Origin of the sequence: Nitrosospira sp. Nsp18 (assembly GCF_900103145.1) — a bacterium.
Lineage (GTDB): Bacteria > Pseudomonadota > Gammaproteobacteria > Burkholderiales > Nitrosomonadaceae > Nitrosospira.
The window spans coordinates 1-57671 of record NZ_FMWY01000018.1; the positions used below are offsets into that span (position 1 = coordinate 1).

Here is a 57671-nt window from a genome sequence, read left to right on the forward strand (position 1 = left end):
TCCGCCGCTGCCGCCATTCCCAGTCCGGAATACAATGCGGTCGCCACAATCCCAACTATGGTTGCTGCTGCTTTGCTACTCATATCTCCCCCCACCTGGTCGCTGATTGCCAATGACGAAAATCCTTATCCAAAGCGGATATAGAAACCTTGATAATTACCGGCTTTATTAGCTTCTTCCGCGGAGAAATCCAAGGTCGCTCCGGTTGGGCATTAAAGATAATCGGACTCTCTTATCCGGTATCAAATCGTATTGCGCAACGCACCGCGAAACCTTGATAAATGTCAACTTTCATGAAGGTTTTCGGAAAAAACAGACTTGGGATCATCGCTTGACTAATCTCGCGCTATAACGCTATTGGCGCCGAGCAAGGGGTGCGCACGAGCAGCTTGATTGCCGCTCAAGAGACAGTTCTTGCCGGATGACGAAGGCAAAGCATTAGCGACGCGTAACTTCAGGGATGAATGCTGAGGCAGGTGACTTTACGGATGAGTCTCGAGTCCTGGATGGTGAAGCGGGAAACTCCTTTCAGCTTTTGTGTATTATTCGACTAAGGATATTTCCGTTAGCCCTTTCCAAGGCGCCCACGCTTATGTTCGAGCCACCAAAAACCAGGCGGGGCTGTCCCGGCATGCAAATATTCAGTCGAACCGTAACGTATAAAGCACATCTATCGCATTATCAATACCCGCCCTCGTGACGAGATTGATTCTGGGGGTAAGGGTATAGGTAAGTTTGGTTACGCCGACCACAGCCGTCAGTCCTTGTTCATAGCTGATATAGGCTCGCTTCGAAAGCCGTTTGCCGACAACGCCGACCTGCCCCATCAAGGCATCGCTTCCCGCCTGCTTTATGGTTAGCTCATCCACGCCGATCGCCTGGCTGATCTTGTCCGTGATGCCCCCCGATTGCCCGCCCAGAATAGACGCGGCCGCAGCGAGCAACAATGATGCATCCGCCTTTCCTCCAGGGGCGCGGCCCAGCGCGATCCATGAAAGTTTCTCGAGATCGGGCACAAGCGGGGTAGATACCAGTCGTACTTTAGGTTGTCGCACGCTTCCGGCCACTTCGACGCCGGCCTCTACCGGCAGCCCCTTGCGCACAGCAAGCACATTTAGCGCGGGATCGTTAATTGGTCCCTTGAAATCGACGATACCCCGCTCTACCGCCAGACGTTGGCCATAAGCTTCGAAGCTGGTATCGCGCGCAGCGATAGTGCCAATGGCTTGCAATCGATGCCCCGGCTCGCCGCGCAGGCTCAACTGGCCGGCCAGTCTTCCCTCGAGACCTGACGCACGGATATAGAATTGATCGCCCAGATCCAGGTTGGCCTCCATATCGACCCGCAGGCCCTTCCGGTCGGGCTGATGGTCAGTGGACGCTCCTCCGGTAACGATGACATCATCCGGCAAGTGCGGGCTACCGGCTGCTGGCTGGGCAATTAACCCCACGTTTGCGGCAAGGCTGCCCTTCAAGGTGAGCATGTTGTTGGCCAGGCTGGCACGGCCATTTCCCGAAGCAATAATCCAGCGATCCGGTCGCTGTGCCAGCGGCACGAGATCGGCGATAATTTCCAGATTACCGCGTTGCCCCTTTAAATCCATCATGCCCGATGCGCTCAGGCTACCCGGTCCCTTGGCGAGCTTCAGGTTTTTGAGCAGTCGGTCATTGGGCGGGGGTACATGGGGGGCGGTAAAATTCAGAACCTCCATATACAAGGATTCCTGGTCGAAGCTCGCCGCCAGCTTTCCCTGCTCAAGCCGCACGCCCTGCTCCAGCAGCGCCAACGCCAGATCGTCGCCGTGTATCTGCCCTTCCAGACGCGGACTGCCGAAAGTTCCGACGACATCCGCTCGTAAGGCAAGCCGCCCCCCCGTCCTTATATTGTCATCGAATGCCGGTCCAGCCCAGGAAATATCATCCATATCGACGAGTAGATTTCCGGTGAGGGCTGCATCGGGTAGTACAGTCCAGTTCATGGCAGACTCGGCAGATCTTGTGACAGGCATGGAGATTGAGGCACTCGCCTCACCCAGGCGCTTTCCTCTTGCTTTGAATTCTCCCGCTAATCTCCCGTCTACGGCCTGGGCTGCGAGCTGGAGCGTCTGCAAACCCAGTGGCAGCGGCGAGTCGCCCGGCAATATCCAATCGCCGCTTTCACGTGCAATGTTAAGGCTGCCCACCAGCCGCGTCCCCGATGCGATATCCCATTTGCCGCCCAGCCGAAGCACCTCATTATCTTTCGACCCGTTCTTGACTGCATCGGCGCCAGGGCGCAGTCCAATCCCGGTAAAATAACCCTTACTACTCCATTTTTGAGGCGTCCACTCAATTCCGTTGATCTGCGCGATTCCGCCGGCAACGATAAACTTTGCTGCGCCAAACGATACGTGCCTGGCGCTAATACCCAGCGGCGCCATACCTGCCAGCTGAAGGGAAAATCGGCCGGTTCCCGACAGTTCGGACACTTCTCCCAGCCATTGCGCATCTTCCCACTGCTGAACCGGTTTGTTCAATTCCCCCGCTGCTCGCAGCGCCAGACTCTGTTGGTCATTCAGGCGAGCCGCTATCCGCACTTCGTGCCGCGATCTTTTACCTTCCACTTCCAGCTTCAGATTTTGCAACATCGTTTTGGTCTTTGTTGCATAATCCGCCGCCGTTATCGTTAATGCGACGATGTCGCCATGCAGGCTGCCACTGGCCCCAATGGCGCCAAAATGGTGCTCGCCTGGAAGTGCGAGATTATTTCCTTTTGCATTAAACGTCATATCCGGCCATTGAAATCCACGTTCTGAAAAATCGGCAGAACCGCTCTCCAGCACCACTTTGGCAGTAAGGGAGCCGCTGAATCCGTGCCCGATCTGTACAAGAGCCGGTGCGGCAAGCTCAACCTGCAGCTGGTCGCCCTTGCGGCCGAAGCCTCCGCGCGCGGTGACATGATTGCTGCCGAGCCGCACCTCGACCTCACCCTTGGCTCTACTGAAACCTGCAATTTCGACCCGACCATGGCCACTCACGGGCTGTTTCGCCACGTGACTGTTCCCCATCTTGAAATTTATTGTGCCTGCGGGGCCAGTCACTGTCCCGCCTGTCGCTTCGGGTTCCAGTTCGCCCGCCAGCTCCACCGCCGCGTTGAGGCTGGTTTGCGGCGCCTGTGCAAATGCGGAAACATCGAAATTCTGGAGGCTGCCTTTGAAATTAAATGCCTGTGGCCCACTTAGCCCAAGTTTGCCTAGACCTGCAAGCCGGGACCGGCCATGGCTGAGGTGCAGCTTATCCAGCGTCAAGGCGTCACCTGCCCGTACCACATGGGCGTCCAGAGACAGCGTCCTGTCGTGAAGCGACAGAATAGCGTTTTGATTCTGCATGTCGCCGCTGAGCTTTACCTTACCATTCAGGCGCGCCGGGCGCAGGCGCGTATCAAGCCTGGCGGGATCGATGCGACTGATTATCAGATCCGCTGATCCTGTCGCGTCCTTAAGCTGCCAGGCAAGGCTTCCTGAAATGGTTCCCCCACCTGTCGTCATCAACGTCAAATCGTTGAACTGGAGCAATTCGGCAGATAGTATCGGTTGCGCACGCGCCTGAACCACAGGTAAGCCGCCCTGGTTAAGCGGCTTTGGCGCATTGTTCTCTACGAAAATGCTGCCCGCAAGCTGCCCGGCAGCGACCTCGTGCAAATTTGCCTGCACCGTAAGACTCGCTGCTGGCACATCGGCAGAAAAAACATGCGGATCAAGCCCGCTCACAGACAAGCCTAGGCCGGCGATAAAAACAGGACCATAGGGCTGTAGTTGTGCTTCGCCCTGCCCTGTCAATCCCCCGCCGCTCCCTTTCGCCGTAATATGGAGCCGCTCCAGGTTGCCTTTGATGATCGCGGAAATACGCGAACCGCTGGTTTCAATCGTCGGGAAATCGAAATTCATAAACTCGGCCAATTCTGCCTCGGCATGCAGATCGAACGGCCTGGTACCGTCCAACTGCCCCGACGCGATCAGCCTGCCGAATTCGAGGTTGATGCGCAACCCGGATAACTGATGCCTCCGGCCGTCGCTTTCCAACCCTGCCGTGAACTCTGTCGCCACAAATGCGGGCCTGCCGCCCTCTTCATTCATTACGCGTAACGTACCAATATGGAGTTTGTGCAAAGACAGCGAAAAAGGTAATTCCAGGCTTGCGGGCAAAGATTTTGGTTGCGAAGAGGGTGGCGAAACTATCTCCACTTCTTTCGCGGATAGCGCTGTAATCTTCAAATGGCCCGAACGCAACTCACCGGGTTGCCAGTTCAGTTGTACATCTCTTGCGATGACAAGCAGATCATCACTCGCAAAGCGAATGGTCCGTGCGGTAATTGATTCGGAAAGCGCTCCATCCAGTCCTTCAAGCGAGAGCTTGCCGCCGCTGATATGGGATACTGCTGATGCGAGGGATTTCAGTCCCGAAGTGCTTGTTGATAGCCAGAGACCGATGCCCGCGGTCAGGATAATGAGGGCAGCAAACACTAGCGCCGTCCATTGCCATTTTTTCATAACTGATTTTTCAGTTTGGCCTTCGTCTGGAAAGTTCGGCATAGCGTTTTTTTAGAACGCCACGGCGATCGAAAAATGCAGGCGTAATTTGCCGTCACGTTGCCCGCGCGCGAGATCGAGCGCCAGCGGCCCAACGGGGCTACGCCAGCGGACACCCCCTCCATATCCAACCGCAAGGTCAAGCTGCCGTACACTGTCGGCAGCGTCACCGATATCGGTAAAGACGGCAGCGCCCCACTCACGCGTGAACCAGTGGTTGTATTCAATCGTACCAGTGGCCAGGGCTCGGCCGCCCACTATGGCTTCACCCTCGCGTACACCCAAACGCTGAAATGCATAACCTCGCACCGACTGGATGCCACCCGCGCGGAACAGGTATTCCTGAGGGATGCCGAAGCGCGATGGTGCAAACGTATACCCCAGCTCACCGCGCAGCAACAGCACGTCGCGTTTCCCGATGGGGTACCAGAATTGGTGTCTTATATAGGTACGCAGAAAATCTTGATCAGATAGCGCCTGTTTGCTTCCACCGCCGATACGCAGTTCCGTTACATTGCCATCCCGCGGAAATAAAGGGTCATCCACCGAACGATAGCGTAACTGTCCGTCCAACACCAAAGTCTGGTTTATCTGGTGCAGGCCCCCTGTTGGCGCCCGGTCTTCCCGTTGCCAGTTAAGCGCAAAGCGGGTTTCCGTTTTGTCATGCAGCTGATTACGGCTTATGCCCACCTTCTCGCGTACGGTTTCCAGTTCCTGAATAAAAGTTCTTTCGGCGCCTGCTCCCAGGGAAAACCAGCGGCCGGCCTGGTCCCGCATGCTTTCGACGGTGGTAGATAGAGTTTGACGCTTTTGTTCCAGGCGCAATCCGCCATTCAGCAGTAATGCACGGTCCAGAAAATTATTGTTGGTGTAATTGATCTCGCCTCGCCCGCCGGTATTGGAACTGTAGCCTGCCCCAACCGAGACGCGCTGCGATTGAGCCTCCGATAAAACGACCTCCACCGGTGCTGCCTGATGCGTCACTGCATCAGGTTTAATGTTGACGGCTGCTGAGTTGAACTGCGGCAGGTTTTGCAGTTTCGTCTGGAATGAGAGCAACTGGTCTCGTCGATAAGAATCGCCAGTTCTGAACGGAGCCAGTCCAGTTATCAGCGTGCGATCGTAGCGGCTGAGCCCTTTTATCTCCAGATCCCCAAAGCGGAAAGCAGGACCGGAGTCCACTACAACCAATAGCCGCGCCTCATGAGTATCGGAATCCACCTTCGCCTTGCTTTCCTCTATCTCCGCGGCGGCATAATCCTCCGTCGCCACGCTGGATAAGAGTATTGCTTTGGCTTCTTCCCACGCTGGCGAGCGAAATGGCTGACCCGCGCCCAGGGACCAGGCAGCTCGCAGCTTTTCGATACGAGCGCGCCGCCCGGGCTCATCAGCTGCCAGATCTCCCCTGAATTTGATATCGACCTCAGTAACGAGGGTGCGGGGCCCCGGCATGACTTCCAGCACCGGGATTGTCGCGGGGGCAGTATGGGGCGTGGCCGAATGCAAGGTTATGGTCGGCGTGAAGTAGCCTTCGGTCGCGAGCAACTCGCTTATCTGCTTCCGGGCCCGGCGCAGGAAAGTCGCGCGGTCGGTTTCATCGACCAGTTGCGTAATCGGCAGCTGAAAATGTGTTTTCAGCAAATCACGCAACGGCTCCGGGGCTGAAACAGTGACCATCGGCGGCGTGTTTTTGGCGACGGATTGCTGTGCACTGACGGCGCCGCTATTTCCCAGCGTGAAAAGGATGAGCACCAGAAGCCGTGGTGATATCCGTATTCGCGCCGGGTGGAAATAAGAAAAGGATTTCGCAACAGACATGGACGAGGGCGGGCTGTTTGAATACGCTACCAGAGCCCGCGAAAAATAAGTGAATCTGGACGGTGAATTGAGAGACTGGCGTATGCCCCTACAGCTGTTTATCGAGCTGGGAGCCAGCAATACCATTGATTTCTATGCAATTTCGCCTATGCTTCTATTTGGCGGTCCAGGCGGACTAACAAAGTAGAACTCATTTAGTGTTTCGCCGTCAAGCCGAGGGGTCGCAGGGCCGCTCATTGAGTGCGCCGTTCTGGCTAACGAAATAAAATGCAGTTTCAATCCTGTATGCCCTGTGCTGAAGCGACTTTTTTGTGCATATCATGCATACGCCATGCGCAAACCTTTGCGCGGCCCGCGCCATGCTGAACAAACCCTTTGCCGAATTGTCTCTAGGCACAAGCACTTTGCAATGAGGAAATGGTATGGATAAGATAAAACAGATGGGAAATCCCATAGACAAGAAAACACAAATCAATTTCTGGTACGTCATTATTGCGATACTCGGCATTCTGGTTGTACAGAATATGTACACGAAATACACAAAGGTTGAGCCAATCCCTTACAGCCGCTTTCATGAATTGCTCGATCAGGACAAGATCGCGGAGATCGCGATCACCGAAAATCATATTTACGGCACGCTCAAGAACGAAGGCGCCGATGGCATAAAGGATTTCGTTACCACGCGCGTAGAGTCCGAACTGGCTGATAAGCTGGATAAGCACAACGTTACTTATACCGGAGTGGTTCAGAGCACGTGGGTTCGGGACTTGCTGTCCTGGCTCCTACCGATGGCTATTTTTGTCGGAATCTGGCTATTTATCATTCGACGCATGAATCCGGGGGGAATGAGCGGCGGCCTGATGTCGATCGGCAAAAGCCGTGCCAAAGTATTCGTGGAGACAGAAACCAAAGTCACCTTCACGGATGTCGCCGGCGTCGATGAAGCAAAAGAAGAATTGGTGGAAATCATCAATTTCCTGAAGGACCCCAAAGAGTATGGCCGCCTGGGCGGACGCGTGCCCAAAGGTATCCTGCTGGTGGGGCCGCCCGGTACCGGCAAGACGCTCTTGGCCCGCGCGGTCGCAGGCGAGGCGGGTGTCCCGTTTTTTTCCATTTCCGGCTCCGAGTTCGTCGAGATGTTCGTCGGCGTCGGCGCTGCCCGAGTGCGCGATTTATTTGAGCAGGCACGACAAATGGCGCCCGCCATTATTTTTATCGATGAGCTGGATTCACTGGGGCGAGCTCGTGGCGCATATGGGATGGGCGGGCACGACGAAAAAGAACAAACACTGAACCAGTTATTGGCTGAGCTTGATGGTTTCGATCCAAAAAGCGGCGTGGTGCTTCTGGCCGCAACCAACCGGCCCGAGATCCTCGATCCCGCATTGTTGCGGGCTGGGCGGTTCGACCGCCAGGTGCTGGTGGATCGGCCGGACAAATTGGGCCGTGAACAGATTCTCGCCGTTCATCTGAAAAAAGTGTCGCTCGATACCAATGTCAAGCCTGAGCAGATCGCGGCGTTGACCCCGGGCTTCACTGGAGCAGATCTGGCGAATCTGGTCAATGAAGCGGCCCTGCTTGCAACCCGGCGATCCGGTACGTCAGTAACAATGGATGATTTTAATAACGCGATAGAGCGCGTCGTTGCCGGCCTTGAGAAACGCAACCGTCTGCTTAACCCCGAAGAGCGGCGCGTCGTCGCATTCCATGAGCTAGGCCATGCTCTGGTAGCACTGGCCTTGCCAGGCACTGACGAGGTGCACAAAATTTCCATCATTCCCCGCGGCATCGGCGCACTGGGCTACACGATCCAGCGTCCCACGGAAGACCGGTTTCTAATGAGGCAGGCCGAGCTGGAAAACAAAATGGCCGTACTGCTGGGCGGCCGCGCGGCGGAGCAAGTGGTATTCAGTGAGATATCGACCGGCGCATCCGATGATCTTATCCGCGCAACGGACCTCGCGCGCGCGATGGTGCTGCGCTACGGCATGAGCGACGCCTTGGGCCACGTCGCCTATGATCGCGAACGATCGACTTACCTTCAGCCCGGCATACCGATGCCTCAAAGCCGGGACTATAGCGAGGAAACCGCAAATGCGGTCGATAGCGCCGTGCGCACGCTTGTCGATCATGCCCTGGAACGCGCAATTGGCGTTCTAACGGTTAACCGTGCGCTGCTTGATCGGGCCGCTGACGAACTGCTCAAGACCGAGACCCTGAACGAGCCTCAGATAGAAGTGTTAAAGCGCGAGATAGTCGCGCAAATCGCGCCTCCGGCGATAGCCTGATGTCGAAGAAGAGCCGATAAGCGGGACGGGTTTCGTCTAGCTTGCCAACCCTCATCATTTTTTTAAAAAATATAAAAAATATTTTATACGCGAACGCTGATTCATGTATACTCGCCGCTTCGATGAAAAGCCCCTACTGTCTTTCCGGGTTTTTATCGGTTCATCGTTCCTGACCTCTCTTCGATTTTCAAGCCTCCAACGGAAATTGTGCGGTACCGTGGTTAGCGGCGATGTCTTATATGTACGCTTGCGCCAACGGTATTTTGCCCATCAATTTCGGCAACCTTTTCTGTTTGCGCGCGTTAAAGCGCTTCTATGAGTCCGGGTTTCTGGCCGAGACAAGCGCAAAAGAAATTGCTCCCTGCATGTCAATAACTGCAAGCAGCAAAACTTTTGATCATGCTCCGTTTGGCCTCGAACCTCGAATTTTTATGAGGTGCATATTTTTTCACTTAATAGGAAAAAAACAACGTGTCTTTTGAAAATCTGAATCTACACCCGCTTATCCTCAAAGCTATTATCGACTCCGGCTACACCACACCCACCGCCATTCAGGAACAAGCCATTCCCGAATTACTGGCTGGTCACGACATCATGGCTTCCGCCCAGACGGGTACAGGCAAAACTGCTGCATTCATGTTGCCGGCGCTGCACCGCCTTGCCACGCCATCCAGTGTACACAGCCGTGGACCACGCGTGCTGGTCCTGACGCCGACGCGCGAGCTCGCACTTCAGGTATCCGAATCCGCTGCCAAATACGGCAAGCATCTGCCCCGCGTCAGGGTCGTGAGCATTCTTGGCGGCATGCCATACCCGCTGCAAAATAAACTGCTTTCGCAACCGGTAGATATTCTGGTAGCGACGCCTGGACGGTTGATCGACCATATCCAGCGGGGCCGTATCGATTTTTCGCGCCTGGAAATGCTGGTGCTGGACGAAGCCGACCGCATGCTCGACATGGGCTTTATCGATGATGTGGAAAGAATCGCTTCCGCTACGCCGGCAACTCGCCAAACCCTGCTGTTTTCAGCCACCCTGGATAGCGCGATAGACAATGTCGCGGCGCGGCTGCTGAAAGCCCCGAAACGCATTCAGGTTGCGGCACAGCAGGCGCGACTCGATAATATCGAGCAACGGCTGCATTATGTCGACGACCTTTCTCACAAAAATCGACTGCTGGATCATCTTTTACGTGATCTGGCCTTGAAACAGGCCATCGTCTTTACCGCCACCAAGCGCGATGCAGATACGCTTGCAGATAACCTTTCCGCCCAGGGCCATGAAGCCGCGGCATTACACGGCGACATGAATCAGCGTGATCGTACGCGTACGCTAACCAAGCTGCGCGGCGGCGCACTGCGGGTGCTCGTGGCAACCGACGTAGCGGCACGTGGAATCGACGTGGTAGGCATCACCCACGTCATCAATTTCGATCTGCCAAAATTTGCTGAAGACTATGTGCATCGTATTGGTCGCACCGGCCGTGCCGGCGCATCAGGGATCGCAGTATCATTTGCTTCGGGCAAAGACGGCATTACCTTGAAAAAGATCGAACGCTTCACCGGGCAGCGAATCGAATCGCACGTGGTGCCTGGTCTTGAGCCCCGATTCAAGCCGCGCACCGGAACGGGTGGCGCGCCCAGCGTCGCCCATAAGCGCAATCGCACATGGGCGAACGACGGCGGACGCTCCAGCACTCCCAATAGTGCCAACGGAAACTGGGATAATAGCCGCAGCCGTTCGTTTGGTGATAATCGTACGGGTACGCGGAGTACTGCAGCGGGAAATACATTCAGAAATAGCAGCGCTCCCGGATCTCACTTCAGAACCAAATAACAGATCACGTTTAATGTGAATGGCCCGGATTCAGCGGTTTCAACGCTGAATCCGGGCCATTCACATTAAATGGTACAGTTCCCCGATATGCCATACCAGTTGCCAGGGTATGGCAGCATGGCACGAATAAATCGTTCTCTTATTCTGGCTGGTTACGCATGAAATCGGCAGTCTGATAGAAAGCCTTGGCGAGATTTTTGCACAATTCCTCGTCCAGCCCAACGTCCGCCATGGCACGATTCATGCAACCCAACCACTGGTCACGCTCCGGAGCGGCTATGGGGAAAGGCTTATGGCGGGTTCGCAGGCGCGGTTCGCCATGTTTTTCCGTATACAAGGATGGACCGCCTGTCCAACCGGACAGAAACATGAACAACTTGTCTCTCGAACTGGCCAAATCCTGCGGATGCAGTTTACGTATGCCGTAATAGTCCGGATCCTCATCCATCAGGTCGTAAAAGCGGTCTACCAGGCGACGAACAGCTGTTTCACCACCCATCAGTTCATAAGCTTCTACAAGATGCACTTCACTCTCCTATCTTATTCTTCAACTATCAGTCGCTATACAAGCGCTACGACAAGCGTGCAACGCGCGGCCCCGGCCGTTCCAATTTTCTCGGCAGCGGCTCGCGTTTTCCAAGCATGTGCAGGATACAGTAAACGCCGGCGGCAGCAAGCAGATGCTTTGCCGTATGACCGCTTATCAAATGACCGAGATCATAAATTTCCTGATCCTCGAGTTCCGCAAGCTTGGCAAAGCCATAGAACGTAAGCACCACGTAAATATCAGCGCCGCCGGTATATCTCGACCGAAAAAAAATGGCGAGCAGAATAACCGCCAGCAATGAATAGAACTGTACGAAGACGTAAAAGTTCAGGTTGCCGACGCCATGCTGTTCACTCCAGTGCCAATGCACCACCGTTCCTGCTCCAATCGTGATCAGCACAGGCAGCAACCGCGAGCCCAGCTTTGGATTGACACGCTCGTTGAGCGTTGCGGCGAGCAGCGCGGTTATACCGATGGCAATCGGTAGCCGGTCCCACATCAGGCGGTCGTTATCGGGCATCAGGTGATAATAACCTGAGCCAAAGCAAGTCATTGCCACGCTCAGGAAAAGAATCAGGTAAGGCCAGCGTTCCCGCGACTCGATGAAAACTTCAGCTACCTGCGACCGGCCAGCGCGCAGTACAAGCAAAAACTTCAAGCCGGCTATTCCAACAAACAGAAAGGCAACATTTGAAAACACATTTAAAAAATTGGGAATGCCGAAATAAGCGCGCGCATCGGCAAACTGATGATATTCCAGGGGCTGGGGAATAGGCGGCACAATCGCTGCAATCACGAACATCCCGCCCGAAAGAATGCCCAGCCACCACAACCGGGAACGCATCCGACCCTCCATGCCCCTTCTCCCGAGTTATATCCACTGCAGCGCTTCACCGCCGCATTTGCGCAACCGCTTCCTCCACCCGTTCCACTGCAATAACCTCGATGCCGGAAATTGCCTGCTTCGGCTTGTTGGCCTTGGGAACGATAGCCTGAACAAAACCCAGCTTCGCGGCTTCTTTCAGCCGTTCCTGGCCGCGCTGGACCGGACGTATTTCTCCCGCCAGCCCAACTTCACCGAACACCACCGTTTTCTCCGGCAGCGGCTTGTTCTTGAGTGAAGAAACAATAGCCAGCAATACCGCCAGATCTGCACCCGGCTCTGTAATTTTCACACCGCCCACCGCATTGACGAACACATCCTGATCAAAGCACCCGATGCCGGCGTGGCGGTGCAATACCGCCAGCAACATCGCCAAGCGGTTCTGTTCCAGCCCCACGCTGAGCCTTCTGGCATTAGGCGCATGGGCCTCATCCACCAGCGCCTGGATTTCCACCAGCAGCGGCCGCGTGCCTTCCTGCGTCACCATGATGCACGAGCCCGGCACCTGCCCGCCGTGGTGGGAAAGAAACAGAGCCGAAGGATTGCTCACCTCACGCAAACCTTTTTCGCTCATGGCGAACACGCCCAGTTCATTCACTGCGCCGAAGCGGTTTTTGAAAGCTCGAATCAGGCGAAAACTCGAATGGGTGTCGCCCTCGAAGTAGAGCACCGTGTCCACCATATGCTCCAGCACGCGCGGACCGGCCAGCGCCCCTTCCTTGGTGACGTGCCCCACCAGAATGATACAGGTGCCGCTTGCCTTGGCGAGCCGCGTCAGTTGAGCGGCACACTCGCGCACCTGGGCGACCGAACCCGGCGCCGATTGCAGCGCGTCGGAATAAATCGTCTGGATCGAATCGATCACCGCTACATCCGGTTTGCGTTCCGCCAATGCCACCTGGATTTTCTCCAGCCGTATTTCTGCCAGAAAATGTATCTCCCTGGCATCCAGGGTCATGCGTTGTGCCCGCAGCGCCACCTGCTGCGCGGACTCCTCGCCGCTTACATACAACACATTGGACGTAGCGGATATTTGCGACATATGACATAGTGCTTGCAGCAGCAACGTCGATTTGCCTATTCCCGGATCTCCCCCCAGCAGCACCACGCCACCATGCACCAGGCCGCCGCCCAATACCCGGTCAAACTCGGCCATGCCGGTGGAGTAACGCTGTTCCTCCCCCGTCTTCACCTCGCTTAAGCTTTGCACCTGTCCTGTTTCGGATACCGGCGTAAAGCGGGTCACGGCTTTTTCGGAGATCGCTTCGACCAGCGTGTTCCATGCCTGGCAATGCGGGCACTGGCCCTGCCATTTCAAGGTCTGGCCGCCGCACTCGGTGCAGGAATAGGTGGATTTGGGTTTAGCCATTCTCAAGAAAATAATTTGTCATAGTCCGCATGGCTACCGATCCAGAGCCAGATCAATCCTTTATCGGTTTCTGCAGCAATTGCGCGGTAATGCACACCGACTCTGGCGGACCAAACTTTTCCAATCTTTTTGAATTGTAACGACGGGTGGGAAGGATTCTGTTTCAAAAGCAGGAAATTCTTGTCGGCGAGGTCACGAACCATTGTCGGCAATTGTTGATAACAACGCCAGAAACGAGTGGAAGTGAAATGCTTCAAGGCGTCTAAAGTGGAGTTGTTTTCCCATTCTGGTGTTCAGTCAACGCTTCTTCCATGAAAGCATCGAATTTGCCGGCATCGGAATCTGTTTCAATTTGCCGGTCCCATCTGCTATTTTCGTAATCGGCAAACCACGCAGCTAGCTCCGCGAAAGCTTTATCACCAAGGTCTTCAATCTGTTTTTCAATCAGTTTTATGTCGCTCATATCCTCTCCATTCGTTTGATATTTTGACAACGCCATTTTAATCCGTTCGCTCAATGTGGTGGATTGCGTTTAACTACGGATAAACTCCGTCTCATACAATACCCATCAGGGGAAAACTTTCATCCTCTTCTTCACCATTCTCCATATCCTCAGTGCTATTATCAATTTGAATAACTTTTTTTAGATCAGCAATATGTGTCTGAGTAAAATATATCGTAGCGGTCTTTTGTGCGAGAAGAACCTCAAGCTTGTTCCCTTCCAATTCTATAAACATCTCCTTCATTAACTCTGGTGCATCATTTGCATGTTGAAACATCGCGCTGTGGTTAGGACATAACCCCAGATAATTCTGGTAGTAATGCTTCTTTAATCCATCCAAACCATTCTTAATTGCAAGAAATTCGACGGTCTCAAAGTAATAACTACCGTCATCCAGTTTAAAGGGAAGCGGAGTTTTACAAGCTTGACATATCGTTTCACCATCTGAGTTTGTGTATTGATTACGGAGATAGGATCGGGCCTCCTGCTTGATGGCTCCCTGGTTTAATGGTACTGCTCGTGAACGAATCTCCGTTCTGCGTTCTGGCGCATCAATAGCCTGTGCCCCAACACGCGCTGCTCGCTGGACCGGATTGCTTGATATGTTTTCTGGTAGCTCGGTTTGCCGCTCACGCTCAAAAATCTCTTTCAGATGTTGCCGTTCTTCAGGATCAAGACCTGCGATCCATTGGAATTCCTTTAAGACCTCCTCGCTAGCGATACCTAATTCTGCTGCAGCTGATCGTTTTCTACGATATTCTTCAGATTTTTTATGCTCTTCCTCGCCAAAACCAACTGTATGTAGCCACTCATAGCCCTCATCAAACGGAAAGCCCTTAGGCAGAAGGTCTCTGGATGCGTGGGATGGGCGAACGAATTCGCCGTTCTGTTGCGGAATCCATGAGGACTTCTGAAGCCAGATCACTAATGAAGACGTTGCCTCTCTGGTCGGGTATTGCTGGTTTGGGCGAAAGCGCGCTTTTAATATTAGAGGTTGGGCTTCGCACAACGTCTTCCATAGCAAGCGTGAAAGCGCTTCAGATGGCACCTTTAACAGTCTTTCCAGATCAGGGATAAACCAATCATCATTAATTCCTGTGGAAGTGAATTTTACTCTCGGCCAACGATAATCAATCGCCAACTCTTTCCATAAGAGATGTTTTGTTGCGCATTGATTTTTAATCTCCAGCTTTGCTTGCACCCCAACAGCTTCAGCGAACTTTCGCAGCCTCTCCTTTGTGATTATTGCTTGCTGCTGATACAAATCTGACAATTTTTTCTTATTTGCATCTTCTCCAAGGGCATTATAATACGCAGAAAGCCCGGTCTCCCGGTAGGGCGAATCAAGAAAAACGTGCCTCGGTGAACCCCACATGTCATCTGTGCGTTTAAAAATAAGGAAATCAGAAAAGATCCTTGCCTGAGCAGGACTCCCTTCAATGAGACTAACGAATCGTCCTATGTCCTTTATGTCAGGCTTAAAAGCCTTTGCTGTATATCGCTGCTGCAAAATCCTTTGAACCTGATCTACCTCGCCAACTTCCCGAACACCGACCGCATAAAGGAATTTCCTCACATATTCTTGCTGGATTTTGCTTGTGCCCGACAAATAAATATCACAATCGACTGTGGGAAACAGAGCGTCATGGACAACGCCATCAGTTGGAAAATAACACTTGCTACCGATACTATAATTACCATCACTAAGACGAACGAGATGAAGTGATTTCAGCTGGCAAAGGTCATCGCTAGAACTGCTAGAACTGAGTTCTTTGTAGAGTAACGCGTACATCTGCCGATGCCACTCAATCGGTTTATTAGCGATCCATCTCATGAAACGTTTATCTAGTTGTTGCCAAGGAGCATCTTTAGCTTTTTCCTCGAGTAAATCAACAAGGTCTTCAATATCCCATTTTGCTATAGCTAATCCGCTCAAGAATCGATCTTGATCGCTGTTTTTTTGCGTGGCACCAATTGCCCACTGAAGCGATCGCTCCGTTGACTCCATCAGAAAGACAATATCTTCTTTTGATAAAAGGGATTTCAACGATGCCCTAGCTTGCAAAAGATTTTTAGCTGGTGCATGTGAGTGCGAATAGGTTGGCGTCAGGGACTCATTGTTCATCGCATCAATAATGGCTCTGCGAATAACCTGATATCGTGCCGGGATAGAATCATTCGAATTAGGTAGTACGCCCAAAAACTCACCGTTTAGGAGACCCAGATCACGGATGAGATGCAAAGAAGAAGAGGTTAATTTGGCGAGCTGTTCAAATAACGGATTGTTAGCATCTGTTTCTTTAACGCTTGCGCGACTCAGTTCCGGCACAAACGGGGCATGCAGATGAAAGCGCAAGCCCGAAGTTTCCTTCTCGGCAGGAAAAAATACAGCAACTCGCCCCGGATTTGCAGGTTTGATTTTTAGTTGCGTTGAAAGTAATTCTTGTTGATCAAATTTTGTAACATTGGGCAAAAAATCCAAAGCGAAAGCAACTGATACGTGCAGTTTTGGCTTGCGGGGGACTAACTCGGAAAAGCGCAGAAAATGTGAACTCGCGGCCGTATTTTTTCCCAAATCTTTCCGCACCTCAATATGGTTGATGGAGTGCTGCAATCGCACTATTTCCCCATGCACGTCTGTTCCGATTTGCCAACGAATAGTTTCCAAATTGGTCAGAAAGAGCAATGTAATGTCCAACAATTCACCAAGCCGTTCTTTAACCTCTTCATAGGCAATCTTGGTTGGTTTTTTGGGGTTATTGAAAGGAAATTCAAAACGTGTTTTTTCAACGAGTCCGCTATATAGGCTAATTGTTGTAGGCAACACTAGATCAGATAGCTTGAAAGAGAAGGTTGGGGACCAGATATGAGGTGTCTCCGTGTAAGCAAAAACAGCCTTAAAACCAACGCCGAAACACCCAATCTTTTCCTCATCATTGGCCTTAGTCCCTTCGCCGATATCTGTAATCGCCCAGATGTCTTCCCTGGTAAAGGGACGACCATTATGTTCAAACCTTAGTAGATGATCATTAAGAGTAAAGCTTGCTTCAGTTGCTCCTGCGTCTTCAGCATTCTGGAGCAGTTCGTAAATAAAATGGGCACTGTCTGGGTATAGCTCTTCAACGGTCCTGCGAATACCCTTGTGTTTCTTCAAGACGCGAGCGAGGTCCTCCCGGTCACGATGCACTTCATCAATAAAATTCACAGTGTTTTTCTCTTAGCGATTGTTATTATGCCGAACAAAACCGGCATGGCATGAATGTCGCCACTTTTGGCAGCCTGCTCCAGTTCCGCCATACGTCGACTGCAGTCCAAATCAGTTCTGTCCAGTTCGCTTTGTTTCATAATGCGAATCTTATCGTTTGTTGTCCGATCGAGTTGATCTTCAATTGCCTTATATCGTGCTTTATGACTAACAGTCAGACTTTGAATCTGGTATTCCACTTGCTGCCGGTTTTCGGCGATATGGTTAGCCTGAGCTGTCGCCCATTTGCTATAGTGCTGAGCGTCCAACTCGTCAAATTCGGAGTTGTCAGGTAGGCACCCACCTTCTCGAGTTGTGGCCGTTTGCAATAATAAAAGCAACTTTTCCTCGACCGCAGCGTCAGCCACTACTGGCATTAGCGTTTCTTCCTGCTTGATCCCCTGTTTGGTCCAGCGGTAAATGCCAAATTGGTATTCACCCGGCGTCACCACTTCGCTGTTGACCTCAAGCACCGCATAACCGGGCTCATCCGATTTGAGGTACTGCGCTGCTTGCCGAACCAACGGATGGGTGACGGACAGGTGAAATGCTCGGGAATTTTCTACTGCAGCTTCTTGGTCAAAAGTGACCGCGACAGTCGGTTGCGCTCCTTTCAGCCACTTTTCCCACTCCCTTGTCGCTGGCTCCGTTGATCGAGGCGAGCGCTTGAAATCATCCAATAATTTTCCTCTAGCTTCCTGACTTAGGCGGAGCGTCTTAAGTGCCTTTTCGCCTAGCAGATATTCTTGGTCTGCGCTAAGCCGCTTTATAAGATATGAAGAAACGCAACACTGAAGTGCCGCTGAAGACAGCCAATAGCTCTCGGCCGATTCAATATCTTTCTGCCAAGACTGATTTGGGATGTTCAATCCAAGCAGTTCTGCTTGCTTCAATTCCAACGCCTGTTCTTCCTGAATTTGGCGAATGCCGTTATCGGAAAGTTGCTTTAGCCGCTTTTCCCGTTCTTCCGGCGTAAGGTCAAAGCTCTCCGCAATGTCATGCAACTCTTGGGTGATCTTACCCAAAATTTCCTCGTTCCCACCGATAGCGCTCTGGAACACGCCAATTCGCCACAAGCAGCGTTCGTAGATTTCCGCATCAACTGTTCCCGGCGTAATGAGATTGACGATGGCTACGGTCTCGCTCTTTTGTCCATAACGGTCAATACGACCGATCCTCTGCTCGACACGCATTGGGTTCCACGGTAAATCGTAGTTAACGAGGAAGTCGCAGAACTCGAAATCCAGTCCTTCACAGCCGACTTCTGAAGAAAGCAAAATATCCAGAGCATTCCGATCGTCTTTCGGGAGACGGAATCGACGTCGAAGTTCTGAGCGCTCCTCGTCTGGAATGCCGCCATGAATTAATCCGTATCTCAGCCCTGCTTTCTCCGTGTGCCTTGCAAGATATGACAAGGTATGTCGGAACGTACTGAAGACCAGAGCCTTGTTGTTCTCGCGTATTTGTTTGTTCCTGATCGCCTTTAGGAAAGCCTCAACCTTGGGGTCATATGGATCAAGATTGTCCGCCATTTCCAGTAATGAAATAATGTCGGCGCGTACCTGATCCAGGAAGCGTAAATCAGCTTCGGTATCCATATCGCTGGCCTCCATGAATTCCAGTTGGTCGAGCTTACCTGACAAGATGCCCTGTAGCAGCGGTGCAAGCCCATACAGGCAGCTTGCTGCTTGCCGCCTAATTGTGGTCATCATGAATTTCACATTTTGATTGCCATGGCAAAACGCAAGAATTTTAGTAACGATCTCCAGCAACCTATCGTGCAGCTCTTTCTGGGGCGGCGTAAAATCGACAGTCAGCGTTTCAGGCTTTCGTGTCGTAAACTCGCCTATGTCTCGGCGGCGAGTGCGATTTATGAGTGAGCTAAAGGTATAAAACCCTTCTATCGCACCCGTCAGTTCCACGCGAACCGCATCATTCAGAACCGCATCCTGAAGCTGATCGTATGTTTTCTGAAAAGCTGGGGCTTCGCGAAGAAATAGCCGTCCCCACTCAGTCTGAGCAGCTTCATCGAGTAGCTCGCGTGCTTCAATCGCCCAGTTGGACTGCCCTAGACGGCACCGATGAACTGCGGCATTGATAAAGTGATTTGGCTCGGCCATCTGTGCAAAACTAGCCTGATCGATAATGAGATCAGGGCGCAAAACACTCAACAGTGTATAAAGATCTTTGCTCCCTAGTTGAACCGGGGTCGCAGTCAGGAATATCACTGCCTCAGCATTTTCGCAGAAGTGTCGGACACCTCGATGAAGGAAGGTTTCCGAATTCCGGATATGATGTGCCTCATCGACGATGACCAAGTCGAACTTTGGAAAAGGGTCCAGGTCATCAAGTCCTATGTTCTTGCCTTTTCGGCCTCCTGAAGGACCACGGATCAAGTCCGCGTCGAACAGGGAAAATGGAAGAATCACTTTCGAATATTTTTCCGGCCACTCACCTTCCAGATGAGTTTCTTGCAAACAATGCTTCAGAAGTGGCCCATCCATGGACGTAAAGTCTTCTCCAAAACGCTTCATCTCCAGCAGCCATTTACGTTCTGAGACGAGCGGCTTGGGGCAAATGATGAGTACTGAAGAAAGGTCTATCCGTGCCCGCAATTCCTTGATAATAAGCCCGGCCTCGATAGTTTTACCCACGCCTACCTCGTCCGCAATAAGTAGCCGTGGACGATCTGCCCGGATAAGCTTGAGCACAGGACGGTACTGATAAGGAATAAACTTCACCCGCCCTGAGCGGAGGGAAAATAGATTTTTCGTCGAGGGGGACAAAAGTTGATGGCTGGTCAGTTGAGCGTGAAGCGCTTCGACTGTGAGTGTATGCCGTTGATCTTCGACCATCACAGCCTGAAGCTGGCTTTCGTAAAACGTAACTTTGATATTGTTCTGGAATAAGCGGTATCGATACTCACCGGCGCTTGCCTCCAGTACCTCAATAACAGGCATAATCGCAGCCGGGTTAGATCGCAGCGATACAAGATTACCAACGGCGAAGAGGGACGTGGTTTGTGGCGTCTCGATAGCGCTGCTCGGAGTTTTCTCAACTACCCGCTTTGTACCTGCCAGACGCGAAAGAGCCTCTGCCTTTGCGGCTTCGACTATAGCTAGAATATCTGGAGCCGCGCCCAGCACATTCAATACCCGGCCCAGGGTATCAGCATCACGATAAATTTCACTGGAGGGAGTATCCTTTGCAGACTGATGTGCCCACTTATTACGCACCGTTTGCAATTCCTTTACCCAGTTCCGCGCCTCCTTTGTTAGAGGTAGTTGGCTCGAAAGCTCGAACCAGTTTTGATCCAGAATACGCAATAAAGCGGCGAAGTCCAGATCACATAGCATTTTGTAGCGGCCTTCCTGAGCATGCCGTTGCTGCTGAAATGAAAGACGATCAATCACATGCTTCTGCCACCAATCGTCGGCAAGTTTAGGCAGATTCTTGAAAAGAAATTGTTCCAGTTCTGTAGTCGCAAGACTTATGAGCGCGTTCATCGTATTTTTTTCCTTGAAATATGCCGCCTAACTTTTGCAAAAAACTCTGTAAACAATATGCTTCAATTTTGATGAGAAAATCGGGGGTATCTTTACAATGGTGCTAACGGAATGAGTCCCAAGCAAGCAAAAATTCCGAAGGCAAGCTCATGGTTCTGCGAAATTGTTAACAGCAGCCAAAATCCACGAAAATAATGACGACAGTATCGGTTATTCTAGCTCATCAATAAGATACTGGATCACCAAACTGTAATACTTACACTGATACCAGATTTCTTCGCTCGAATCCAACCTGTTAGAAGCGGATAGACCCTTGGAAGAACTTTAAATAACGCCTACCATTCAGTCTGAATTATCTATAAGTCAGGGCAAGCAAGAGTAAAACAGTCGCATTTTCGATAGCCGGGGTTTCCTGATGAGCACGTCCACCCACGATAGCCCTTCGAACACCTCGATCCCTGGAGCGTACTCGCCGCTCAAGTTACAGACGTTCAGATTTTTCTGGCTCGCATCCCTGGGTTCCAATATCGGTACCTGGATCAACGCGGTAGCCTCCGGCTGGGTGATGACCGACCTTTCCCCCTCGCCAGTGATGGTGTCGCTCGTACAGGCGGCGGCATCACTGCCGATGGTACTGTTCGCGCTGGCCGCCGGCGCGCTCACCGATATCGTCGACCGGCGCCACTATTTGCTTGCAACACAAATATGGATGGCGCTGGCAGCTGCCACGCTGGCTTTCCTGTCCGCCATCGATCAGCTCGATGCCTGGTATCTATTGATCCTGACCTTCGCCATGGGTATCGGGGCATCGATGGCAACACCTGCAATGAACGTCACCGGTCCCGAGCTCGTTCCCAGAAACCTGCTGCCGCAGGCTGTCGCCCTGAGTTCGCTATCGATGAATCTCTCTCGCTCCATTGGCCCGGCCATTGGCGGCCTCTTGCTGTCCCAGCTGGGGCCATGGGCGGCCTATAGCCTCAACGCAATTTCGTTTGTCGGCATGATAGTGATGTTGTGGCACTGGAAACCCGAACCGGATGAGCGCTCCCTTCCGCCCGAGCGCTTCTTCCAGGCGCTGCGCGCGGGATTGCGCTATGCACGCATGGCCTCACCGTTTCGCGCCGTTCTGATCCGCGCCACAGCTTTCATTGTGTTCACGATTTCCGCATGGGCGCTCCTCCCGCTGATTGCGCGCAATGAGCTCGCGGGCGGTCCGGAAACCTATGGATTCCTCCTGACCTTTGTCGGCATTGGCGCGGTTGGTGCCGTTATTAGTTTACCGAGGCTTCAGGCACATGTCTCGCGCGACCGCCTGGTACTGATCGCGAGCATAGTGTATGCGTTGACCATCGTAGCCTTGGCGACGGTCCGGAGCGAAGCAATATTGTACGGAGTCATGCTGGTTTCCGGCGCGACGTGGGTCACTGTCCTGTCTTCGCTGCAGGTCGCGGCGCAGATCTCTGTGCCCACCTGGGTTCGAGGACGTGCGTTATCGCTCTACATCATGGTGATCTCCGCCGGAATGGCACTCGGCAGTCTGCTATGGGGATGGTTTGCCTCGGAAGCTGGCATTCCGGCAGCCCTGGTGGCCTCGGCTGCGGGCGCAGTGGCGGCAGCACTGGCTGCGCGCGGATTCAGCCTGGGCGCCCAGGAAGCACCTGACCTGGCGCCATCCGAACATTGGGCACCGCATCCCCCCGCCGCGGAGGAACTGGACCGGCGGCGGGGGCCCGTCCTGGTGACTATCGAGTACGAGGTTGCGCTTGACCAGCGCGTGGCCTTCCTGGATGCGGTGCAGCCGCTCGGCGCATTACGCCGGCGCGATGGTGCGTTTGCCTGGGGCATCTTTGAGGATATTACCGTGCCCGGCCGCTACATCGAGCTCTTCCAGCATGACTCATGGCTCGATCATTTGCGTCAGCATACGCGTGTCACGCGCGAGGATCAGCGTGTTCAAGAAAATGTCCTCCGTTTTCACACAGGTAGCAAAGCCCCAACTGTTTCTCATTTTGTGGGCGGTGCACCAGCGACGCTCACGGATAGGTCAGTTGCGGCGAGCCCATAAAAGGGCGGACTTGCCTTGCTGGCAGCCCATCGGGCTTGAAGAATCGCAGCGAAAAGGTGACTGGTGAGGGCAGTTCGTGCCGATTTCGAAGGCCAATAGTTATTCTGTTGGTCGAAAAAGCGGCAAAATATGAACCGCCCAAACGCTTTTGCGCTTTTGCGCTTTTGCACTTTTGCAGCCGATTTCCTTTAAATTCGATAGGCTGCCAGGTTCGTGCTTCGGTCTCGTCGGCTGCGGATGCGTTCGCCACGACCGTTTCCCTGCCCTTATTTTCATTACCCACAAGGAGAACAAACCATGCTAGATATACGTCACGCTCAGGATCGCGGTCATGCCAATCTCGGCTGGCTGAATTCGTGGCACAGTTTTTCTTTTGGGGATTACTACGACCCCAAACATACGCAGTTTCGTGCGTTGCGCGTAATCAACGATGATACCGTCGAGCCGGGACGTGGTTTTGGTACGCATGGCCACCGCGATATGGAAATCGTCAGCTATGTGCTGGAAGGCGCGCTTGCGCACGAGGACAGCATGGGCACCGGCTCCATAATTCGTCCAGGCAGCGTGCAGCGCATGAGCGCAGGCACGGGTGTGCAACATAGCGAATTCAATCCTTCTCAGAGTGAAAAAGCTCATTTTCTGCAAATCTGGTTCTTGCCCAACAAGACAGGAATTTCCCCCAGCTATGAAGAAAAATACTTTGACGACACCGAGAAGCGCGGGCGGTTAAGATTGATTGCTTCGCCGGATAGCGCTGATGGATCCGTAAAAATTCACGCAGATGCGAAGCTATTCGCCGCGCTGGTGGATGACGGCGAACGGGTTGAGCAAACTATCGTCCCGGGTGGCTATGTTTATGTTCACGTCGCGCGCGGCGAGGTATCGCTGAACGGTACCCGCCTGCACCCAGGAGACGGCGCCAGCCTTAGCGATGAAAGTCACCTGGTTCTCGATCAAGGCCAGAAAGCGGAGGTACTTGTTTTCGAGCTTTGGTAAAACTAGCCTGTACGTCTTATGTAGCCGCTTTCTTGAGAAATTTCTGTCCGCGATAGATTCCCGTTGCCATAGATTTCACAACAGAGACGTCATTAAAACCATAGGAACGTACGCATTTTTCTACCTCTTCAATTTCGATATTGTTTCGTGGACCAACGATTATTTTCTTTATGACATTCAATCCTCTGAGGTCAAGCTCGTACCTTTTTTTCGGCGGTGAATCGTCCGTCAATATTGGCCCATAAATAGAGTCATAAATTATATTTCCCGAATCTTCTATTTGGAGTACGCCATAACGTGCGTCACCAGATTCATCAATCTGTTTCCGCAACAATAATCGGACCTCCTGTTCTTCATTAAAAAGGTCAGATTTAGTAGACCATAAGGCTTCCAAGGTATTGTACCCATTACTAAAGTTCTGCATGGAAAGTCCACTATCATCTGGTTTTAGCAGCATAGATAATTTGGTTTGCAAGATCTTAACAAGGCAACTCCCGTCATGCTGACATGATTTAATCAACTCCCCGGTCCGGTCTTTACCGCATGTAGGGCATCGATACTGTATCTCCAGCGTCGCTATATCATCGTCACGGCCGATTGGAATACTCGGATCTTTGAAGTCCAGCCCGATTGCAAACCCCTCCCCATCTTCTCCATAGGTGCGCCACTGGCAGAGTCGGTCTTCCTGCCGAGAAAAACAGATACCGAAAGCTTGGTGCTGACTCCGCCACTTCGCTGCTCGATTCTTAAAGTTCTTTTTTTCTTCAAGAGTTAGTGCTGAGTCTCCTACGAGACTTTCTAAAAAATGCCCTTCAGTGGCGTCATTCCAATCGCTCGTGGCAGTCATCCGAAATCGCTGCGTGCTGATGATTGCTTTGAAGGTCGCCGCTGAGCAGTAATGCCATAAAATATTCTCGTTAAGCCCCATTAAAATTCCATTTCAGATAATCGGCCAGAAGACACTATAAGTAAATTCCTTTCTCCTCTTCCTGCCACAGCAGAAAGGAGGTGATTCGATCTGGAATCTTTTTCAATTTCATTTATCCGGCCGCCATTCAACCATCAAACCCGGTTCTGATGCGGCTACCTGAAAATCGGAATTCACGCCGATTCCCGGTACGCATACGAGATGTTCCCCACTGAATATCAGCGGCAGCATTTCCCGCTCCCATGATGGGAGCGATGCCTCGCGTAAAAGATTCTTGAGGCTGCGGCGCGGGCGTTTTCGATCCGGCTGCAGACGCTCCCCGCCATGTCGCGAACGAATCGTGACCGGATGCTCTGAGAGTTTTTGTAGATTGATCCCCATGCCTCTATCGTGCGCGAATATAAGCGTACCGCCGAGCTCGGCAATGATCAGTTGCTTTTCTCCATGCCATGGCACCTGCCAATCCACGGCTGGCAATTCATCAGGTCTTGAGATGTCCCGGTTGCGCACGTGAACCATGCCTCTGAAGCAGCGAACTTCGGTATTGCCGAAAATCACCCGCAGTTTTGCATCTGGGCGGGAGGACAGCAATTGCCGCAAGATTTCTTCGAGCTTTGTCGTGCTGGGGAGTATCGCGCCCTGCTGCGCCAAAGTGTAGCGCAACAGGTTTCTGGCCCGAGGAAAACTCAATTTACGCAAGTCTTCAATGTGAAGTCTTCCAGGGACAATGCATTCCCTGCTGTCGGCCTCGGCTAATTCATCCAGCAGGGCGGATGCCTCCGCCATATGCCGGCTTGCGCGCAGGAAAGTTGTGCGATAAGAAGGGAAACGCTTTTCCAGTAGAGGAAAAAACTCATGGCGCAGGAAATTCCGATCGAAAGATACATCTTCGTTGCTCTCATCGGTGATCCACTGCAATCCATTCTTTCTGGCATAATCTTCGATCTCGCGCCGGGACACGTCAAGTAATGGTCTGAGTATTCGCGGCCTGTCATCCAGCGGCGCCGACTTCCCGTCAACGGCTTCTAATCCTTGTTTACCGTTTGCCTGCGCCAGATTCCTGACGACCGGCATAGCCCCCAAGCCCTTCACACCCGCTCCGCGCAGCAATTGCAGCAACAGGGTTTCAGCCTGGTCGTCCAGATGCTGGGCAAGCACCACATAATTGGCTTCGATTTTTTCGAATATCCGGTAGCGCTCGTCACGAGCCAGCGCTTCCAGGCTGACGCCGGGTTCCCGCCTGATTTTCAGTTTGGCAACTTCAAGCGGAATGCTTCTGGATCGGCATAGATCCCGGCAGAATTCGCTCCACCTGTCTGTGTTGGCGCTAATGCCGTGGTTGACGTGAATGGCCGAGAGCGAAAACTGCATTTCAACCGATACCGGGATCAGCAAATCCAGCAGCACGACCGAGTCCACCCCGCCGCTCAACGCGACGGCCAGACGATCTCCTGGCTGAACTTGTTCATGCAGCACATTCTCAGTCCTGCGCGAAATGCTATTTGATTTTGACTTCCTTGAATTTGCCATATCCCATCAGCCGCTCAAAACGTTTCTCCAGCAATAATTCCGTGGAGTAGCCTTGTAACTGCTTGAGCGATTCCTGCAATGATTTCCTGGCGGACTGCATGGTAGCCAGATAATCGCGATGCGCTCCGCCCGGTGGCTCACTGATGATCTTGTCAATCAACCCCAAGGTTTTGAGGCGATGAGCGGTAATGCCCATGATCTCGGCAGCTTCCGGCGCCTTGTCCGCGCTCTTCCATAAAATGGAGGCACAACCTTCAGGAGAGATGACGGAGTATGTTGCGTATTGCAGCATCTGCACCACATCTCCCACCGCCACTGCCAGCGCCCCGCCAGAACCGCCCTCGCCGATAACCGTGCAGATCACCGGCACTTTCAGTTCCGCCAGTACAAAAAGATTTCGTCCAATAGCCTCTGACTGGCCGCGCTCTTCCGCGCCGATGCCCGGTGACGCGCCCGGCGTATCGATGAATGTGATTAAAGGCACGTTGAATTTTTCCGCCAGGCGCATCAGGCGCAATGCCTTGCGATAGCCTTCAGGCTGGGGCATGCCGAAGTTGCGATGAATTTTTTCCTTGGTGTCGCGTCCTTTTTGCTGTCCGATAACCATTACCGCCTGCCCGTTAAACCGTGCTAATCCGCCAATGATGGCGTAATCATCGGCAAAACTCCTGTCCCCGTGAAGCTCTTCAAAATCGGTGAATAGATGCTGGATGTAATCAAGCGTATAAGGACGCTGTGGATGCCGGGCGACCTGCGAAATCTGCCATGGAGTCAGCTTGGAATATATGCTGTTCGTCAGTGACTGGCTTTTCTTTTGCAGACGCAGGATTTCAGCCGAGATATCCACCGCTGAATCGTCTTGTGCAAAACGCAGTTCTTCAATTTTTGCTTCAAGCTCAGCGATGGGCTGCTCGAAATCCAGGAAGGTAATTTTCATGCAACACGGGCGTAAATTTAAAAACGTAATGATACAGGATCATGCGGTACCCAAAAAACGCATTCCGGGTAAAGAATGAAAACGGAAGCAATTCGGGCCCTACCTGCACCGGGTTCTAACGAATCTTCAGGATTTTTTCGTTTTATTTTCAAGGCAGGTGTATCAATAGCAGAGGCCTTCTTTATCGAATATGTCGTGTACGGGATGCAGGAACGGTCACAAGAAATTCATAGGAAAATTTACGGAGAATTTCGCACTTGACTTTATTTTTGGCAGATAATTAATTTTATTTGTAATGTTTCTGATCCTTTTAAAAGCGAAATCCTGGATGGACCGCACTTCAGAACAGAGAAACCGCGCGATGTTTACCGTAGTCGGCATCCTGTTATTGGTCATTCCGAACTTGGGTGAGGTGCATGCGAATAACTTGGGAAACCTCTTCAGGGAAAGCGGTATGCAGGTCGGCGGCTGGATTAATGGTGGAGCGACATACAACGCGAATAACCCATCCGATGGGTTCAATGGTGCCGTCACTTTCGCTGACCGGGCTAATCGATTTCAGTTGAATCAATTTAATTTATTTATACAGCGTGCCGTGCCATCGGAAGGCACAGAATGGGATCTCGGTGGCCGTTTCGATTTTCTGTTCGGTACGGATGCTATTTATACCCAGGCTTTCGGCATTTCCGCCTTCGATGAGAATACCGGTGCGCCTTCGGATAGGGGGAATTGGGATCTCAATTTGTGCTGTAAATCGACACGCACTTATGGCATAGCGCTTCCGCAGGCCTATCTGGAGGCATATGTGCCTGTCGGTAACGGCCTCAATATCAAGGCCGGGCATTTTTACACGCCACTTGGTTATGAAACCGTTCCCGCTCCCGATAATTTCTTTTATACCCATGCATACATCCTTAACAGCGGCGAGCCGTTTACCCATACGGGCCTGTTGGGCAACTATACAGTCAATGCCAACTGGTCACTTCTAGGTGGCGCAACCACAGGCAGCGCAACAGGCGGTTGGGATGGAGGTTTTGATAAGCAACTGGATAACTGGGGCGGCTTGGCTGGCGTGCTTTGGACGAGTGACGACAAGAGAACCGCTGCGAATGTCGGCGGCACCTATGGGCAGACAGCTACAAATGAACCCTGGATCATGTATAGCGTCGTGCTACAGCACAGGATCACTCCTAAAACTCACCTGGTCGTGCACCATACGCACGGCTGGGCCAGCAAGATTTTCCTGGGTAACGGAATCAAGAACGCCGAATGGAATGGTATAGCATCAATACGCACCTGACCTATAACCTCCTCAGTGATCTATCCATTGGCATTCGCGCCGAACGCTTCACCGACCGAGTCGGTTGGCGCGTCTTCTCACCCTACCGGATACTTTCCGCGACTAACAACAGAGGTATCAGTTATGCGGGTAACATCCCAGCGATCAGCGCACCTGCCGATTACTATGCAATCACGCTGGGTATGAACTGGAAACCAGCCAAGAGACTGAAAGTTGACTGGAAACCGATGCAGAAGCTCAATGTTCGCCCAAACATTCGTTATGACCGCGCGGATGGCATTGGAGTGGCGTTCCGGCCGTTTGACGGCAAAAAGGATCAATTTTTGTTCTCGCTGGATGCCACGATCCCATTTTGAAGCATGTATTTACGGTTGGGGCGGCCCTGTTGACGGCTGGATCAGTATTCATCGAGAAATCCGTGTAAAATGGAGGGTTTTTCAAACCTTTTTTCAGGCATATTACTTTGATCACCACAGCCAATATTACCATTCAATTCGGGGCCAAGCCCCTGTTCGAGAATGTCTCGGTCAAATTCGGCGACGGAAACCGCTACGGCCTGATCGGCGCCAACGGCAGCGGCAAATCCACTTTCATGAAAATCCTCGGGGGCGACCTTGAGCCGTCTTCCGGCAATGTCAGCGTTGACGCTGGTGAACGCGTGGGAAAATTGCGCCAGGATCAGTTCGCTTTCGAAAACTGCCTGGTAATCGACACCGTGATGATGGGGCACGATGAGTTGTGGCGGGTAAAACAGGAGCGCGACGCGATCTATGCCAACCCGGACGCCAGCGAAGCGGAGTACATGCATGCGGCGGAACTTGAAGCGCGATTTGCCGAGCTGGACGGATATTCGGCCGAAGCGCGTGCCGGAGAATTATTGATGGGAGTGGGTATCCCGTTGCCCCAGCACACGGGCCTGATGAGCGCGATAGCGCCCGGATTCAAATTACGCATACTGCTGGCGCAGGCGTTGTTTGCCGATCCCGACATCCTGCTGCTGGATGAGCCTACCAATAACCTCGATATCAACACTATCCGCTGGCTTGAAGACGTCATCAACGCCAGCAAGAGTACCATCGTCATCATCTCTCATGACCGCCATTTTTTGAACAGCGTCTGCACCCACATGGCCGATCTGGATTATGGGGAGATCCGCATCTACCCCGGAAACTACGACGATTACATGACCGCGTCTACGCAGGTGCGGGAGCGTATGCTGACCGACAACGCAAAGAAGAAAACGCAGATTGCGGAATTGCAGTCGTTCGTCAGCCGCTTTTCCGCCAACGCTTCCAAAGCACGGCAGGCCACCAGCCGCGCGCGCCAGATCGAGAAGATAAAACTGGAAGATGTAAAACCTTCCAGCCGGCAGTATCCCTACATCCGCATTGACGTGGACGAGCGTGAAAAGCTGCATCGTCTCGCAGTGTCGGTGCAAAGCATCGACAAGCAGTTCCCCGGCATGGAAAAGCCGCTACTTCACAAATTCAGCCTTAATGTCGAGGCCGGCGAGAAAATCGCCATCATCGGCCCCAACGGTATCGGCAAGACCACGCTGCTGCGCTGTCTGGCCGGGGATCTGGCGCCCGATGCAGGACAGGTGAAATGGACGGAGAAGGCTCGCCCTGGTTACTTTGGCCAGGATCATGCCGCCGACTTCGAAACGGACATGTCGCTCACAGACTGGATGACGCAATGGCGGCGCCAAAACGATGATGATCAGGCTGTGCGGAGTGTGCTTGGAAGACTGCTGTTTTCCGGCGATGAAGTAAAAAAATCAGTGACGGTAATTTCGGGAGGAGAAGAAGGGCGGATGTTGTTTGGTAAACTCATGTTGCAGAAAAACAATGTATTGCTCATGGACGAACCGACCAACCATCTCGACATGGAGTCCATCGAATCCCTCAATGCCGCGTTGGAAAAATATACGGGCACGTTGATCTTTGTCTCCCATGACCGTGAGTTCGTATCCTCACTGGCAACTCATATTATCGAAATGAAGCCGGATGGAATCAATGATTTCAAGGGCAGCTATGAAGATTATTTGAGGGGAAGTCAAGTCGCCATACCCGACAACTCCGGCTCCCGGAGCAATAACCCGGCACCCAAAGAAAAAATCCGCGCTTCATCCCGATGACCTGTTGTCCGCGCCCGGCAGCGCGGCACGGTAACGCTCCCAGTCGAAGCAGGGACCCGGATCCGTCTTCCGGCCCGGCGCGATATCCGAATGCCCGACAATACCGGTAATGGGATATCTGCTTTGAAGCGTTCGGGTGAGTGCTGCCAGAGCCTGGTATTGGAGATCGGTAAAAGGCGTCGTATCACTGCCCTCAAGCTCTACACCGATGGAAAAATCATTACAGCAGCTCTTGCCCTGCCAACAGGATTCGCCCGCATGCCAGGCACGTTTTTCGCACGAAACAAACTGGATAATCTCGCCGTTTCGTCGGATGAAAAAATGCGCAGAAACTGTAAGGTCGCGAAGGGCCTGATAATAAGGATGAGCCCCCGGATCAATCCTGTTGGTGAATAATTGGATCACGCCATCACCGCCAAATTCTTCCGGCGGCAGGCTGATGTTATGGATCACCAGCAGGCTTATTTCACAATCGACGGGACGTTCGTCGCAATTAGGGGAAAGAATAAAACGTATCCCGTCCAGACAGCCCACCGCATCAATTTTCATCCGATGGCTGCCTTTAAATGCTGCTCTCACGCTTTGGACCTTGCTCGCATCGTCGGTTTTGGTCACGTAACGCTACGATTGCAAATGCAACCGACGATGCTCATCGCTACAAAAAAACTTGCCCTCTGAAACGATACTTTCACTTCTGGGCAAATGTACGCCGCAATGAATGCAGCGCACCATGTCCTCACCTTCAATTGATGACGGCTCTTTACGCGCCTCTTCCCCCTGCTTTTTAATTGCGCGCCGATAACTCCGTATTACCCAGATGAAAAATACAACAATAAGGGCAAAGAATAACAGTCTACCCAACGCGCAATCTCCGCTTCAGTATCAAATTTTGTCGTGTATGTTAGTGAAAGGCTTGTCGTCACATTCTACTGCTTAGATGATCCTGCGCAAGCCTCATAATAGAGAGGGAGGTGGATTCTATTGCTGCCAGGTTCCGCTGTCGAGCCCAGGATACATCAAGCGATGTCAATCGCTGCCATCGTCATGCGGCACAGCTCGTTCAGGGTCCTCTCAGCTGTCAGGCACGAGCGTGCCAGGATGCGGGATGCCAGGACCAAACCTGGTCCCGCAGCGAATGCGCTACTATCGGCCTCGACCAGAAAACGATTTTGCTGCAGGAACTTACTTTCCATAACCCTTGCGAGTCGCCCCGTTCAGGCGAGACAAAATTGGAAAGAAAAAGAACTAAACGAATGGTCGGGGTGAGAGGATTCGAACCTCCGACTCCTGCGTCCCGAACGCAGTACTCTACCAGGCTGAGCTACACCCCGAATCAGTTTGTTTTCAAATACTTATTTTTGTTACACCCAACCAGCTTCAACTTCTCAAGCCCGTGGGCAGCAATTGTACGCAGGAAGAGATATCCGGGCAATCTGGAACTGCTCGGAAAACGCTCAAAATTGAGCAAAAGCCCGATCGATTATCCCAGCGCGGAAACCGGCTAGTAATTTCGCGCCACCGCAAATATGCTCAGTTGTAATAAAGACTCCTTATATTTCGAATCAGGCAGCGATGAAATCGTTTTGGATGCCGTCTCGGATTCGGATTGTGCTCGCTGCTTGGCGTACTCCAGCGCACCGGTTTGCTGGATAACCTCCAGGACAGGCTGGAACCCCCCCTCCCCGCCCTGCTCTATGGCATTGCGTATTATCGCCGCCTGCGCACTTGATCCTGTTCTCATTGCGTAAATAAGCGGCAGCGTAGGCTTGCCTTCGGCCAGGTCATCTCCCAGATTCTTGCCCGTTTCATGATAGTCCCCCGAGTAATCGAGCATGTCATCGGTTAATTGAAATGCGGTGCCGAGATGCATGCCATAGGCGGCCATCGCCTCCTCCTCCTCTGTTGTGGCATTGCCGAGGATCGCGCCGAGCCGGGTCGCCGCTTCAAACAGCTTCGCGGTTTTATAACGGATCACTCGCAAGTAATTTTCCTCGTCGACGTCCGGATCACGACAGTTGAGCAATTGCAATACTTCGCCTTCGGCAATGGTATTGGTCGCATCCGCCAGTACTCGCATGATGCGCATGTTGTCCACTTCCACCATCATCTGGAATGCACGAGAATAGAGAAAATCTCCCACCAATACGCTGGCGGCATTCCCGAACAAGGCATTTGCTGTTGCCTTACTTCGCCGCAATTCGGAAGCATCCACGACATCGTCGTGCAACAGCGTCGCGGTATGAATGAACTCCACGACTGCCGCAAGATTGTAGTGGTATCGCCCCACATAGCGAAATGCATTGGCGGAAAGAATCACAAGGGCGGGCCGCAAGCGTTTCCCACCGCTGTTGATGATGTATTCGCTTACCTGACGGATGAGCCCCACATCGGAGTAGAGTTTCTCTCGAATAACTGCATCTACCTCGCCCATATCCTGGACGATAAGACTTCTGATACGTTCAATTGACACTGAGGTTCCTGCAAAAAAGATGCCATGGTAGAAACGTCCCTGCCACTGTGTCAAGTTCGATAGCGGACGTACCCCGACATTTTGGCACAAAACTGATTCGCAACAGGCCTTTGACCTTAAGCAGACGACTATGTATAATTCGCGCTCACCTCTTTCAGGTCACTCTCGTACGAGAGCATAGGAACCCAATATGTATGCAATCATTAAAACCGGCGGAAAGCAGTATCGTGTTGAAGCCGGACTAAAACTCAAAATAGAACAGGTACCGGCAGATATTGGGAGTGAACTCCTGATCGACCAGGTCTTGATGGTTGCCGATGGGGACAACATTTCGGTGGGCAAACCTTTGCTCGATGGCGCTTCGGTCAAAGCCACCGTGCTGGAGCAAGGCAGGCACGCCAAGGTGCGTATTTTCAAGCTGCGCCGACGCAAGCACTACCAGAAACATCAAGGGCACCGGCAGAATTACACCGAAATCCAGATTACTGGCATTTCGGTCTAGGAGAGTTTACCATGGCACATAAGAAAGCAGGCGGCAGCTCCAGAAATGGTCGTGATTCGAATTCCAAACGCCTGGGAGTAAAAACTTTTGGCGGCGAATTGATTCCCGCTGGAAGTATCATAATTCGTCAGCGCGGCACGAGAGTTCATGCTGGCGAGAACGTTGGCATGGGCAAGGACCACACGTTATTCGCCAAGATAGATGGCAAGGTCAACTTCGGCGTCAAGGGCTCGCCACAACGTAAGATAGTGAGCGTCATACCGATCTAGTTTTTAACTGATCTCCGCTTAAAGAGCCCTGTCATATCGATAGGGCTTTTTTGTTTGTACCGCCGATAACAGGCAAGATCATCCATGAAATATATAGACGAAGCAATAATCCATGCGATCGCAGGCAAGGGGGGCGACGGCGTAGCAAGTTTCCGCCGCGAAAAATTCATTCCGAAAGGCGGCCCTTCGGGCGGCGACGGCGGGCGCGGCGGCAGTATTTTTGCCATTGCCGACCGCAACATCAATACCCTGGTGGATTATCGTTTCGCACATACGCATCGCGCCAAGAAAGGGGAAAATGGACGCGGCTCGGATTGCTACGGGAAAGGGGCCGAAGACATTGTATTACGCATGCCGGTGGGCACCGTTATCACAAACGCCAACACCGGAGAAGTTATCGCCGACCTGGAGCAGAACGAGCAGAAAGTTTTGCTGGCCAAAGGCGGCAAAGGTGGGCTTGGGAACCTGCATTTTAAATCCAGTATAAATCGCACACCCCGCCAATTTACGCTGGGCGAACCCGGTGAGGAATTCGACCTTAAGCTGGAGCTCAAGGTCCTGGCGGATGTAGGGCTTCTGGGCATGCCCAATGCCGGCAAATCCACACTGATCCGCGCAGTGTCGGCGGCTCGCCCGAAAGTAGCGGATTATCCTTTCACTACGTTACATCCCAACCTGGGCCTGGTACGCGTGGACCAGAACCGCAGCTTCGTGATGGCGGATATTCCCGGCCTGATAGAGGGTGCAGCGGAAGGTGCGGGATTGGGTCACCGCTTCCTTAAACATCTCACTCGTACCCGTCTGTTGCTGCATATTGTGGACGTAGCGCCGCTGGATGAAAATGTCGATCCCGTGCGCGAAGCCAAAGCCATCGTGAACGAGCTCAGTCAATATGATGAATCTCTGTATCAAAAGCCGCGTTGGCTGGTACTCAACAAGGTCGACCTGCTGCCCGAAGACGAGCGGGAGAAAGCCTGCAAAAAATTCATACGCAGCCTCGGCTGGAAAGGGAAGAGCTTTATTGTTTCGGCACTGGCCGGTGAAGGCTGCAAGGAACTGACCTACGCCATCATGAATTATCTGGAGCAAGAAGCAGGAATTGCAAATCCGGAGCCTGTGCCAACTGACGAGCATCATCCGGAATCGTAGGTCGCAGGCTTCTTTATGAGGGAAATGACGAGTCTACATGCCATCTATCTCATCCTCTGGCCCAGCCTGGCGCATGCAAGTAATCCGCCGACCACAACGTAGAATCAGATATGGAATCCATTTTAAAACAGTCGCGGCGCATCGTCATCAAGGTTGGCAGCAGCCTCGTCACCAACCAGGGGCAAGGGCTCGATCATACGGCGCTGGCGGGCTGGGCGGAGCAAATTGCCAACCTCAAGGAAATGGGCAAGGAGGTCGTGCTGGTCTCTTCCGGCGCGATAGCGGAAGGTATGCGGCGCCTGAAATGGAAAAAACGTCCTCGTGCACTGCATGAATTGCAAGCTGCTGCCGCAGTCGGACAAATGGGACTGGTGCAGGCCTATGAACATTGTTTTCGCACCCATGGAATCCAGGCTGCGCAAATACTGCTCACTCACGAAGATTTGTCCGACCGGAAACGCTACCTAAATGCGCGCTCGACGCTGATCACGCTATTAAGCATGAACGTCATCCCGGTTATCAATGAAAATGACACCGTGGCGACCGACGAAATACGCTTTGGCGATAACGATACGCTTGCTGCACTGGTAACCAACCTGATTGAAGCCGATGTGCTTGTGATTCTTACGGATCAGGGCGGATTATTTACGGCCGACCCCCGCAAGGATGCGCACGCAAAGCTCGTGGAAGAAGCCAGGGCTGGGGATCCCGCCATTGAAGCGATGGCCGGCGGAGCGGGCAGCGACATAGGCCGAGGGGGCATGCTGACGAAGGTAATAGCGGCGAAGCGAGCGGCACGCAGCGGTGCTCACACCATCATCGCATCCGGTCATGAGGCCGATGTCCTGATTCGTCTCGCAAAGGGAGAAGCCGTCGGCACGCAACTGCTGGCGGAAACGCTGACGCTGGCCGCGCGTAAGCAATGGCTGGCGGATCACCTGCAAATTCGCGGAAATGTCATGCTGGATGAGGGCGCCGTGGAAGCGCTTGCAGTGGGCGGCAAAAGCCTTTTACCGATAGGCGTTACAAATGTCATCGGCACCTTCGAGCGCGGCGAGCTGGTAGGCTGCCTGGATCCCGTTGGACGGGAAATTGCACGGGGACTGGTCAATTACAATGCCGCGGAAACCCGGAGAATTTTGCGGCGCGCAAGTAACGAAATCGAGACTGTTCTGGGTTATTTAGGCGAACCAGAACTCATCCACAGGGATAATATGGTCCTGCTTTAATATCGTAGAATATTGCCTTGTTCAATTTCTCCGAGAAACGTTCAATGAAGCTCACGAAAATAGACAATAATTTTTCCGCCAGCCCACAGATCAGTGTTGAGGATTTGCTTGATATCAAAGCGGCTGGTTTCAGAAGTGTAATCTGCAATCGACCGGACAGCGAGGATGGTGGCGCTCATCCGGATCACAACCTTCTTGAGTCAGCGGCAAAAGAAGCAGGTCTTGAATTTGCCTACCTTCCGGTTGTGCCGGGGCAAATAAATGACGCTCAAATTGCTCGGTTCAAGCTGACAATTGATAAACTGCCCGGCCCCATACTTGGCTACTGCCGTCTGGGGATTCGCTCGAAAGTGCTTTACGAGCGTGCGCGGTGAAAATCACGACCTGATCTGCCAGTCTCGAAGAAATTTTCACGCAGGTAGCAAAAGCACGCTTCCGCCTAATATCGTACTGCTCGCGGGTGGATTCCTGCTTTCAATGCCTGGATAGCCTCATCCGCATCCCTCACCATATCGAACCCCAGCGGACAGAAAAAATACCTGTAGAGCGCGCGCGGGGCGTAGTTCTGGTTAAGCGTTTCGAGGTCGGTCCATTTCGACCTTCCTGCCCGCGTCCAGGTATGGTCGTTCCGGCCGTAGGCGTAAGTTCTTTTTTCGGCGGTCTGGCAACGTATTCCTTCGTAGCTCACGTTCATCCCGCCTTGCGATGACTTGATCACGAGGGTGTAGCGCACTACGCCATCCTCTCCAACCGCGATGGACAAGGCGTCGACATAGTGAAGGTTTGTGCTGACGGGACCCGCATCGAATTGCAGCAGATTTTCCGTCTCCGGATAGGGAGGCAATTGCGCCTGAAGTTCGACCCAGGGTCTCTCATGATCAAATTCATACTCGAATTTTTGCTGCTGCGCGTCAGCTGCAACCGGCAAAAAGCTTAGCAACAGCAGGAATCTTTTCATCAGACGGTCAAGTCCTTGATCAAGGATTCGCGTACCGCTGCTGGCACCGGCTCAGCCAAAACCCCGTAGGCATGATGATCGATACCCATGCTCAAGGACGCGCCCTGATGCAGCGCTTTTATCATCTCCCCTGTGAGCTCGAAACGCAGAAAATGCACCGCGGATGTCTTCTCTCCATTTTCACGCTCCATGTCTTCATCGGCGATGGCGTAAACCGGATCAAAGCCATTTATCCCGACCCAAACCTTATCTTCTATACCGATCAGTTTCGCCAGCCTGGCGGCGCGCTCGACCGGATCAGGATATTCAATCATCATGGTTGCTTTCCAGTTGGCACCGTCCGGAACCAGAGGACCGTACGCATCCAATTCAGCAAGTATGCCATCTTCATCAAAAATCTTCTCTGCCCGCAGCATTTCCTGGATTTGATATCGTACCGTCAACTCGTCCTCGAAAATAAGCGTGACATTCTCGCCCAGATGGACCTTGCGTTTTTTTTTATGCGCCATTACGCGAGCACGGAACTCCTGCCTCACTTTGGCATAGGTTTCCAGGGTCATCAGACTACCAGGAGTAATCGAGGGCATGAATTATTATTCCATTGCATTAAAAAAATTACGCCACGTCGGCTTCGTTCCCTGTTCCTCGCGGCACTTCACTTATGAGTACTGTCTTCGCGGCTTGTCTCTCTCTATTCCCCATTCTCGAACTGGAATAACAGGAACAAAAAAGCAAAGGCGATTACTCAGCCAATCGTTCAGTCAAGCCCATAGGCCATCCGGATCAGCGTCAACGGATGCTGCTTCTGCGCCTTGGTATCACCCATACCCTGCTCGATGTGCCGTGCGGCGATGGCGCAGTCAGAACTGATGTAATCGGGAGCGGAAGCCCCCATTTGCTTGAATACCGGTTTGCCGATTTTCATGGAATCGGCAAAGTGTTCGCTTTTTACTCCCCAGGTCCCATCATGGCCGGAGCATCGCTCCACGACGCTCACTTTCGTATCGGGAACCATCTGCAGCATTTCCCTGGTTTTCTGCCCGATGTTCTGAACGCGCAAATGGCAGGGAATGTGGTACGAAATATTGCCCAGCGGCTGTTTAAAATCGGTTTTCAGCAAACCGTCCCGGTTGCGCAACATCAGATATTCAAATGGATCGAACATTGCTGCTGCTACTGCTTTCACATCCTCATCCTCAGGAAACATGAGCGGCAGTTCCTGCTTGTACATAAGCGTGCAAGAAGGCACAGGTGTAAGTATTGCGTACCCTTCCTTCGCAAGTTTCGCCAATGGGGGAATATTCCTGGTTTTAAGCGCTTTCACCGCATCCAGGTCACCCAGTTCCAGCTTCGGCATCCCACAACAGGCTTCTTTTTCAACCAGACGCGTGGGAATTCGGTTGTGGTCAAGAACTTTCAATAAATCGTGCCCTATGCCGGGCTCATTGTAATTGACATAGCAGGTAGCATAAATCGCAACCTTCCCCGATGTCCTGTCACCGTCATGCACTTCGAAAGATTGGTTGAGCCTGGCGTTCGGGCGAAATTTATGACTGTCATAGTCCGGCAGTTTCCGCTCGGCGTGAATACCCAGTACGTTATCCATCAGCTTACGGGCGACCGGCGCCTTGTTAACCGCGTTTACCACCTCAGCCACTACCGGAATGGCGGCCAGTTTACCCATGAGATCGGTACTGGAAAGCAATTTATCACGGAAGCGGACGTCACCTTTTTTGTGCTTGACGGCCTTCGCGCGCAGCATCAGATGAGGAAAATCCACATTCCATGGATGCGGGGGGACATAGGGACATTTGGCCATGAAACACATATCGCAGAGATAACACCGATCGACTACCTCCCAGAATTTCTGCTTCTCCACCCCATCGAGTTCACCGGTGCTTCCCTCGTCTATAAGATCAAACAAGCTCGGAAATGCCGTGCATAGGCTGACGCAACGGCGGCAACCATGACAAATGTCGAAGACACGCTCCATTTCACTGAATAGCTTCGGCTCGTCATAAAAATCCGGATTTTCCCAGTCGAGCGGATGACGCGTGGGACGCTCCAGACTGCCTTCTCGAGTGGTCATGGCGATATGAAAATGTATAGGGATAAAACAGGTGGAACTTCAGAGCAGAACGTCACAGCGGAACAATCGGGCCGGATCGAATGCTGGCACTCGACCCGGTCATTCCTGCCTTGCAACGACTCAATCAGCCAGGTTATCCAGAACCTTCTGGAAACGATTGGCATGAGAGCGCTCAGCCTTGCCCAACGTCTCGAACCAGTCGGCGATTTCGTCGAAACCTTCATCGCGAGCAGACTTGGCCATGCCAGGATACATATCGGTATATTCATGCGTCTCGCCTGCTATCGCCGTTTGCAGATTGGCGCGAGACGAGCCGAATGGCATACCTGTAGCCGGATCGCCGCAAGTTTCCAGATACTCCAGATGTCCATGGGCATGCCCGGTTTCCCCCTCCGCCGTCGTGCGGAAGATGTTTGCAACATCATCCTGACCTTCAACAGCCGCTTTGCTTGCAAAATAAAGATAACGGCGATTGGCCTGAGATTCTCCGGCAAAGGCAGCTTTCAAGTTTTCTTCGGTTTTTGATCCTTTCAGTTCCATGTTTCCCCTCCTGGTTAGTTAAGTACCAATAATCAAACTGATCATATCCGCGGGCCATCCGAGCTGGATGCTCGAATAACATGAATTCATGTGGCCCAAAACGAGGCCAAACTAAACCCCGAGAGACTATCGAAGGGGCTTCACCTTGTCAACCGGTCGACTTGCATACGGTTTATGCTTGTGTGGGTTTATGCTTGTGTGCGCCCCGTTGCACCTAACGAGGTTAGTCGTACTGAACAATATCTTAAAAAAAACCTGCGTTCACTTTAAACCGGGTGGAGATGGCGATAAATAAAAAGTGATAAGCCGAGAAAGCAAAATATTGCCCTATACGTGCAAAATTCCGCTCGATCGACCTCTTTACTCAGGTAACCAGATTCTGCGGCTTTCCGGCCACCCAGGCTTCAATATTGTCGATTAGCTGATCGGCGAGAAAGTGCATTGCCTCGGCTGAGGCCCAAGCGATATGTGGCGTAAGAATGAAATTGGGGCGGCGCAGGTCGAGCAATGGATTCCCGTCTTTAGGCGGCTCGACGGTGAGCACGTCAAAGCCGGCGCCTGCAATAATGCCTTCTTGCAGGGCCTGAACCAGAGCTGCCTCATCGACAAGTCCACCCCGCGCGGTATTGATCAGCAACGCGCTGCGCTTCATCTTGCGGAATTCATCAATGCCGATCATGTTGCGCGTGGCTGGCGACAATGGGCAATGCAACGAGAGTATATCCGACTCGGCGAGTACCTGATCGAAAGGAGTGAGCAGCACATCTTTTTTCTTGCTGGACGGATGGTACGCAAATAAAACACGCATGCCGAACCCGCGCGCAATTGCAGCGGTGCCGCGCCCGATAGCGCCTTCGCCGATTATGCCCATGGTCGCGCCGAACAATTCGCTTATATTATGCGTAAACAAACAGAACTGTTCCGATTTCTGCCACGCCTCCTGCTCAATCTCCTGCCGGTACGCCAGCAAGTTGCGGCGTAACGCGAGCACCATCGCGAACACGTGCTCCGGTACGGTATGGATCGCATAATGGCGGATATTCGACACCGCGATGCCACGCTTGCGGCAGGATGCAATATCGATGGCATCATATCCCGTTGCGGCAATCGCTATCATTTTCAGCTTGGGCAATTCCGCGAGAATCTCGTCGCTCAATCCCAATTTATTGATGATGGCTACAGTCGCACGCTGCAGGTGCGGCACGATCTGATCAGAAGTCGTTTGCGCGTATTCCTCGTACGTATGCTCAAAATTCGGTCGACGTACCTTCACCTTTAGTGAATCCCGCTCCGGAAAAACGACGTGATGGCTCATGTGTATTTTTTTCCCTTATTCAACCTGGAGAATCCAGATAATTCTGGCATAGAGGCCCCGACGATAACTAAGCGATAACTGAGCCGGCAACTCTGATTGAATACAGGGCACAGGACGAACCATGCCCCGTCGGCGGCAGTATAGTGATCCAGAAGACCTGCTTTGCCGAACCAGACGGGATGGCGGCAACCACAGCCGTCGGCGCGCCGGCGCCGGATTGATCATGTTACTCCCGATTCATCGTGGCAGAAAACAGGCTTGCTGAGATAATCATCAGCCCGCCAATCCATTCCCTGGGCGTCATCGCCTCATCAGTCAGGAAATAGGCTGCAATCGCCGCTACCACTAACTCGAAAAGCATGATTACGATGGCCTGATTCGCGGGCGTGTGCGCCAAGCCGTATTGCACAACCAAACTCAGGGCGAACACGATCAATCCGACGCCCAACAGGAGCAGATACGTTTCTGTAGAAATGTCGCTTATTACGGGCGGGTCAACCAGAAACAGGCTGTAACCGAATGCTACCAGCGCGACACCGGTCCATACCGCCACCGATTTTACCTGAACACTATGGTATTGGTCTTTGCGGCTCAGCACATTCGAGAGTGCAAACATGAAGCCAGCTGATAATCCCATCCAGTCACCATAAGAGGAAGGCAATGAAAAACCGTTTTCCGGCTGCCACAGCATGACTATCGCACCTGCCAAAGAAAAAACGATAACCAGATAACCGTGCAAACTCAATATTTCATTCAGCAGAAGGCGAGAGAACACGATTGTCCATAGCGGTGCGAGATAAAATAAAAGCAGGACACGCATGACCTCGCCGTGAATGACGCCGAGTACGTAGGCGAGATTGGTCCAGCCTGCAAACAGGCCAATCCAGAACAATAGATGTGGCTCGCCGCCGAGCACCTGCGATCTGTGCAAATATTTCCGGAATATAAGCAGCCCCAGCAGTAAGGCAATTGCGTAAGTGACCGAGGTCGCGATGGCGCCGCTTATCCTGGCTTGTTCCAGCAATCGATAGGGATACCACAGCAGGCCCCAGATACTTGCTCCTATGAGCAGCGCCGCCACGGGAAAATCATTTTGTTTCGTTTTGTTCATTTTGATTGGTCGCGAGACGCCTGCCCTTTATAATCCTGTTTCGATCAATAGACTTAAAGCCACTAAGGTAGCAGATTGCTGTACAGAGCCTGCCCCAGCCTACCAAATTGAATCCCAATCTCGACCGCCTGCAACCTTATCCCTTCCAGAAGCTCAATAAGCTGTTTGAAGGAATCGAGCTAAATACGGCTCTTCCTCCCATCAGCCTGCACATAGGCGAGCCCAAACATACCACACCGGATTTTATTCGCCAGGCTCTGGCGGAGAATCTCGGCGGGATGGCCTTCTACCCCACCACCCTTGGCGCCCGATCGCTGCGAGCACGCATAGCCGCCTGGCTGATAAAGCGCTATCACGTGCCTGCCGTCGATCCTGACACACAGGTTATTCCGGTTAACGGGAGCCGCGAAGCGCTGTTCTCTTTTGCCCAGGCAGTAATTAACCCATCGCCTCCAGACGCCATTGTGGTTTGTCCGAACCCCTTTTATCAAATATACGAAGGTGCGGCTTTGCTGGCGGGCGCCACTCCATATTTCCTGAATACGCTGCCGGGAAATAATTTTGCCCTCGACTATGCGCAACTGTCGGGCGATATCTGGTCGCGCACGCAACTGGTGTATGTCTGCTCCCCTGGTAACCCTACGGGCAGGGTAATGTCGATGGATGAGTGGAAGCACCTATTCGAGCTTTCCGATCGCTATGGCTTCGTTATTGCGTCTGATGAGTGTTATTCCGAGATCTATTTCGATGAGGCTTCTCCACCGCTTGGCGCACTTGAGGCTGCCCAACGTCTTGGTCGCACCGGCTTCCCCAGGTTGGTTATATTCAGCAGTCTGTCGAAAAGGTCTAATGTGCCAGGTATGCGCTCGGGTTTCGTAGCGGGAGATGCGGCGTTACTGGCAAAATTTTTGCTCTATCGTACCTACCATGGCAGTGCAATGAACCCGGCAGTGCAGGCGGCGAGCGAGGCAGCCTGGAGTGACGAGTTTCATGTTATCGAGAACCGCAGTCTGTACCGGGAAAAATTCGATGCGGTTACTGAATCGTTGCAGGAAACTCTGCAGGTGTCCATGCCGGATGCCGCATTTTATTTATGGATGAAAACACCGTGCAGTGACGTCGAGTTCGCCCGGCAGCTTTATCGCGATTATAATGTAACGGTTTTACCCGGCAGCTATCTGGGACGATATGCGCACGGGATCAATCCTGGCGGAAATTTCATTCGTATCGCCCTCGTTGCTCCGCTGGAAGAATGCATTGAAGCAACTGGACGCATAAAAATGCTGGTAGCGGACTTGCAGCGCGAACGACGGAAAATTTGAATCGATATAATATCTAAAGCAGATTAAGGAAAATCATGGATCAGCTCCAAAGTACCATTGAAGAAGCATTCGAACGCCGCGCCGAGATTACACCGCGTAATGTCGAGGCCAAACTCAAGGAATCCGTTGCCCAGGTACTTGAAATGCTCGATGGCGGTAAACTGCGGGTGGCAGAGAAAATAAATGGCCAATGGAATACGCATCAATGGATAAAAAAAGCGGTGCTGCTTTCTTTTCGCATAGAAGACAATAGCTTCATCAAGGGCGGTTTCTCCAACTATTTCGATAAAGTGCCCTCCAAGTTTGCGGATTACAGTTCAAAGGATTTTCGTAATGGAGGCTTCCGCGTGGTGCCCCCCGCGACAGTAAGAAAAGGCTCGTTTATTGCCGGTAACGTGGTATTAATGCCTTCGTATGTCAATATCGGCGCGTACGTCGATGAAGGCGCAATGGTCGATACCTGGGCCACGGTGGGTTCCTGTGCCCAGATAGGCAAGAATGTACATCTTTCCGGCGGCGTGGGGATAGGCGGCGTACTTGAGCCGCTACAGGCCAATCCGACTATCATCGAGGATAATTGCTTTATTGGTGCACGTTCGGAAATCGTCGAAGGGGTGATTGTTGGAGAAAATTCCGTAATTTCCATGGGTGTATATATAGGCCAGAGCACCAAGATCTATAATCGGGAAAGCGGCGAGATAAGCTATGGCCGTATTCCGCCGGGATCTGTGGTTGTTTCGGGTAATTTACCCTCTGCGGATGGGAAATACAGCCTTTATTGCGCGGTCATCGTTAAACAGGTCGATGCGAAAACCCGCGCAAAAACTGGTATCAATGAGCTTCTGCGCGGGATATAGGCCGCAAATCATCCTTCGTCATATCAACCGCCGGCGCCCACGTTACTCATCCGGCAAAAAAATATGGCTTTCGTTATTTTGGCTTGAATCGATATTGGGTCTAAAACAGCAGTAGCGTGCTTTGCACGTTACTGGTAACCGGTTTCCGCCAGCATGACATTCATATCGCTTGCCTTGATCACAGTACAACAGTAAAAATCAGTAAGTAATACTCACCCGCGCATCCGCAAGCCGGTTTCTTTTCAGGAAATATCCCATGCACAATGACACTATCGCGCTCGCAAAGGCGCTAATCGCCCGTCGTTCCCTAACGCCACTCGATAATGGTTGCCAGGAAATCCTCATCAGCCGCCTGGAACCGATCGGCTTCAATATTGAAAAGATACACTGCGGCGAAGTGGATAATTTATGGGCCCGGCGTGGAACCGGTTCTCCACTATTGTGTTTCGCCGGACACACTGATGTGGTGCCGACTGGCCCGCTCGACAAATGGGAAAGCGACCCCTTCAAACCTGAAATCCGGGATGGCAAGCTTTATGGTAGAGGCGCAGCCGACATGAAAGGATCACTTGCGGCTTTCATTACCGCAATTGAGGCTTTTGTTGCCGAACACCCGAATCATGGCGGTTCTATTGCGTTGCTTGTCACCTCGGACGAAGAAGGGGTGGCAACAGACGGTACCGTCAGAGTGGTGGAGGCTCTCAAAGCCCGTAATGAGCTGATCGACTACTGCATCGTCGGCGAACCCACCTGCGTGGACAAGCTTGGCGATACCATCAAAAATGGCAGACGCGGTTCACTATCCGGGACATTGACAGTGAGAGGCATACAAGGCCATATTGCTTATCCTCATCTGGCAAAAAATCCGATACACCTTGCCGCCCCAGCGATTGCGGAACTGGCACAGACCCAATGGGATGAAGGCAACGAATATTTTCCGCCCACTACCTGGCAGATTTCCAACATAAATGGCGGTGCCGGCGCTACCAACGTCATTCCCGGCGAAGTCACCCTGTTGTTCAATTTCCGTTTCTCGACCGCAAGTACGGTCGAATCGCTAAAAGCCAGGGTGCATGAAATCCTGAACCGGCAAAACCTCGATTATCACTTGCTGTGGGAGCTCTCCGGCAAGCCCTATCTCACGCCCAGGGGCAACCTCGTGGAAGCAGTGAGCCACGCTATCAGAACCCTGACGCGAATCGAGCCGCAGCTATCCACTTCCGGTGGTACCTCCGACGGGCGTTTCATCGCGGACATCTGCCCGGAGGTAGTGGAGATGGGGCCGCGCAACGCCACCATTCACAAACTCAACGAATATGTGGAAGTAGAGGACCTGGAACAGTTACCGCAAATTTATCGGCTGACGCTTGAGAATTTGTTGCTTAAATAATCCCACTCTACCTGAACCGCAAGCTTCCAGCAGGATGGAGGGAGCGCCGCCCAGCCCGCCAAGAATGGATAAGATAGGTACAGCCTATAGCAGCCTATGACGTTCATCATATCGAATAAAATCTATGTACCGTGAAGCAAAAACGCAACTTCAAACCGTCCGCGACCTGCTGCGCTTCGCGGTAAGCCGCTTTAACGACGCGGGTCTTTTCTTCGGCCATGGCTCAACCTCGGCATATGATGAGGCGGTGTATCTGGTTTTGCACACTCTGCACTTGCCGCTCGATCAACTGGAACCATTTCTGGATGCTCGCCTCACCTCGGTCGAGCTGGATCAGGTATTGGGCATACTCAGGCGTCGCGCAACCGAAAAAATCCCGGCTGCTTATCTCACTAACGAAGCCTGGCTAGGCGATTTCAGTTTTTATGTGGATGAACGTGCGATCGTGCCGCGCTCCTTCATTGCCGAATTGCTGCAAGAGCAACTCGCGCCGTGGATTGAAGAGCCGGGCAACATCCATTCCGCGCTTGATCTTTGTACCGGATCGGGATGCCTTGCCGTGCTGCTTGCCCACGCTTTCGAAAACGCTGCGATAGATGCTGCGGACATTTCACATGAGGCGCTGCAAGTTGCCCAAAAGAACGTATCGGATTACGACCTGGAACATAGAATCAGTCTTGTTCGGTCTGATTTATTTGCTGCATTGGCAGGACGTCGTTACGATCTCATCATCAGCAATCCGCCTTATGTCAGCGCGAAATCAATGGCAACTCTTCCAGAAGAATATTGCCATGAACCGCGCAGCGCACTGGCGAGCGGCGAAGATGGTCTGGAAGCAACCCGGGCAATATTGCTCCAGGCGTCCGATTATCTGACAGATCGGGGAATTCTGATTGTCGAGATCGGGCATAATCGTCAAGCGCTGGAACAGGCCTTTCCTCTGACGCCTTTCACCTGGCTTGAAACCAGCGCCGGGGATGAGTTTGTTTTTCTTCTGAGGCGCGACCAGCTTCCTGAATAGTTACCCTGAAGTTGCGTTGAACGGTGGTTTACATACACCGCAAGTGTGGTTGGGGTGATCACCAACGCCCATGTTTCCTATATTTCCATATTACGACATTTTGTAGCGGACTCCGGATGGGCCGTAAATGATGAGGTGAGGTGCTGTTTCCTTATTGGCTCATAGCCACCAGCTCCAGCAGACGCTTTATCTCCACCTCATCCAGCTCGATCCATTTTCCTCGTTTCAGGCGCGGCGGCAGATTAATTGGGCCAAAACGCACGCGCATCAGGCGGCTCACTGTCATTCCCACTTTCTCGAACATGCGGCGCACTTCGCGATTCCTGCCTTCTTTCAATATCACGCGATACCAGTGGTTGGAACCCTCTCCGCCTTGATCGGACAAATGTTCGAATTTTGCCAGACCATCTTCCAGCTCCACGCCGGTGGTCAACAGTTCCGTTACTTCAGGCGTCAGGCGCCCCATGATCCGCACCGCATACTCGCGCTCGACTTCAAAGCGCGGATGCATCAAACGATTAGCCAATTCGCCATCTGTCGTAAAGATCAGCAGCCCGCTGGTGTTGTAATCCAGCCTGCCAATGGCTATCCATTTGGAAGACCGCATTTGCGGCAGTTTTTCGAAGACTGATGGACGGCCTTGTGGATCGTCGCGACTGACTATCTCCCCTTCCGGCTTGTGATAAAGCATGACTCGGGGCAACCGTTCACGGGACTTGAGATGAATCACGCGCTTGCCCACACGAACAATATCCTCAGGTCCCGCGCGGTCGCCGATAGTTGCGACCTTTCCATTGATGGTGGTCTGCCCGGCAGCGATCAACTCCTCCATTTCACGCCTTGATCCCAACCCTGCCTGCGCCAGCAACTTATGCAGTTTTTGCGTGATGGGCGGTGCCGAGGCAGAAATCGGTTCAACTCCCGCTACCGTCGCAGCTATTTTTTTCTTTGCCGGCCTGAGCGGACTGTGCGCCAGCGATCTCGACAGCCTGGACGATTTTGGCGGCTTCGGCAACCTGGCTGTCATCTTGGTCTCAACTTTCTGTTTGTGGTTTATCACGACTTACACTTCGGCACTTGGATGCCATCTGGGGTAGAGAACGTCATTCCATTACTTCACTTTACTTTATAGCCTTACGATTATGCTGACAGCAGCGGAACAGATCGGTGAAACGGCATTTCGGCACAAACCATTAACTGATAATGCGCCCTTACCTGCTCGGACCAGGTCAAACCTGAAATAACGATCCTGGATGTTTTCTTGCCGGAACTAGATCTCTCTACGCTCAATCACCGCTTGCGCCAGCGTACCGCTATCCACGTGTTCCAGTTCGCCGCCAACCGGCAACCCGCGTGCAATACGCGTGACCTTCAGATCTTTGTTATGCAGCAGTTCGCTAATGTAATGAGCGGTCGCCTCCCCTTCCACAGTGAAATTGGTGGCGAGCATTACTTCCCGCACTACGCCATCCTGAGTCCGCCTCAGCAGACGATCAAGATGAATTTCCTTGGGGCCGATGCCATCCAATGGCGAAAGTCTTCCCATCAGTACGAAATACAGGCCTTTGTAGCAGTGCGCCTGCTCCATCATCAGCAGATCGGCTGGCATTTCGACCACGCATAGCAATGCGGCGTCGCGCCGTTGAGAAAGGCATAATTCGCATATCACTTCTTCTGTGAAGTTATTGCATTTCTCACAATGCCTGATATGTTGCAGCGCATAATCGAGCGAACTGGCGAGGCGCCGTGCGCCCTCATGATCGCGTTGCAACAAGTGATACGCCATTCGCTGTGCTGACCGGGGGCCTACCCCAGGAAGACAGCGCAAGGCGTCGATCAGATCCTCGAGGCTGGTTGGCGTTTTCACTTAAAAAACGTGATAAAAAAGCACTGAAACGAACATAGAATCTACTGAAGTAAGTCGACATGACGAATATCAATCCATTAGTCACAGTCACATATTTTTCATGTACAGCTAAAATGGCAGCTTCATTCCCGGCGGCAGCGGCAGCCCGGAGGTGAAGCCGGCCATTTTTTCCTGAGTGGTAGCTTCCACTCGTCGCACAGCGTCGTTTACCGCAGCAGCAATCAGGTCTTCCAGCATATCCTTATCGTCACCGATGAGGCTGCTGTCGATACTGACGCGCTTTACATCATAACGACAGGTCATTACCACCTTGACCATGCCCGCTCCGGATTGGCCTTCGACTTCTATCGAAGCCAATTTTTCCTGCATATTTTTCATGTTCTCCTGCATCTGCTGAGCCTGTTTCATCAGATTGCCCAAGCCGCCTTTCATCATTTTTACCTCCGCTATTGAATAGGTTTGATCGAAGAAACGATCAGTTTTGCATCGAAATGCTCCACCAGTTCTCGTACAAACAGGTCGGATTCGATAGCTGCAACGGCCTGCGAGTGCTTCTCCTGCTTTTCACGACTACCAAGTTCCGCAGGTGTTAAACCAGTGATAATTCCAATGGAAAACTTCAGCCGAACCGGCTTTCCCAAATGCTCCCTCAAAGCAGTTTGCATCCTTTCCTGGTAAGCCTTATCAAGCAGGTGCTTATGCGTCTCGGGCACGCAGAATTCGATTTCGTTCGGCAAGACATTCTTCACTTCGCAGTGCTGAGCCAGCATTTTGGCCAAGCCGCTCAGCTTTAACTGATTTACCATCACTCTCCAGCCGTCGCTGAACGAGCTTAAGTTTATGTCAAAATCCGGCTTAACCGTTGTTTCGATTGTAACTGACGACGATGGGCGTTTAATTTCCGCATTAGTGCGGCTGCTTGGGCCTCTTGCCGCAGCCTCGGCTGCAGTTTTGTCCTGGCCTCCCGTTGAAGCCGCCGTCATATCGTCGGGTATGAAAGCCAGCATTCGCATCAGCGTCATAGTGAAGCCGGCATACTCATCCGGCGCCCGGCTCAGGTCGTCGCGACCATTTATGGCAATCTGATAAAACAACTGAATATCTTCCGGCAAAAAGACTTTGGCCAGTGCGAAAATCTGTTCTCGCTCCGGCGCATCCTCGCCGATAGCCGACGGCACGACTTGCGCCAGCGCAACACGGTGCAGCAGCGTTGCCATATCCTGCAGCGCAGCGTCAAGCGACAGGCTGCGGTTTTCCATCGCATCGGCTATCGCCAGCATCTTCGCCCCGTCTTTTTGCGACAAGGCATCCAGCAAGTCGTAAAGATAGCTCTGGTCAATCGCGCCAAGCATGTCGCGCATTCCGGCTTCTTCGATCTTCCCCTCGCCAAAAGCAATCGCCTGATCCAGTATGCTCAAGGCATCGCGCATGCTGCCCTGCGCCGAGCGTGCAAGCAATTGTAACGACGTTTCATCGCAGCTTATATGCTCCTGCTCAAGCACATGCTTGAGATGCGCAGCAATTAGCTGCACCGGAATTTGCTTCAGGTTGAATTGCAGGCAACGAGACAGAACCGTTACAGGAATCTTCTGGGGGTCGGTAGTGGCAAGTATGAACTTGACGTGCTCCGGCGGCTCTTCCAGCGTCTTTAGCATGGCATTAAAAGCCGATTTGGAGAGCATGTGTACTTCGTCAATAATGTAAACCTTGTAGCGAGCCACCGTAGGGGCGTAAAGTGCGTTCTCCAGCAGTTCGCGCATCTTTTCGACTTGCGTATTGGAGGCCGCGTCCATTTCAATCAAATCGATGAAGCGCCCGCCATCAATCTCGGTGCAAGCGGAACACACGCCGCAAGGCGTCGAGGAGACACCTGTCTGGCAGTTGAGAGCCTTGGCTAAAATACGCGCGATAGTGGTCTTGCCGATACCACGGGTTCCTGTAAATAGATAGGCATGATGCAACCGTTTTTGCTCAAGCGCGTTGGTAAGCGCCCTAACTACGTGATCCTGCCCGGTCAGCTCGGAAAAGCTCTTCGGTCGCCATTTACGGGCAAGAACCTGGGTCTGGGACATGATATCGAGAGATGACTATTTTAGGCTGGATTATAGATCGGAAAGAATCTGGGATTTGTTCTGTTTACAGCAGGGTGGAGGGAACCGGCAATGACGTGGTTCCCTCCACCTGTGCAAACAAAAAAGGGTGGCGAGCCTAACCCCCGGCACTTGCAGAAAATAGCTGTGGCTGCTTCCTTCCGGACCTGACCAGATTCACTACTATGCAATGCGGGGAGGCCCGCCATATAAAGCTGAAATTCAAATAATGAGGATCACGACGCTGCACATCCATCAATTGTACTATTGTGCACTGAGTTACGTCTTGCGTCTACCGGCACAGTGACCGGCTAAGCCTACGTTCCGATGGGAATTAATATTCAGGCAGACAATTCTACGTAGGTAATGAGTCGGACAGAACTGATCGGAAAAACTTTTCCCACCATTGCATTGTAAGAATATGCGGTCAGGACTCGGCCTAGCATGAATTTGATGAGACTGACAGCACCGCATCTGCGGGCTATACCGCGCAACGAGCTCCGCCCTCAACGAAACGCAGAGGACGGAGCGGTAAAGTTACAGTACAGATTTAGACAACGTTATCCAGAATGGATCTACTTTGATTATTCCATTGTACATCCAGAAGGTTGGAGAAGCGTGCGATGATTTGCACGGCAAGGCCACCTGCAAACAGCGCTGCCCATGCCAAGACTACGAAACCCCAATGCAACGGCGCGCTGAAAAGTTCTTCCATGAACCAGAAGGCATGGCCCCACTCGTTAAGACCCACGTTCGGCAGACTCATCACCGGTCCGCTGATGGCCATTACCAAAGGAAACGAAGTTCCCTTGTTGTAGAGAGGCAACCGCGTTTTTGCGTACAGGTAAGTCGCTATCCCCATGATGATGTACATCGGAAATGAGCCATAAAAAAGCGGGATATGGCTGGGTGTGAAGCTCGTATCGCGAATGATCACCTGATGCCATGATGCGTCTTGCTCGGTGAAGAAACTTGACCCGAAATAAACAGCGAACAGATATACGCCGAGCCACATGAGGAAATAAAAATAGCGCTTGATTTCCTGTTTCACCGTTAGGCTGGCCAATAGCGCCTCGCTATCACGCGTCTTCCATATCCAACCCCAGACAACAAGCGCTACGACCGGCCACAGCATCATTTGAAAACGCCATAGTCCCATCCAGATTTGCTCGAACTCCGGTTCCATCGAGTCCATCCCATGCGAGTAGGCATAAGTGCGTTGGAACCAGACCCAGAAAATGGCAATCCCCAGTATAGGCAAAAGGCCCATTTTGTAATACTTGGAGTCGTACCACTCAGACATATCGTAGCGAGCACTGCTCACCTTTGTTTGATGTGTAGCTAATTTTTCTGGCGTAGTTGTAGACATTACCAACTCCTATTTTGTAAGTTAATTAAGAATTTCCAGACCAGAAACGTGGGGAGTCCAAATTAAAAACAAAAACTACCAGTTTTGCTTGGACTGAATAAATTTCAATATGGTTCCAAGGTATTTTCCGCAGCGACCAAGGTTTCGCTTGATGCCATCGTCACCATTGCAAGTTCCTTTAAAAAAAATATTTAAACTACCAGTTCGAATTAGACAAATTTAGTTCTCGATAGTTCGCAGCGTGCTGCTTATAACGATCGAATAATCCGCTTTCTTCGGTAAAGCAATGATTTCAAACGATGATGTAAGCATTCGCAAACTCCTGTTTCAAACAATCAAGAACTTCCTGTTTCCCAAAGGGTCTACCAGTCCTTGTTCGACTCAGCCTCTACAGTTTAGTTCCCCTAATCACGTCGAGGGTATTTACTGCAGCTTTGCGCTTATTACGATAATTGCACTGATGGGGATAAACGAACAATCGGCTTGGGTCCCGGCGAGTCTTGTTGAGCTGGAACTATAAGAAAGCATTCCTGCCCATATAGCTCATATTTTCCGAAAAACCGGCACCAAAAACAAACCCCGCCGATCAGGCGGGGTTTGTCCATGCGACTTACCTGATATCAATCAGCTAGCCTTGCAGCTTATTATTGTTTCTACGCTTTACCATACCACCCATCAACAACAGCCCTGCTACCAGCATGGCATAAGTCTCCGGTTCCGGAACGCTCGGCACTTGTGTCAAAGTAAAGGTGGAGGTGTTACCGGCGCCGGGATCGAACGGGCTCAGGTTAAAGGTCGCGTCGGCCACACCGCCAGCCGCTAAATTTCCGGTAAAGTTAAGGTTACGGGGACCACTTGAGCCATCGAGCGTAAAGTCACCAAACGTTGACTGATTATGGGCAGTAAATACAACGCCATTACCCTGGTTAACGTGAAAGAAACCACCCGCAAGACGAGCGCACGCCTGACCACTGAAGGCCGTCGATTTTTTGTGCAGGCGAATCAGGCGACGGTGGAGATAAAGCCGAATTTCGTCAGTGCCTTGATCCAGCGAGGGGCATTACGTTGTACTGAAAGCGCTTCATAGTCAGTGGCCGAATCCCGGTAGTGTTGGTTCCGCTTGAGCATGAAGAAGCTGGTGCGCAATATTTTGTGTGCCAAGGCGACGATCGAGCGTTTGTGGCCACGTCGCACGATCAGCGCCTGGAACTTTGACTTGAAGACAGACGTGGTGCGGCTGGCGGCATGCGCGAATTCGCAAAGAAGCCGTCGGACATAGAGATTGCCTTTGCGGACACGACCTGATTTACGCTTCCCCGCCGACTCGTTGTTGCCCGGACAGATGCCGACCCAGGACGCGAGTCGATCAGCGCTCCCGAAGGCATCCATATCGCTGCCGATTTCAACCAGTAGCATGGCCGCGCCGATCAGATCGACGCCAGGCAGGGTTTGCAGCAAGGCCAGGGCGTTGCGTTGGGTGGCCAGCCCTTCCAGCAGTCGCGCATCAAAGCGGGCAATGCGCGCTTCAATCTCTTCGATATGCCGCATCAGCTCGTCGAGGACGAAGCAATGGCTCGCGGTCAATTCGCCTTGCAAGGCGTCGAACAGTTCTTCACGGCTGGCCTTGAGTCGCTTGCTGACCAATTCCAGTACTTCGTGTGGAGGCCGGCCGGCAATGATGGCCTTGACCATGGCCCGTGCCGACTGGCCATGCAAGTCGCTGACCACCACGCCAAGGCGAATGCCACCATCAGTGAGCACTTTGTGCAGGCGATTCTTCTCGGATGCCAGTTGGCTGACCAGCTTCTGCCGCTGGCGCGAGATCAGGCGCAGCTCGCGCATCATTGCGGGCGGTATGAACGACCCGCGCAGCAGTCCGGCCCGTGCGAGGATGGCCAGCCACTGTGCATCGCCGACATCGGTTTTGCGTCCCGGGACATTCTTGACATGCCGGGCATTGACGACCAGTGCACGAATGCCTGCCGCCTCCAGTGCGGCAGACGGACTCTGAAAGTCAAATGCCCGTGCTTTCCATCACCACTTGATCGGGCCGCAGCGCTGCCGCCCATTCGGCCAGTGCGCGCCGGTCCCGCTTGAATGCGCCAAACTGTCGTTGCTCAATGCGCATCGTGCCATCCGCTTCTTCGATGATCGCGCAGGCCGTAATTTGCGCCTGATGCACATCGAGTCCGATGATGCGTTTGTGAAGTGCTATCAGTTCCATCTCACCTCCATTCCGGTTAAACTTCAGGATGGAAAGTGGCGGGTGCCAGAACTGAATATGCCTGAAGGCGACAAGTCGCCAACGGCCTGTTTAACGTGCGCTCTCCAAGGAAGCAATCCGGGGTACGAGTCAGTTCAGCGGGTCACGTTAGATTCGGGGTGCCACCGCCAAAATATTGCGCGACCTCTTCCCGCCATCTTCCATCCCGTAGTTTCTTTCATTATCAGGGGTGGCGCTTGTCGCAATGCCCGTTAGAGCTGGTACCGGAAATTTGAACAAGCCGCTAAGTGGAGAATCTGCTACCTTTGACTGCCCTACGGGGCGAGGAAATGGAGCAGAAGATGGCAAAAAGAACGAGACGGACGCACTCAGCGGCGTTCAAAGCAAAAGTGGCGTTAGCGGCTTTAGCGGGAGACAAGACGCTGGCCGAACTGGCACAGCGGTTTGAAGTGCATCCCAACCAGATTACGGAGTGGAAACGGCAACTCAGCGAGCGAGCGGCCGACGTATTTGGTGGAACCACTGTGGCTGAGCCGCCGGTTGATCTGAAGGTATTACATGCCAAGATTGGTCAGCTGACACTGGAGAATGATTTTTTAGAAGGCGCGCTCCACAAGGTGGGATTGCTGAGCGCAAAGCGATGATAGACGGCAACCACGCACTTTCGCTCAGCCGTCAGGCTCAATTGGCCGGCATCAGCCGGGGCAGCGTGTACTATCTGCCCAGACCGGTAAACCTTTCTGTCCTGATGCTCATGCGTCGCATTGACCAATTGCACCTGGAGCACCCGTTCATGGGCGCACGCATGCTGCGCGACCAGCTCAATCGGGAGGGATACGATGTTGGACGCAAGCACGTGGGCACGTTGATGAAGCGCATGGGCATTGAGGCACTATATAGAAAGCCTGGAACCAGCAAGAAGCACCCCGGCCATGAGATTTATCCTTACCTGCTGCGGGGCCTTGCCATCAATCGGGCCAACCAGGTTTGGGCCCTGGACACAACCTACATCCCAATGGCCAAAGGCTTCGTCTACCTTACCGCCGTCGTGGCTTGGGCCTCGCGGCGTGTATTGGCAGCAAAAGTAGCGATCACGCTGGAGGCCTGCCATGCGGTCGAGGTGCTGCAAGAAGCATTCAGCCGCCATGGTAGGCCGGAAATTGTGAACACCGACCAAGGCAGCCAGTTCACCGCCCATGAATTCTTGCAGGCGGTCAAGGAACAGGGTGGCAAACCCAGCATGGATGGGCGCGGCGCCTGGAGAGATAATGTGTTCGTTGAGCGCCTGTGGAAATCGGTGAAGTACGAGCGGGTGTATTTGCACGCCTATGACTCGGTCACTGAGGCCAGAGCATCGATCATGCAATACATGGACTGGTACAATCAAGCCAGACCGCATTCGGGCCTGGAAAAGAAAACACCTGATGAAGCTTATGCCGTGATGTTGCCGACGGTTAAACTGGCAGCGTGAGAATCAGCAGAGATTCCACTTAAAAAACTCGGGCCGCTGTTCAAACGAGTGGGGCCAGCTCTCAGGTAGTTCCAACACACGGTGGCATTTGATCAGCCGCCGGCAGGCCTCGGCGATCTCCTGGTCTTCCTTCTCGCTTTGAATGAATTCATGGCTGTGGCCGAAGGACACGGCCTTGGAGAACTTGTTTGAGCCCTCGACCTTGTTGAGCTGCTTCTCGATCGCCTGCCGGAATTCAAGATCGTCAATGTATTTCAGAATGAAGCGCGTCTTTGGAATCTTACCAAATTCCTTCAAGGCCCGGTACAGCGGGTGTTGCTTGGAATAGGAGTTCAGGCGCTTGAAGAGCTGCGAGGCTGTCGTGACCTTCAGTCGGATGGTCGCGATAAAGCGCAGCATCTCATCCCATTGATCCTCAATGGGGTAGTGTGGCAGGGGTGCAGCTTAGCTGCCCCCTATGTCGCTTGGTTTAGCGATAAACCGTGGGCACCTTACTTGGCTCTGTTGCAAAAAAGGACAAACCAGAACTATGCCCTTGATCGATTGATTATGCGCTGTAGATACCGAATTGCCTTTCAATGAGCCGGATTTCTCCTGTGAGACCTTGGCCAGATTTCCAAATGTCCATCTGTCCTTTTTTAAACATCCGCATGAGCTCGAAACCTTTGATGGCGGCATAGGCTGTTTTCATCGATTTAAAGCCCCGCACTGGGTTTATCAAGCGTTTGAGCTTGCCATCAGCTTCGATAATATTGTTCAGGTATTTTACCTGCCGGTGCACGGTGTCCGGCGGACGCTTTCCTTCCGCCTTTAATTCGGTAATGGCAGCATGGTAAGCGGGCGCCTTGTCGGTATTGATAGCACCGGGGTGCGCCCAGGGTTTCATGGATTTCAGGGCTTTGCCAAGGAAGCGTTTGGCGGCCCGAGTATTGCGAGTTGGGGAGAGATAGAAATCAATCGTATGGCCTTGTTTATCAACAGCTCGGTAAAGATACGTCCATTCCCCTTTTACTTTTACGTAGGTTTCGTCCACTCGCCAACTGTAGCCCATGGAAGGTTTCCAATACCACCTCAGGCGCTTTTCCATTTCAGGCGCATAGTGCTGAACCCAACGGTAGAGCGTCGTGTGATCCACATGAAGACCACGTTCCAGCATCATTTCCGCCAGATCACGATAGCTGATCCCCTCTTTACAATACCACCGGACACAACTCAGAATTATCTCTCCACGAAAATGACGCCAGGAGAGCATGCAAAACGGGGGGGGGGAGGCTAGGCTGCCTTTTTAAGGTTTTCCGTGCCGGCCGATCGAAAGGCGGAATACCAAACTTCGCGCGCAGCCAGGAAGGCGAGGCATCACGCAATAGCTGCACGGTTGTGATACCGACAGCATGCAGCTGCAGGCCGATACGTCGTCCCACGCCCCAGACTTCGCCTACAGAGGTTGCACGCCCGAACCCTCGGAATTTTTCTGATGCCGGTAGAAACAGGGAAAATTAGGACGAATCTTTCTTGCATTTAAATTTAATCAACTGATATTTATGCTATTAAAATTTTCAGAATAACTTTAACCTAATCGATCTTGGATCAATTTTAGCTAATATAGAATTTCAATAACATATTGATTTAATATAACATTGAAAATTCCGCAGGTTCGGGCTTACCCCCATCTAGGCCCATTGGGAGCGAAGCTACAATCTGACGACATATAGGAACCCGCGACCGGAAGGTGATGACATGATTAGCGTAGCACCTCACAGAGATCGTTCATTCCGTCCCCATCGGAAAGATCCATTAATCTCAACAAAGGCATATCGGGTGCCATATGGGACAGCAGCATAAAGTCGTCGGCGACTCCTGCCCGCATTAGCTCGTTAACCTTGCTATCCAGCAATTCGGCAAGCGCTCGCCTTTGAGAAACACGATAGGTGTCATCACTGGCAGGTGCGGATCCGCCGCGAGGCGAGGCTGGCG

46 protein-coding genes, 1 tRNA gene, 1 other RNA gene and 1 pseudogene are annotated in these 57671 nt (G+C 52.5%); 17 read left to right on the top strand and 32 right to left on the bottom strand.

Going from position 1 to position 57671, the window contains the following annotated elements; all coding sequences use genetic code 11:
- Positions 1-641: 641 nt before the first annotated feature.
- The gene (locus BLS94_RS09195) at positions 642-4529 is read right to left on the bottom strand and encodes a translocation/assembly module TamB domain-containing protein (protein ID WP_176767842.1); all 3888 of its coding nucleotides are present in this window, start codon (positions 4527-4529) and stop codon (positions 642-644) included.
- A gap of 51 nt (positions 4530-4580) precedes the next feature.
- Positions 4581-6320, bottom strand: a complete 1740-nt coding sequence (locus BLS94_RS09200; protein ID WP_256325363.1) for an autotransporter assembly complex protein TamA — start codon at positions 6318-6320, stop codon at positions 4581-4583.
- Between the two features lie 518 nt (positions 6321-6838).
- On the opposite strand from BLS94_RS09200, the gene ftsH reads away from it, so the two are divergent.
- Both ftsH and BLS94_RS09215 read left to right on the top strand, forming a co-directional pair.
- On the top strand, positions 6839-8674 hold the full coding sequence (ftsH, locus tag BLS94_RS09205) for an ATP-dependent zinc metalloprotease FtsH (RefSeq protein WP_218124783.1): 1836 nt from the start codon (positions 6839-6841) through the stop codon (positions 8672-8674).
- A 471-nt stretch (positions 8675-9145) separates the two neighbouring features.
- Positions 9146-10510, top strand: coding sequence for a DEAD/DEAH box helicase (locus tag BLS94_RS09215; protein WP_072768765.1), 1365 nt, complete (start codon positions 9146-9148; stop codon positions 10508-10510).
- A 139-nt stretch (positions 10511-10649) separates the two neighbouring features.
- On the opposite strand, the gene BLS94_RS09220 is transcribed toward BLS94_RS09215, so the two are convergent.
- The 6 genes from BLS94_RS09220 to BLS94_RS09250 all read right to left on the bottom strand — a co-directional run bounded on the left by BLS94_RS09220 (position 10650) and on the right by BLS94_RS09250 (position 20561).
- Positions 10650-11009 carry a group II truncated hemoglobin gene (locus tag BLS94_RS09220; protein WP_072768805.1) on the bottom strand — a complete coding sequence of 120 codons (360 nt, stop codon included), beginning with the start codon at positions 11007-11009 and terminating at the stop codon, positions 10650-10652.
- A 73-nt stretch (positions 11010-11082) separates the two neighbouring features.
- Positions 11083-11901, bottom strand: a complete 819-nt coding sequence (locus BLS94_RS09225) for an alkaline phytoceramidase (protein WP_256325364.1) — start codon at positions 11899-11901, stop codon at positions 11083-11085.
- Positions 11902-11947: 46 nt separating this feature from the next.
- Positions 11948-13309 (bottom strand): DNA repair protein RadA, encoded by a 1362-nt coding sequence (gene radA / locus BLS94_RS09230; RefSeq protein WP_090960069.1) that lies wholly within the window; start codon positions 13307-13309, stop codon positions 11948-11950.
- A gap of 262 nt (positions 13310-13571) precedes the next feature.
- The gene (locus BLS94_RS09240) at positions 13572-13772 is read right to left on the bottom strand and encodes a hypothetical protein (protein ID WP_090960077.1); all 201 of its coding nucleotides are present in this window, start codon (positions 13770-13772) and stop codon (positions 13572-13574) included.
- 91 nt (positions 13773-13863) lie between these two features.
- Positions 13864-17016 carry a sacsin N-terminal ATP-binding-like domain-containing protein gene (locus tag BLS94_RS09245; RefSeq protein WP_090960080.1) on the bottom strand — a complete coding sequence of 1051 codons (3153 nt, stop codon included), beginning with the start codon at positions 17014-17016 and terminating at the stop codon, positions 13864-13866.
- A complete protein-coding gene (locus tag BLS94_RS09250; RefSeq protein WP_090960083.1) occupies positions 17013-20561 on the bottom strand; it encodes a DEAD/DEAH box helicase in 3549 nt (1182 codons plus the stop codon). The genes BLS94_RS09245 and BLS94_RS09250 overlap by 4 nt, the downstream gene beginning before the upstream one ends.
- A gap of 415 nt (positions 20562-20976) precedes the next feature.
- On the opposite strand from BLS94_RS09250, the gene BLS94_RS09255 reads away from it, so the two are divergent.
- Positions 20977-22626, top strand: a complete 1650-nt coding sequence (locus BLS94_RS09255; protein WP_090960086.1) for an MFS transporter — start codon at positions 20977-20979, stop codon at positions 22624-22626.
- 297 nt (positions 22627-22923) lie between these two features.
- A complete protein-coding gene (locus BLS94_RS09265) occupies positions 22924-23622 on the top strand; it encodes a pirin family protein (protein ID WP_090960093.1) in 699 nt (232 codons plus the stop codon).
- A gap of 16 nt (positions 23623-23638) precedes the next feature.
- Here BLS94_RS09265 and BLS94_RS09270 read toward each other — a convergent pair whose 3' ends face one another.
- From BLS94_RS09270 to BLS94_RS09280, 3 genes are all read right to left on the bottom strand, one after another.
- Positions 23639-24550 (bottom strand): DUF2971 domain-containing protein, encoded by a 912-nt coding sequence (locus BLS94_RS09270; RefSeq protein WP_090960096.1) that lies wholly within the window; start codon positions 24548-24550, stop codon positions 23639-23641.
- 108 nt (positions 24551-24658) lie between these two features.
- Positions 24659-26026 (bottom strand): tRNA lysidine(34) synthetase TilS, encoded by a 1368-nt coding sequence (tilS, locus tag BLS94_RS09275; RefSeq protein ID WP_256325365.1) that lies wholly within the window; start codon positions 26024-26026, stop codon positions 24659-24661.
- A 22-nt stretch (positions 26027-26048) separates the two neighbouring features.
- Positions 26049-27017 carry an acetyl-CoA carboxylase carboxyltransferase subunit alpha gene (locus tag BLS94_RS09280; protein WP_072768769.1) on the bottom strand — a complete coding sequence of 323 codons (969 nt, stop codon included), beginning with the start codon at positions 27015-27017 and terminating at the stop codon, positions 26049-26051.
- Positions 27018-27345: 328 nt separating this feature from the next.
- On the opposite strand from BLS94_RS09280, the gene BLS94_RS09290 reads away from it, so the two are divergent.
- From BLS94_RS09290 to BLS94_RS09295, 3 genes are all read left to right on the top strand, one after another.
- Complete coding sequence (locus tag BLS94_RS09290; RefSeq protein WP_371130263.1) at positions 27346-28317, top strand: outer membrane beta-barrel protein; 972 nt, start codon at positions 27346-27348, stop codon at positions 28315-28317.
- The gene (locus BLS94_RS15460) at positions 28287-28673 is read left to right on the top strand and encodes an outer membrane beta-barrel protein (RefSeq protein WP_371130264.1); all 387 of its coding nucleotides are present in this window, start codon (positions 28287-28289) and stop codon (positions 28671-28673) included. The genes BLS94_RS09290 and BLS94_RS15460 overlap by 31 nt, the downstream gene beginning before the upstream one ends.
- 107 nt (positions 28674-28780) lie before the next feature.
- Positions 28781-30454 (top strand): ABC-F family ATPase, encoded by a 1674-nt coding sequence (locus tag BLS94_RS09295; RefSeq protein ID WP_090960106.1) that lies wholly within the window; start codon positions 28781-28783, stop codon positions 30452-30454.
- Here the strand turns inward: BLS94_RS09295 and ampD are convergent.
- The 5 genes from ampD to ispB all read right to left on the bottom strand — a co-directional run bounded on the left by ampD (position 30443) and on the right by ispB (position 32924).
- On the bottom strand, positions 30443-31003 hold the full coding sequence (gene ampD / locus BLS94_RS09300) for a 1,6-anhydro-N-acetylmuramyl-L-alanine amidase AmpD (RefSeq protein WP_090960179.1): 561 nt from the start codon (positions 31001-31003) through the stop codon (positions 30443-30445). The two genes, BLS94_RS09295 and ampD, sit on opposite strands and share 12 nt — an antisense overlap.
- A 72-nt stretch (positions 31004-31075) precedes the next feature.
- Positions 31076-31315, bottom strand: a complete 240-nt coding sequence (locus BLS94_RS15265) for a PP0621 family protein (RefSeq protein ID WP_090960109.1) — start codon at positions 31313-31315, stop codon at positions 31076-31078.
- Between the two features lie 155 nt (positions 31316-31470).
- A complete protein-coding gene (locus BLS94_RS14915; RefSeq protein WP_176767843.1) occupies positions 31471-31647 on the bottom strand; it encodes a hypothetical protein in 177 nt (58 codons plus the stop codon).
- A gap of 61 nt (positions 31648-31708) precedes the next feature.
- Positions 31709-31785: transfer RNA gene (locus BLS94_RS09310), tRNA-Pro, on the bottom strand.
- Between the two features lie 170 nt (positions 31786-31955).
- A complete protein-coding gene (gene ispB, locus BLS94_RS09315; RefSeq protein ID WP_090960112.1) occupies positions 31956-32924 on the bottom strand; it encodes an octaprenyl diphosphate synthase in 969 nt (322 codons plus the stop codon).
- A 190-nt stretch (positions 32925-33114) separates the two neighbouring features.
- Here ispB and rplU point away from each other — a divergent pair, with 190 nt between their 5' ends.
- The 5 genes from rplU (at position 33115) to BLS94_RS09340 (ending at position 36447) form a co-directional block, all read left to right on the top strand.
- Positions 33115-33426 (top strand): 50S ribosomal protein L21, encoded by a 312-nt coding sequence (gene rplU / locus BLS94_RS09320; protein ID WP_072768777.1) that lies wholly within the window; start codon positions 33115-33117, stop codon positions 33424-33426.
- 11 nt (positions 33427-33437) lie between these two features.
- Entirely contained in the window at positions 33438-33695 is a 258-nt protein-coding gene (gene rpmA / locus BLS94_RS09325; RefSeq protein WP_072768778.1) for a 50S ribosomal protein L27, read from the top strand.
- Between the two features lie 84 nt (positions 33696-33779).
- Positions 33780-34844: an Obg family GTPase CgtA gene (gene cgtA, locus BLS94_RS09330; protein ID WP_072768779.1), complete on the top strand. Its 1065-nt coding sequence runs from the start codon at positions 33780-33782 to the stop codon at positions 34842-34844.
- A gap of 110 nt (positions 34845-34954) precedes the next feature.
- Complete coding sequence (gene proB / locus BLS94_RS09335) at positions 34955-36073, top strand: glutamate 5-kinase (RefSeq protein ID WP_090960115.1); 1119 nt, start codon at positions 34955-34957, stop codon at positions 36071-36073.
- Between the two features lie 44 nt (positions 36074-36117).
- A complete protein-coding gene (locus tag BLS94_RS09340; protein WP_090960119.1) occupies positions 36118-36447 on the top strand; it encodes a protein tyrosine phosphatase family protein in 330 nt (109 codons plus the stop codon).
- Between the two features lie 65 nt (positions 36448-36512).
- On the opposite strand, the gene BLS94_RS09345 is transcribed toward BLS94_RS09340, so the two are convergent.
- The 6 genes from BLS94_RS09345 to BLS94_RS09370 all read right to left on the bottom strand — a co-directional run bounded on the left by BLS94_RS09345 (position 36513) and on the right by BLS94_RS09370 (position 42086).
- Positions 36513-37031 carry a CNP1-like family protein gene (locus BLS94_RS09345; RefSeq protein WP_090960122.1) on the bottom strand — a complete coding sequence of 173 codons (519 nt, stop codon included), beginning with the start codon at positions 37029-37031 and terminating at the stop codon, positions 36513-36515.
- Positions 37031-37618 (bottom strand): DUF3501 family protein, encoded by a 588-nt coding sequence (locus tag BLS94_RS09350; RefSeq protein WP_090960127.1) that lies wholly within the window; start codon positions 37616-37618, stop codon positions 37031-37033. The genes BLS94_RS09345 and BLS94_RS09350 overlap by 1 nt, the downstream gene beginning before the upstream one ends.
- 170 nt (positions 37619-37788) lie before the next feature.
- Positions 37789-39120, bottom strand: a complete 1332-nt coding sequence (locus BLS94_RS09355) for a (Fe-S)-binding protein (RefSeq protein ID WP_090960130.1) — start codon at positions 39118-39120, stop codon at positions 37789-37791.
- Between the two features lie 120 nt (positions 39121-39240).
- On the bottom strand, positions 39241-39660 hold the full coding sequence (locus BLS94_RS09360) for a rubrerythrin family protein (RefSeq protein WP_072768785.1): 420 nt from the start codon (positions 39658-39660) through the stop codon (positions 39241-39243).
- A gap of 364 nt (positions 39661-40024) precedes the next feature.
- Positions 40025-40975 (bottom strand): D-2-hydroxyacid dehydrogenase, encoded by a 951-nt coding sequence (locus BLS94_RS09365; RefSeq protein ID WP_090960133.1) that lies wholly within the window; start codon positions 40973-40975, stop codon positions 40025-40027.
- A gap of 226 nt (positions 40976-41201) precedes the next feature.
- Positions 41202-42086 (bottom strand): DMT family transporter, encoded by an 885-nt coding sequence (locus BLS94_RS09370; RefSeq protein WP_090960136.1) that lies wholly within the window; start codon positions 42084-42086, stop codon positions 41202-41204.
- A gap of 107 nt (positions 42087-42193) precedes the next feature.
- On the opposite strand from BLS94_RS09370, the gene dapC reads away from it, so the two are divergent.
- The 4 genes from dapC (at position 42194) to prmB (ending at position 46676) form a co-directional block, all read left to right on the top strand.
- The gene (dapC, locus tag BLS94_RS09375) at positions 42194-43408 is read left to right on the top strand and encodes a succinyldiaminopimelate transaminase (RefSeq protein ID WP_090960139.1); all 1215 of its coding nucleotides are present in this window, start codon (positions 42194-42196) and stop codon (positions 43406-43408) included.
- A 35-nt stretch (positions 43409-43443) separates the two neighbouring features.
- The gene (gene dapD, locus BLS94_RS09380) at positions 43444-44265 is read left to right on the top strand and encodes a 2,3,4,5-tetrahydropyridine-2,6-dicarboxylate N-succinyltransferase (protein WP_090960142.1); all 822 of its coding nucleotides are present in this window, start codon (positions 43444-43446) and stop codon (positions 44263-44265) included.
- Positions 44266-44521: 256 nt separating this feature from the next.
- Positions 44522-45655, top strand: a complete 1134-nt coding sequence (gene dapE / locus BLS94_RS09385; RefSeq protein WP_090960145.1) for a succinyl-diaminopimelate desuccinylase — start codon at positions 44522-44524, stop codon at positions 45653-45655.
- Between the two features lie 124 nt (positions 45656-45779).
- The gene (gene prmB / locus BLS94_RS09390) at positions 45780-46676 is read left to right on the top strand and encodes a 50S ribosomal protein L3 N(5)-glutamine methyltransferase (RefSeq protein ID WP_090960148.1); all 897 of its coding nucleotides are present in this window, start codon (positions 45780-45782) and stop codon (positions 46674-46676) included.
- Between the two features lie 151 nt (positions 46677-46827).
- Here the strand turns inward: prmB and rluB are convergent, their stop codons facing one another.
- The 8 genes and pseudogenes from rluB to BLS94_RS09430 form a co-directional block, all read right to left on the bottom strand.
- Positions 46828-47703, bottom strand: a complete 876-nt coding sequence (rluB, locus tag BLS94_RS09395; protein WP_090960152.1) for a 23S rRNA pseudouridine(2605) synthase RluB — start codon at positions 47701-47703, stop codon at positions 46828-46830.
- A gap of 243 nt (positions 47704-47946) precedes the next feature.
- Positions 47947-48543 carry a recombination mediator RecR gene (recR, locus tag BLS94_RS09400; protein WP_072768792.1) on the bottom strand — a complete coding sequence of 199 codons (597 nt, stop codon included), beginning with the start codon at positions 48541-48543 and terminating at the stop codon, positions 47947-47949.
- Positions 48544-48651: 108 nt separating this feature from the next.
- Positions 48652-48975, bottom strand: a complete 324-nt coding sequence (locus BLS94_RS09405) for a YbaB/EbfC family nucleoid-associated protein (protein ID WP_176767844.1) — start codon at positions 48973-48975, stop codon at positions 48652-48654.
- A gap of 14 nt (positions 48976-48989) precedes the next feature.
- Positions 48990-50615 carry a DNA polymerase III subunit gamma/tau gene (gene dnaX, locus BLS94_RS09410; protein WP_090960155.1) on the bottom strand — a complete coding sequence of 542 codons (1626 nt, stop codon included), beginning with the start codon at positions 50613-50615 and terminating at the stop codon, positions 48990-48992.
- 126 nt (positions 50616-50741) lie between these two features.
- Positions 50742-50840, bottom strand: an RNA gene (gene ffs / locus BLS94_RS09415) — signal recognition particle sRNA small type.
- Positions 50841-51183: 343 nt separating this feature from the next.
- On the bottom strand, positions 51184-52002 hold the full coding sequence (locus BLS94_RS09420) for a methane monooxygenase/ammonia monooxygenase subunit C (protein WP_090960158.1): 819 nt from the start codon (positions 52000-52002) through the stop codon (positions 51184-51186).
- A 628-nt stretch (positions 52003-52630) separates the two neighbouring features.
- On the bottom strand, positions 52631-52810 hold the full coding sequence (locus BLS94_RS15270; RefSeq protein ID WP_072768796.1) for a PEP-CTERM sorting domain-containing protein: 180 nt from the start codon (positions 52808-52810) through the stop codon (positions 52631-52633).
- Between the two features lie 194 nt (positions 52811-53004).
- Positions 53005-54226: pseudogene (locus tag BLS94_RS09430) on the bottom strand (IS110 family transposase).
- A 341-nt stretch (positions 54227-54567) separates the two neighbouring features.
- Here BLS94_RS09430 and BLS94_RS09435 point away from each other — a divergent pair.
- Positions 54568-55697 (top strand): IS3 family transposase gene (locus BLS94_RS09435; RefSeq protein WP_090960182.1). Its coding sequence is split into 2 segments (ribosomal slippage): positions 54568-54826 and positions 54826-55697, totalling 1131 coding nucleotides; the frame shifts between segments, so codons are not numbered across the junction.
- A 3-nt stretch (positions 55698-55700) separates the two neighbouring features.
- On the opposite strand, the gene BLS94_RS09440 is transcribed toward BLS94_RS09435, so the two are convergent.
- Together BLS94_RS09440 and BLS94_RS09445 are read right to left on the bottom strand one after the other, a co-directional pair.
- Positions 55701-56132, bottom strand: a complete 432-nt coding sequence (locus BLS94_RS09440) for a Tn3 family transposase (protein ID WP_371130268.1) — start codon at positions 56130-56132, stop codon at positions 55701-55703.
- A gap of 112 nt (positions 56133-56244) precedes the next feature.
- A complete protein-coding gene (locus tag BLS94_RS09445) occupies positions 56245-56949 on the bottom strand; it encodes an IS6 family transposase (RefSeq protein ID WP_090960164.1) in 705 nt (234 codons plus the stop codon).
- Positions 56950-57671: the final 722 nt, after the last annotated feature.

What these genes read in the sequence shown, in the direction of transcription:
- BLS94_RS09195 (WP_176767842.1), bottom strand. Translation starts at nt 4,529, where the DNA reads ATGAAAAAATGGCAATGGACGGCGCTAGTGTTTGCTGCCCTCATTATC.
- BLS94_RS09220 (WP_072768805.1), bottom strand. Translation starts at nt 11,009, where the DNA reads ATGGGTGGTGAAACAGCTGTTCGTCGCCTGGTAGACCGCTTTTACGAC.
- BLS94_RS09225 (WP_256325364.1), bottom strand. Translation starts at nt 11,901, where the DNA reads ATGCGTTCCCGGTTGTGGTGGCTGGGCATTCTTTCGGGCGGGATGTTC.
- radA (WP_090960069.1), bottom strand. Translation starts at nt 13,309, where the DNA reads ATGGCTAAACCCAAATCCACCTATTCCTGCACCGAGTGCGGCGGCCAG.
- BLS94_RS09240 (WP_090960077.1), bottom strand. Translation starts at nt 13,772, where the DNA reads ATGAGCGACATAAAACTGATTGAAAAACAGATTGAAGACCTTGGTGAT.
- BLS94_RS09250 (WP_090960083.1), bottom strand. Translation starts at nt 20,561, where the DNA reads ATGAACGCGCTCATAAGTCTTGCGACTACAGAACTGGAACAATTTCTT.
- BLS94_RS09255 (WP_090960086.1), top strand. Translation starts at nt 20,977, where the DNA reads ATGAGCACGTCCACCCACGATAGCCCTTCGAACACCTCGATCCCTGGA.
- BLS94_RS09265 (WP_090960093.1), top strand. Translation starts at nt 22,924, where the DNA reads ATGCTAGATATACGTCACGCTCAGGATCGCGGTCATGCCAATCTCGGC.
- BLS94_RS09270 (WP_090960096.1), bottom strand. Translation starts at nt 24,550, where the DNA reads ATGGGGCTTAACGAGAATATTTTATGGCATTACTGCTCAGCGGCGACC.
- BLS94_RS09280 (WP_072768769.1), bottom strand. Translation starts at nt 27,017, where the DNA reads ATGAAAATTACCTTCCTGGATTTCGAGCAGCCCATCGCTGAGCTTGAA.
- BLS94_RS09290 (WP_371130263.1), top strand. Translation starts at nt 27,346, where the DNA reads ATGGACCGCACTTCAGAACAGAGAAACCGCGCGATGTTTACCGTAGTC.
- BLS94_RS15460 (WP_371130264.1), top strand. Translation starts at nt 28,287, where the DNA reads ATGGAATGGTATAGCATCAATACGCACCTGACCTATAACCTCCTCAGT.
- ampD (WP_090960179.1), bottom strand. Translation starts at nt 31,003, where the DNA reads ATGAAAATTGATGCGGTGGGCTGTCTGGACGGGATACGTTTTATTCTT.
- BLS94_RS14915 (WP_176767843.1), bottom strand. Translation starts at nt 31,647, where the DNA reads ATGGAAAGTAAGTTCCTGCAGCAAAATCGTTTTCTGGTCGAGGCCGAT.
- rplU (WP_072768777.1), top strand. Translation starts at nt 33,115, where the DNA reads ATGTATGCAATCATTAAAACCGGCGGAAAGCAGTATCGTGTTGAAGCC.
- rpmA (WP_072768778.1), top strand. Translation starts at nt 33,438, where the DNA reads ATGGCACATAAGAAAGCAGGCGGCAGCTCCAGAAATGGTCGTGATTCG.
- cgtA (WP_072768779.1), top strand. Translation starts at nt 33,780, where the DNA reads ATGAAATATATAGACGAAGCAATAATCCATGCGATCGCAGGCAAGGGG.
- proB (WP_090960115.1), top strand. Translation starts at nt 34,955, where the DNA reads ATGGAATCCATTTTAAAACAGTCGCGGCGCATCGTCATCAAGGTTGGC.
- BLS94_RS09340 (WP_090960119.1), top strand. Translation starts at nt 36,118, where the DNA reads ATGAAGCTCACGAAAATAGACAATAATTTTTCCGCCAGCCCACAGATC.
- BLS94_RS09345 (WP_090960122.1), bottom strand. Translation starts at nt 37,031, where the DNA reads ATGAAAAGATTCCTGCTGTTGCTAAGCTTTTTGCCGGTTGCAGCTGAC.
- BLS94_RS09350 (WP_090960127.1), bottom strand. Translation starts at nt 37,618, where the DNA reads ATGCCCTCGATTACTCCTGGTAGTCTGATGACCCTGGAAACCTATGCC.
- BLS94_RS09355 (WP_090960130.1), bottom strand. Translation starts at nt 39,120, where the DNA reads ATGACCACTCGAGAAGGCAGTCTGGAGCGTCCCACGCGTCATCCGCTC.
- BLS94_RS09360 (WP_072768785.1), bottom strand. Translation starts at nt 39,660, where the DNA reads ATGGAACTGAAAGGATCAAAAACCGAAGAAAACTTGAAAGCTGCCTTT.
- BLS94_RS09365 (WP_090960133.1), bottom strand. Translation starts at nt 40,975, where the DNA reads ATGAGCCATCACGTCGTTTTTCCGGAGCGGGATTCACTAAAGGTGAAG.
- BLS94_RS09370 (WP_090960136.1), bottom strand. Translation starts at nt 42,086, where the DNA reads ATGAACAAAACGAAACAAAATGATTTTCCCGTGGCGGCGCTGCTCATA.
- dapD (WP_090960142.1), top strand. Translation starts at nt 43,444, where the DNA reads ATGGATCAGCTCCAAAGTACCATTGAAGAAGCATTCGAACGCCGCGCC.
- dapE (WP_090960145.1), top strand. Translation starts at nt 44,522, where the DNA reads ATGCACAATGACACTATCGCGCTCGCAAAGGCGCTAATCGCCCGTCGT.
- prmB (WP_090960148.1), top strand. Translation starts at nt 45,780, where the DNA reads ATGTACCGTGAAGCAAAAACGCAACTTCAAACCGTCCGCGACCTGCTG.
- rluB (WP_090960152.1), bottom strand. Translation starts at nt 47,703, where the DNA reads ATGACAGCCAGGTTGCCGAAGCCGCCAAAATCGTCCAGGCTGTCGAGA.
- BLS94_RS09405 (WP_176767844.1), bottom strand. Translation starts at nt 48,975, where the DNA reads ATGAAAGGCGGCTTGGGCAATCTGATGAAACAGGCTCAGCAGATGCAG.
- dnaX (WP_090960155.1), bottom strand. Translation starts at nt 50,615, where the DNA reads ATGTCCCAGACCCAGGTTCTTGCCCGTAAATGGCGACCGAAGAGCTTT.
- BLS94_RS09420 (WP_090960158.1), bottom strand. Translation starts at nt 52,002, where the DNA reads ATGTCTACAACTACGCCAGAAAAATTAGCTACACATCAAACAAAGGTG.
- BLS94_RS09445 (WP_090960164.1), bottom strand. Translation starts at nt 56,949, where the DNA reads ATGCTCTCCTGGCGTCATTTTCGTGGAGAGATAATTCTGAGTTGTGTC.